Source organism: Marinitoga sp. 1154 (assembly GCF_013363285.1).
Lineage (GTDB): Bacteria > Thermotogota > Thermotogae > Petrotogales > Petrotogaceae > Marinitoga.
This window is the reverse complement of sequence record NZ_LBFB01000003.1, coordinates 1-57,671: the sequence shown is the minus strand read 5'-3', so window position 1 is coordinate 57,671 and position 57,671 is coordinate 1. Positions and strand designations below refer to the sequence as shown.

Sequence of the window (57,671 nt, the reverse complement as noted above, 5' to 3'; positions counted from 1 at the left end):
CAGGTAATGTGAAAGCCATTAAATATCCAATTTTAAATATATCCCAATCTATATCAAATTCCGCTTCTTTATGTCCAAGAGTATTAGCTCTTCCAATTTTTTTAGTTGTACGAGTTGCCCATCTTGAGTGATCATGATTACTTAATTGATTTAAAGATACATACTTTGAATTTAGAGGTAGTTGGCTCCAAGCCCATTTTAATTGTTTTATAAACCATTCTGAATTTCCAATTAATTCTGGTTTGAAATCATCATTATGTTTTTCCATACCTGTTAAATAATAACTTATAGGATCCATTGAACCTATATAATTCATTATACCATCCCATGATAAACTTTCTATCCATTCTTTTGGAGATTCGTAATCTTCAGCAAATATTAAAGCGTTTTTATTAGCTTTTTTTACTATTTTTCTGAAATATCTCCAAAATGTTTTATTGATTCGTTTGCCTTTTCCCAAATCTCTAGCTACATCAAGCCTCCAACCGTCTGCGTTAAAAGGATGTTTTACCCATTTTTCACCTATTTGAGATATATATTTCCAAACTAACATTGTTTTATTATAATTTAATTTTGGTAAAGATTTATATCCCCACCAACCTTCATATTCTTCACCATGCCAGTAAAAATATTCTGATTCTGGTAATTCTTTATTATTTGCAATCCCTTCATTTTCACCATATATTTTATATTCATTAACCCACTTATGATATGAACCACAATGATTAAATACACCATCTAGAATTATTTTAATATTTCTTTTATGAGCTTCTTCAACAAGGTTAGAAAATAGTTTATCACTCTCTATTAGATTTTTTTTAGATGTTGTTCTTACTTTATATTTTTCATCTAAGTTTTCAGAATCTTCAACTATTACTCCTAAATGAGGATCTATATGCTCATAATCCTGTGTATCATATTTATGAGGACTGGGTGAAACAAAGATAGGGTTTAGGTATATTGCTTCTATTCCTAAATCTTTTAAATAATCTAATTTGTCAATTATTCCTTTTAAATCTCCACCATAAAATTCAATATGTCCTTTATCGGGATCTGGCAATTCATCCCAATTCTTTTTCTTTATAGGTTCTCCGTCATATATGTATTCACCACTAACAGGATCATTTGATGGATCGCCGTTATAAAATCTGTCGGGGAATATTTGATAATAGATGGTTCCAATCGCCCAATCTGGTACTTCAAAATCTGGAATAATAACAAAGTCTTCGATAGGACGTTTTTCTACTATTCCTTGAGAATCATATTTTATTTTTCTGTTAATTTTTATAAAATCCAATTCAAAATGATATCGTATTAATCTGTTAGTCAAGGTAAATTTTTTGGAAAAGTACCAATAAAATTCATTTTCTTTTTCCAATTTCATAATTGAATGTTTATATTTATGTGAATGTTTTTGCGTTGATAAATATAATTTTCCTGAAACAGGACCTAATTTTTTTGATACCCTGATTTTAATAGTAATTTCATTGCCTATTTTGGGATTTGTCGGGTTAAAGAAATTTTTACTTTGATCGGAATATATTCCGAAAATCATATAATCATCCTCCAATATTTTCCAGTTTTTGTATTTCAAGAATAATTTCATTTTCTTTTTTGGTAATATCTTCAAGCTGTTGCTCTAAACTATTTTTTTCTTCTTCCAATTTTATCAGTTTCTGATAATCTTGGGAATAAGAATACATTAAATTTTCAATATTTTCAATATCTATAATTATTTTTTCAAATTTTTCTTCTAATCTCTTTTTTTCACTTTTTAGTGATTTTATTTTATTTTTTATTTTTTTATTTGTTTTGTAGTCTATATTATAGCTATTTCCTTTTTTTATTTTAAATGAATCATTTATTAATTCTGGTAATATTTCATCGAATGATTTATATTTTAATAATGCTGAATTTTTAATCAAATAAAAACTATCAGATAAATTTTTTATTAAATTTTCATCATGTGATACCATAATTATAGCACCTTTAAATTCTTTTAGCGTTTCTTCAAGAGTTTGTATAGTAAAAATGTCCAGATGATTTGTAGGTTCATCCAAAATTAAAACATTAGGTTTTTGTAATATTAATTTTGCAAGAGCTAATCTGGTTAACTCTCCACCGCTAAGAGTTTCAACGCTTTTAAATACAGTTTCCCCTGAAAAACCGAATCTTCCTATATATTTTCTTACTTCATAATCCTGCCATTGTGGAACATCTTTCCAGATTAACCCCATTACATCAAGCGATTTGTTTAGTGAGGATATAACCTGATCTAAATATCCTATTTTTATATTATATCCCCAGTTAATATTCCCTTTTACAGGAGATAATTTACCTGTTAATAATTTTAATAATGTTGATTTCCCGCTACCATTTTTCCCCAAAATGGTAATTTTTTCCCCTTCATTTATTTCGAAATTTATATTTTTTAACAATAAATTATTTTCATTATAGCCAAAAGAAAGATTTTTAATTTCTAAAACTTTATAACCGGTTTTTTTAGGTTCTGGTATTTTTATTTTAATAATTTTTTCTTCCTGTAGTGATTGTATTTTTTCAAATTCTTTTAAAAGTTTATCCCGTAATTTTTCTCTAAATTTAGCCTGTTTCATCATTTTTTCTGTTCCCCATTTTCTAAACCTTTCAATCATTGAGTTTAATCTATTAATTTCTTTTTCAAGGTTTTTCTTTCTATTTGTTATATTAATGAGGATATTTTCTCTAAGAGTTAAATATTGTTTATAATTTCCTTTAAAATCCCATAATTTAAAATTGTTAATTTCCCAGAATCTATTTGCTAATTCTTTTATGAATTTCCTGTCATGCGATACAAATATCATAGCTCCTTTATAAGCTTTTAAATAATTAATGAGCCAATTTATAGAGTATATATCCAGATGATTTGTAGGTTCATCTAATATCAATAAATTGTAATCTCCTGCTAAAACTCTACCAAGCGCTAATCTTGTTAATTCACCACCACTCAAAGAATTTATTTTTCTATCCCAATGATTTTCATCGAATCCCATACCTTTTAAAACAGATCTTACAATTTTATTTTTCATTTCATCTTTTATATTTTTTTCAATTTCTTTTAAAACATAATTAAAAAGGGTTAAATTTAATTCATCAGCTCTAAATTGTTTTAAGTATCCTAATTTTAAATTTTTTGTTTTTAAAATATTACCCTCCAATGGTTCGATTTCCCCATTTATTATTTTCAATAGTGTAGTTTTTCCAGAGCCATTAGCACCTATTAAAGCTATTCTATCTTTTTCGTAGACTGAAAGGTCAATATCATAAAATATATCCTGAGTGCCAAAATTATGTGATACATTTTCTATTTTAAAAAGCATTGAACTCACCTCATTCATTATTTGCACATTGATAAAATTAATTCTATTGCTGGTGTTTCTCTTTGTACATTAATTTATCAGCAATATCGATTAATTTATCGATATTGATTGCATCATTCGGATAAATAGAACATCCAAAGCTTACAGAAATGTTCAATTTGATATTTCCAAATTGAAATGGCGTTTTAAGAGCTTTTTTTATTTTATTTACTACTTTTTTTGCTCCGTTTTTATCAGTATTAAACAAAGCAATTATAAATTCATCCCCACCTATTCTTGCAAACATATCACTTTCCCTTAATACAGAAGAGACCCTTTCAGCAAAAAACTTTAACACTTCATCTCCTATTCTGTGCCCATATGTATCATTTATTGACTTAAACTTATTTATATCCATATAAATAAATGCTATTTTTTGTTTTAATCTCTTTTCTAAAACTATAATATCTTTTATCTTAGAAATAAAAGCCTGTCTATTATATATTTTTGTTAAAAAATCGTATTCAGCAGATTTGCGAAGTTGTTCATCTACTTCTAATTTCCATAATAAAAATTCTAAATTTGATTTAATAATTTTAGCAAAATTTTTATCAATGTTTTCAAATCTTTTTTTATACGAATCAAGCGTTATAAAACCATATAAATTATTTTTTATAAATAAGGGGATTATCAAAGTTTCTTTTATTTTTTCTAAATTACCATATTTTATTAGTGTATTTTTATATTTTATATTTTGCGAATATTCTTCTTTCCAATTAGAAACAACATATGGATTTTTTAACAAAAATCTTTCACTATTTTCAATTTTAAATTTTATAGGTTTTAATTTGTTAATATCAAAACCTTTAACAGCTTTATACTCATAATGTTTTTTATTTTTAAATATAATAGCTCCTGTTTCTGAAGATGGAACTATGTCAACAAGTTTATCTATAATTTTTTGATATAGTTGTTCGTTCCATTGGGACGAGATTATTTCATTAGATAATTTTAAGAATTCATTTGAGAAATTATTTTCATATTCCAGATGTTGTATATATTTTTTTTCTTTTGTTACATCTATTCCGGAGGAAAAAATAAAAATTATGTTTTTTCCTTTTCTAATATAATTATTATGCCAAGATACAATAATTTTTTCCCCATCATTATTTATTATCTCATTTTCATAATATTCAACGGGTTCAATTTCTCCAGATAGTATTTTATTAAACACTTTTCTTACTTCATTTCGTAATTCCTGAGGAATAAAATTATCAAACCAATTTTTTCCTATTATTCTATTTTTTTTAACTTTTAATATTTCACATGCTTTATTATTAATATCATATATATTTCCATTTTTATCAAGAACCACATTTATAGTTTGTGCAAGATTAAAATAATTTTCAAATTTTTTCTTTTCAAATTCTAATTGTTCTTCAAGAATTTTTCTTTCTGTTATATCATAATCCACTTCCTGAATTATATATTTATTTTCTCCAATTAAAATAGGAGAAATATAAACCTCAACCCATTTTATATCCCCATTTATTGTTTTATATTTCCTTTCAAAAATATGAAATAATTCCCCTTTTTTTATTGCTTTTTTAATTCGCTGAATTATTTCTTTTTCTGTGTCATCTATATGTTTAGAATATGGGATTCCCTGCATTTTTTCAAGTGATGAATACCCCAATAATTCTGCAGCTTTTTTATTTGCTTTTATTAACTTTAAACTTTCATCCCAATAAAATATAGCATTATTGGAAAAGTTAAATAAATATTCATAAATATTTTTTTTCATAAATTCACCCCGATTTTTTGCTATAAATAAAATGGGCATAAAATGCCCATTTATGCCATTTCAAGAGCAATTTTCATCATATTTGTAAATGACTTCATTCTTTCTTCACTTGAAGTAGCTTTTTTGGTAACTAATGAATCAGAAACAGTTAATAAACATGCAGCATTTTTGCCAGTAACCATGGCATTTGCAAATAATGCAAATGATTCCATTTCAACAGCTATACAACCATAAGTGTCTCTTATTTTTTTATAATCTTCAAAATTAACTCTGTAAAAAACATCAGAACTGTGAATTCTTCCTTTATGAATTTTGATATTTAATGAATTTGCAGCATTTTCCAGTTTTTTATTTAATTCATTGGAAGGTTTTAAGATTTCATCATCTATACCTCCCATAACCTTTGCGAAAGTTGATTCGCTATATGCTTCTTCGACCAATATAACATCGTATAAATCAATTTCATCAGTGTAAGCACCACAAGATCCAACTCTTATTATATTTTGTACATCATAGAATTTAAATAATTCATATGAATAAATGCCTATACTTGGCATTCCCATGCCACTTCCCATAACACTAATTTTTTTACCTTTATATGTTCCTGTATATCCGAACATATTCCTTACGGTGTTAAACAAAACAGGATTTTCTAAAAATGTTTCTGCGATAAACTTAGCTCTTAATGGATCTCCTGGCATAATAACTGTTTCTGCAATAATGCCTTTTTTATCAACTTCAATATGTGGTGTAGGTATCATGCAAATCGCCTCCTTGAATTTTTTTGCAACCTATCTTAACAAGATATTATACATCTTTTTAATTAAGAAGAATATTCAAAAATAAAAAATTATGATAAAATACAAAATATAAGTTCTAAATAGAAAGAGGTGTTATCTTTGATTAGATTATTTTTTATTTTTTTTAGAATATCGGCATTGGCGCTTGGCGGTGGATATGCAATGATTCCTGTAATGTCAAAAAACCTCACATCTAAAAAGATGATTACAGAAAATGAATTTATGGAAATACTATCTATAGCTCAAGCAATGCCAGGACCTATTGCATTTAAAACATCATGGTTAATTGGAAAAAAAATAAAAGGTATAATAGGTGCAATTATAGCATCTTTGGGCGTATTAATACCTCCGTTTTTTAGCATAATTTTAGTAGCTCTAATATTAAAAAGATATTCGGATAATATTTATGTTTCTGGATTTACTAAAGGTGCATATGCATCATTAATAGGTATGGTTGCAGGGATTCTATATGATTTTGTGAAAACAACAAAATTTAATAAATATGATATTATAATTATAATATTATCCATATCAATAATATTTTTTTATCCTTCATATACTATTGTAACATTTTTTTCAACCATTATAATTTTTTATTTTTTGGAAAAAAGGAATGATGAAAATGTTTAAAATGGTCTTTCTTTTTTTTGAAATAGGTTTTATTTCGTTTGGGGGAGGATGGGCTTCTCTTGGTATTATAAAACAATTAATAATTGAGAATAAATTATTAACAGAAAAAGCTTTACAGGATGCTATTTCTATTTCCCAGATGACACCGGGACCAGTTGCTGTAAATCTTGCAACATATATTGGATATCTAAAATATGGTTTACCCGGAGCTTTTTTAAATACCTTATTTCTGGTAATGCCAGCCATTATATATTATTATACAGCTAAAATGTTTTTGAAAAAATTTAATTTAAATAAAAATTTATTAATGAAATCACTTAGATTAGGAACTGTTGTATTAATTTCAGTGACTTTTTTATCCGTATTAAAGCCAATAATAATAGAAAAAAATATTATCAGTGCAATTATAGCTTTGTATGCTTTAATATTATTTATAAAAACAAAGATAGATCCAATATATATAATTCTAAGTTCAGCTATAATTGGAATGGTTATTTTTTCATATGTTTCATATGGTTTATAATTTAACTTTTATCAGATTTTCAAAAAGGATTAAAGAGGTTATTTCTCCCACACCTCCAGGAACTTCTGTAACGTATGCTATATCTTTTACATCAGACTCTACATCGCCAACGATGTGACCATTTTTGATATTAATTCCAACATCGATAATTATACTGTTTTTTCTTACCATATCTTTTTTTAAAAATTCTGGTATTCCCGTAGCTACAACTATTATATCAGAATTTAAGGTTATATTTTTTAAATCTTTTGTATGACTATGGCATATTGTTACCGTGGCATTGTTTTCTTTATTCGAAAGCATTATTGAAACTGGTAATCCAACAATTACACTTCTGCCTATTACAGCAACATTTTTACCATCAAGATTTGTAAAATTATTTAATATTCTAACAACAGAATCAGCTGTACATGGTTTAAAATATGATTTTCCATATATTAAATTTCCTAAGTTATAAGGAGTGATTCCTTCAATATCCTTTTTAGGATCAATATATTGCAAGACTTCATAAGGTTCAAAGGGAAGAGGTTGAGATAAAAATATTCCATTAACTGACTCATCATTATTTAAATTTTCTATTGTCTTAATTAATTCTGTTTTTGAAGTTGCTATTTTTAATTCATATTTTATATTTAATTTTTTTGACAATTTTTCCTGAGAGTGCAAATATGCAAGTGTGGCTTTATCTGGTTCTAAAGCTACGCTTACTAATTTTAAATTTTTATCCTTTAACGATATGATTTTACTTTTAATTTTTTGTGCTAATTTATCAACCTTAATAATCATGTTTATCACCTTAAAACAAACCAGAAATATTACCTTTTGCATCTATATCGATTTTTTCAGCATTGGAATGTTTTGGCAGACCAGGCATTCTCATTATCTCACCTGCTAAAGCTACTATAAAACCCGCACCTGCGGATAACTCAAAATCTCTAATTGTAAAATTGTAATTTGAAGGGGCTCCTAATTTTTTTGGATTATCAGATATTGAATATTGTGTTTTGGCAACTATAACAGGCAGATGATCATAACCATGTTTTTTAAGGAATTTAATTTTATTTCTTGCCGCCATTTCATAATCAACATGTTTAGCTCTATATATTTCTTTTGCTAATTTTAATATTTTGACTTCTATAGGGTCATGCCAGTTATATATTGTATTTAATTCACTCTTTTTATTAGATTCAACGATAACTTTTTTGGCTAAATCAATGGCTCCCTCGGACCCTTTGTAGTATGCTTCATTTATAGAAATTGGAATGTTTAAATTCTCGACAAAATTAACGACAAATTTTATTTCTTCTTCAAAATCGGTGTCAAATTTGTTTAAAGCAACAATTATAGGTATACCAAATTTTTTTAAATTCTCAATATGTACTTTCAAATTTACAATTCCGTTTCTTAATGCGTCAAGATTTTTTTCATTAAAATCTTTTAATCCTCCATTATATTTTAAAGCCCTAATTGTAGCAACTAAAACAATAGCATCCGGTTTAAATCCAGCGGTAGGAGAAACAAAATCAAGAAATTTTTCCGCACCGAGATCTGCACCAAATCCGCTTTCTGTAACAACGTAGTCAGATAATTTTAAAGCCATTTTTGTAGCTATTAGTGAGTTTGTTCCATGAGCAATGTTGGCAAATGGACCACCGTGTATAAATGCTGGTGTGTTTTCAATTGTTTGAACCAGATTTGGGTTTATAGCATGTTTTAATACAGTTGCAAGTGCACCTTCAATCTTTAAGTCACCAATTGTAACTGGAACACCTTTTTTTGTCCTTGCAACCACTATATTTTGAAGTCTTCTTTTTAAATCTGGAATATCATCAGCAAGACACAAAACAGCCATTATTTCTGAAGCGGCTGTTATAACAAACCCATCTTCTCTTGGTTTCCCATTAGAGTGTCCGCCTAATGCAATTACAATCTGTCGTAAAGCTCTATCGTTCATATCAATAGCTCTTTTCCAGAAAATCCTTGTTTCATCTATATTTAAATCGTTTCCAAATTTTATATGTGCATCCAATACTGCAGATACAAGATTATGAGCTGTCGTTATAGCATGTATATCTCCTGTAAAATGCAAATTTATATCTTCCATTGGCAATACCTGAGAATACCCTCCACCAGCAGCACCACCTTTTACCCCCATTACTGGGCCAAGGGAAGGTTCTCTTAATGTTACAATTGATTTTTTTCCTAATTTATTAAAAGCCATTGAAAGTCCGATGCTTGTAGTAGTTTTTCCTTCACCAGCAGGCGTTGGATTAATTGCGGTAACAAGAATTAACTTTCCATCTTTTTTTCTTTCAATATTTTTCAAATAATTATGTGAAATTTTAGCGATATGATTTCCACATTGATGAATATATTCTTCACTTATTCCAAGATCAATAGCAATATCTGTTATTTTTTTTAGTGAAGCTTTTTTAGCAATTTCAATATCATTTAACATATAATAATCACCTCTCTTATATAATATTCGTATGAAAAATTTTTTGATTTTTTCATTGCAATTTTATTTAAGTTTTAAAAAAAATAGTCGATACAAAGCGTGTGAATGGGTGAGATATATCTTACAAGATTATATCAGAACATAGTTTTTGTTTATTGAAAATGCAACGTTAATTTTATTAATATTATATCAAAAAAATGGGTATATATAAAATCGATATGGAAAGATATAAATGACTTACTTTCTTTTAAATTTTACAGAATAGTTACTATAATTATTATTGAGAATTAATTGATAATATGATATAATGACCCAGGATATATGAATTAATTAATCAGTTGATATATTAATTTTAGTTAAACTAACGATTAAAATATTGTGAGGTATTAATATGAGATACAGTGAAATAATAAAAAAATACATTCAAAATTCGATAAGGCAAAATATAATTTTTTTGCTAATTATAATTGTATTATGGATTTTAATGTTTTTAAATATTAATTCAACTTTAAAGTCAGTATCTGTAATTAATTTAAATAATTTTAATGACATAATGAATCACTATTATTATCATTTGAAATATATCAGTATAATAAACGATGAAAAGTTGTTAAAAGATATAGGAATTTCAAATTTTTTTATAATCGATAAAAGTGGAAAAATTAGAAAAACTTTACCAGAAAACCAATTGGATGAAAAAAATATATCAAATACAGAATTTTATTCTGAACTAATAAAAAAAAATTCAGGTATTTTTATTTTTAGAAATAAGTTTTTTGATGAAAAATCTCATATATATATAGGTGGTAAATTCAGTAATAGTTATTTGATTGGAGAGTTGGATGAATTAAGATTTGAAATAGATTCAAATTATTTTTTAACAATTCAAGATAAAAGTGGGAGAATTATATATTCAAAAATTCCAGTAAAGGAAATAAAAAAATTTTCAATGATAAATAATAGAATTTTTATAAACAACACAACAAATTGGAATGATCTTAAATTAACAACTTCATTGGATATTACACTTCAATTATTATACAATTTGGTGATTTCTTTATTTGTATTTTTAATAATAATATGGAATTTAGTTTCAAGGGGGAAAAGTACTAAATTTATCCATAGATTTGAACTAGAATTTTCTAAAATAATAAAAAGTATGGAAAGCTTTTTAAAAGAATTAAGAATATTAGATAGACAGAGTTTTTTAAATATTTCTGTGAGTGATTTTGAAGAGATTTTAGAACCTATAAGGGATGAAAACTTTTATTTCGAAGAATTAAATGAATTGAAAGAAGTAGAATTTTTATCCATAAAAGAAATGCTTGAATTATTTGATGAAATCAGTGCATCAACTGAAGAGTTAGAAGCTACAAATAAAGAATTAGAAGATTTATATATGCAATTAGAAAAAGCATATAATGATCTCGAAGAATCATATAGAAAATTCTCTTCACACTTATCATCAATTGCTGAAGAATACGATGAAATCACAGGAAATCATATTGAAAGAGTGGCAAAATATTCGCGATTAATTGCTGAAAAAATGGGATTTGATTCTAAATTCGTGGATGATATAGAATCTTATGCTCCACTTCACGATATAGGAAAACTTATGATCAAACATGAAATCTTAAATAAGCCAGGTGGTTTAACAAGGGATGAATATGAAGAAATGAAAAAACATACAATATTTGCTGATAAAATTTTTGGAAAAGATGAACGTTTCAAAATGGCAAAAAATATAGCAATGTATCATCATGAAAATTATAATGGAACTGGATATCCTTTTGGTTTGAAGGGTGAAGAAATTCCAATTGAAGCAAGAATTGTAGCCCTTGCCGATGTATATGATGCTTTGCGTAGTGAAAGACCATATAAAGATGAATATACGCATAAGGAAACATATAATATAATTACCAATGGGGATTTTAAAACAAAACCAGATATTTTTGATCCGAAGATATTAAATATTTTTAAAAAATATCACAAGGAATTTGATAAAATATATACTGAATATAAGAGAAAAGAAATAATTAAGGTTGAAAAGTTTGATAAAGTTGATTAATGAAAATATATTTTTAATAGTTGGGATTAATGGTACTTTAGTAATATGAAAAAGTTGATAATATTTTTTTTCTTCCTATATAATCCTGAGAATATGGCTCGGGAGTATCTACCAAACAGCCGTAAACTGTTTGACTATAGGGAGAGGGTTGTAGGGTTTTTTGTTGCACCTCTCTTCCAGAGAGGTTTTTTGTGTTTTAAGGTGCCTATTTATATTTTAATTAATTGTATATAGATTTTTTCTATAAAAAATTATAGATTATGTGAAGTTATTTTTGTAACTTTGAAATTAAAATTAACATCATTTTAAACTAATAGAAAAAATAAGGTAACTCATATTCTATACAATAATGTTAAGGTTTTTTGATATTTTTATAACTCAGGAGGTGTTATGGGGTGGAAAAGTTTTTTAAATTAAAAGAAAACGGAACAACAGTAACAACGGAAATCCTGGCAGGGTTGACAATTTTTTTAAGTATGGCGTACATTTTATTTGTCAATCCTAATATTTTAGTAACAGCTATGGCTCCAGGAGCAGAGGTTGGTTCAACTGTTTATAGTCAGTTTTTTGGTGCTATAATGGTTGCAACAATATTTGGTGCTGCAACAGCAACATTGGTAATGGGATTATATGCTAATTATCCATTTGCATTAGCACCAGGTATGGGATTGAATGCTTATTTTACATATACTGTCGTATTAAAAATGGGAATTCCATGGCAAGTAGCTTTGGGTGCTATTTTTGTAGAAGGTATAATATTTATTCTTTTAACAGCATCAGGGGCACGAAGTTTTGTGGTAAAAGCCATACCTCAAAATGTTAAGTTTGCTACAAGTGCAGGTATAGGTTTATTTATAGCATTCATAGGGTTAAAAAGTGCAAATATTATCGTTTCAAACCCTGCAACTTTTGTAGGTTTAGGTGATCTGACCGATTCTAGTGCAATGGTTGCAATTATAGGTTTAATAATTACAGCTGTTTTATTTGCTCTTAAAGTTCCTGGTTCTATTTTATTGGGTATTATAATTTCTACTATAATTGGTGCATTTCCTGTATTTGGTGTTACTCATTATCAAGGGATTGTTGGTAAAATTCCGAGTATTGCTCCAACATTTATGAAATTGCAATTATCCTGGGGAGACCTTTTAACAGGATCTTTTTGGGTAGTAGTTTTAACCTTTTTCTTTGTGGATTTTTTTGATACACTTGGAACATTAACAGGATTAGCGCAAAGTGCTGGTTTTGTTAAAAATGGTGAAGATTTTCCAAGATCAAATAAAGCATATATGGCAGATGCAATAGGAACCTCGGTTGGTGCTTTGTTTGGAACTTCTACAGTTACTACATATATCGAAAGTGAAACAGGTATTGCGCAGGGTGGAAGAACAGGTTTAACTTCTGTTACTGTAGCGGTATTAATGTTATTAATGTTATTCTTCTCTCCATTGGGATTAACAATACCTGCTGCTGCAACAGCTCCTGCCTTAATTTTTGTTGGATCATTAATGCTTAAAAATTTAACAAAAATAAAATGGGAAGATACAACAGAAGCAGTGCCTGCATTTATTACAATTATCATGATGCCTTTAACATATTCTATAGCAAATGGTATTGCGCTTGGTTTGGTTGTATATCCATTAGTAAAACTATTTTCTGGTAAAGGAAAAGATATTCATTGGTTAAATTGGATTTTAGCTATAGCTTTTGTTTATTACTTAATATTCTTACAGCACTAAAAAAACAGCCTGCATAAATGCAGGCTGTTTTTTTATAATGTATGTTATAATATGATCAAAAATTTTGATATTAGATAGAAATCTTTTATTTAAATATAAATATTAAACTTTATTTTATATAAAATATTGTATAATATTAGATAAGAACAGTATGTAATAGATATTCTATATGTAATTTAAAATAGAAAAAAGGAGTGGAATTTGTGAGAATAGCTATAACTGGTGTTACCGGCTCTATTGGAACTCAAACACTGGAAGTTTTAGATTTTCTTAAAAAAAAGAACTTTGATTTTAAACTGGTTGGTGTAAGTGCAGGTAAAAATAAAGAAAAATTAATAGAAATAATAAAAAAATGGAAGCCTGAATATGCGGCTATTGAAAATGCTAACATGGAATCTTTTGATAAAACTATAATTTTTTCAGGTAAAGATTCAACAATAAAAATGCTTGAAAAATCAAAACCAGATTTTGTTCTGGTCGCTACTGGTGGTGCTGCTGGAATTAAATATACAATAAAATCAATTGAAGTAGCTAAAAGAATTGGACTTGCAAACAAAGAATCAATAGTGTGTGGTGGAAATATGCTTTTAAATTATGCAAGAGAACACAGTACTGAAATTATACCAGTTGATAGCGAACATAGTGCATTATTTCAATTGAAAAATGGAGACACATATCCTTCAAAAATAATAATTACAGCATCTGGCGGAGCGTTAAGAGATTGGCCGCTTAATAAATTGGATGAAGTTACAGTAAAAGATGTTTTAAATCATCCAGTATGGTCAATGGGAAAAAGAATAACTATAGATTCTGCTACTATGGTAAATAAAGGGTTAGAAGTAATAGAAGCATATTATTTATTTAATTTAAAAAAAGAAAATATAGATGTATTAATAAATAGAAATAGCCATATTCATGCTATTGTGGGATATCCTGATGGTGTTATGAAATTTCATTATGGTATTCCAGATATGAAAATTCCTATTGCGTATTCTATTACCTATCCCAGAAGAATCTATGAATATAAATTTCCCGATTTAACATTGGCACCTATAAAATTTGAAGAAGTTGATTATAATAGATATCCAGCTTTAAAAATGGCTTTTGATATTTTAGGAAATCAAAAACTACAAATTGTTTATAATGCTGCTGATGAAATAGCAATTCAATTGTTTTTAGATGGAAAGATTAAATATACAGATATATATAAATTAATATATCAAGCAATTAATAAATTTTTAGATAAAAATATTGAGATCAAAAAATTTAGTGATATAATATTAATAGATGAAGAAGTTAAAAATTTTATGAAAGGACTGATATTATGAAAAAAGTAAAATTTCATCAATCTATGGGGTTTAAAACCATATTTATGGTGTCATTAATTGTAATATTAGCATTTTTAGTTAATGGATTTATTTCGTATTATAATTTGAAAAAAATAACTGACAATTTTGTTAAAGAGGGAATAATGAAACAAAATGTTGAAAATATTTCTTCTACAATCGAAACTTTTAATGAAAATATAAAAACATTAGAAAATACATTAAGAACTGATGAAATAAATAGAATAAAAACAATAAATGATGTAACAAAAAGCCTGGTAAATAAAATAATTGAGGATTTAAAAAATGGAAAAATAGATGAAGATTCAGCTAAAGATAAAATAAAAGAAGAATTAAGAAAAATAAGATTTGACAATGGTCAAGGGTATTATTTTATATATGATGAAAATGGTATAAATGTTATGCATGCTGTAAAACCATCATTAGAAGGAAAAAATTTATATAATTTAAAAGATAAAACTGGCATTTATTTAATTCAAGAATTAATAAATGAAGCAAAAAAATCTTATGAAAATAATGATAGTGGTGTTGTTGTTTATTATTGGCCAAAACCAGGAGAACCTGAAGATAAATTATTTCCTAAATTAGGAGTATCTTTCTGGATTCCAGAATTTAAATGGATGGTTGGAACTGGTGTTTATATTGACGAAATTGATAAAAAAATCGAAGCAAAAAAAATGGAATTTTTAAATAAATTATATGATAAATTATATTCTAAATCATACATTGGTAATAATACTTATCCAATTGTTTATAATAAAGATGGAACATTTTTCATGGATAAAGATAAAAACAAAATAGGAACAAAATCTTCAGACATAGATCCTGAATCTAAAAAAATAATTTCCCAATTAGCTTTAGAAACGAAAACAGGTTTTTATAAATATATGTATCCAAAGGTTAAAGGTTCGGATAAACTCTATAAAAAAATAGCGTACGTAAAAAATATAGGTGATTTATATGTAGTTTTAGCAGTTTATGAAGATGAGATTTATCAACCTTTAATGAGATCAAATATAATAAATATTATATCTTTATTAATAACTATAATAATAATAATAATTGTTATATCTATTTCAATTAAAATATTAATTTCAAAACCAGTTCATAAATTAATTGAAAATATTGGCAAAATAGAAAAAGGTATATTAAATGAAAAAGTTGATGTAACATCTGAAACAGAAATTGGATTATTAGAACATTCTTTTGAGAATATGAGAAAATCGTTGAGAGAAATAATTATATCCTTAATAAAAGGTAATGAAATGATATATACAGAAAAAGATAGAATTTTAGAAAATTCGAATAAATTAAAAGGAATAGTAGAAAATGTTGAGGAATCACTTGAAAAAGCCTCTTTAGAATCTGATAATGCAGCATCTTCAATCGAAGAAACAAATTCAGGTATTGAAGAGGTTGCTTCAGCTGCCCAAATGATAAGTTCAGCTGCTCAGGATTTAAGTCAAAAAAGTAATGATGTTGAAAATTCTGTTATAATGGGGGAAAATAGTATCAAAGAAATCAATAATATAGTAAATGAAGCAAAAATAGCTGCAGGAGATAATGTGAAAAAGGTAAAGGAGTTGCAAGAAAAATCTAATAATATTGGTGAAATAGTTGATACTATAGTAAGTATTGCAGAACAAACCAATTTATTGGCATTAAATGCTGCAATAGAAGCAGCAAGAGCAGGCGAAGCAGGGAAAGGATTTGCTGTTGTGGCTGATGAAATAAGAAAACTCGCAGAAGAAACAAGGAAGGCAACTGAAAATATTTCTGATTTATTAAAAGGTATAAAAAATGAAACTGATATTGTAAGTGAAAAATCAGAATCTCTTTCAAATATAATAGAAAAAGTTGCTATAAAAAGTAATGATGTATCAGATGAATTTGGAAATATAAAAAATGCAATAGAAAATATTGTATCGATGGTCGACAGTTTGGCATCAAGTTCTGAAGAACAAAGCGCTTCAACTGAGGAAATGGCAGCAGCAATGGATCAGGCTTCTAATAATGTAATTAATGTAAATGAATATATTAGTAATTCAAAGAAAAATTTCAAAAATTTGGAAAGTAGAAGTGAAGAATTATTGGAAATTTCTAGAAAGTTAGAAATCTCTGTTCAAAATATGGAAAGTCTAATTAAAAAATTTAGGATATAAAAAGAGGCCACGGTTTATGCCTGGTCTTTTTTTAATATTTTATTGTTAAAGATATATTTAACAAATTATTAAAAAAAAGTCTTGAAAACTCCATATCAAGGTGTTAAAATAGACTGAAAACAAATTTTCATAGGAGGAATTGACATGAAAGAAAAGCATTGCTCATTTTGCGGAAGACCTGCCAGTAAGGTTGAAACATTAATAGCTGGACCAGGAGTATATATATGTAATGAATGTATAGAATTATTTTCTGATTTAATAGAAGAAGATTATGTGAAAGAAAATAGCAAAAAAGAAACTGTAAAAAAAGATAAAAAATTACCCACACCAGCGGAAATTAAAGAAGAATTGGATAAATATGTAATAGGGCAGGAGCAGGCTAAAAAAACTCTGGCTGTAGCTGTTTATAATCATTATAAAAGAGTATTTTATGGCAATACACACGATGATGTTGAAATAGAAAAATCAAATGTATTGATGATAGGTCCAACAGGTACAGGTAAAACTCTCATGGCAAGGGTTTTAGCAAAGATATTGGGAGTACCTTTTGCCATTGCTGATGCGACACCTTTAACAGAAGCTGGATATGTTGGTGAGGATGTTGAAAATATTATATTGAGATTATTGCAATCAGCTAATTTTGATCCTAAAAAAGCTCAGATGGGAATTATATATATAGATGAAATAGACAAGATAACAAGGAAATCACCCAATCCATCGATAACAAGAGATGTTTCAGGTGAAGGAGTTCAACAAGCCTTGTTAAAGATAGTTGAAGGAACGATTGCAAATGTCCCGCCTCAAGGTGGAAGGAAACACCCGTATCAAGAATTTATTAAGGTTGATACGTCAAATATATTATTTATAGCTGGTGGAGCATTTGATGGTCTTGATGAAATAATAAAACAAAGAATTTTAACAACAACAATGGGGTTTGGTACAGATATAAAAGGAAAAAAAGATATGAAATTGGGAGAAATATTGAAAAACGTTACTCAGGATGATCTTGTGCATTATGGATTGATACCGGAATTTGTTGGAAGATTTCCAGTTGTGACAACATTAGGAGATTTAAGTGCAGAAGATCTGGTAAAAATTATCAAAGAACCTAAAAATGCAATTTTAAAACAATATAAGAAAATGCTTGAATTAGATGGAATTGAATTGGAATTTACAGATGATGCATTATTGGAATTAGCTAAGTTAGCTTTAAAAAAGGGAACAGGTGCAAGAGCACTCAAAAGTGTATTTGAAGATGTTATGCTGGATATTATGTTTGAAGTGCCAAGTAAAAAAGGTATTGTAGAAAAAATTATTATTGATGAAAAGGTAGTAAAAAAAGAAAAAGATCCTGTAATAATTGAGCGGGAGAGTGCATAATGGAACCTATAATTTTTTCAATAGAAACATCATGCGATGAAACAGCAGTGGCAATATTAAAAGGGAAAAATAAAGTTTTATCAAATCTTGTTGTATCTCAAATTGATATACATAAAATTTTTGGAGGAGTTGTTCCAGAAATTGCTTCACGAAAACATTTAAATTATTTAAATGAGTTAACTAAAAAAGCATTTGAAGAAGCAGAAGTAGAGCCTGATAAAATATCTGCAGTAGCTGTTACATATGGCCCCGGATTAGTCGGGGCTTTGCTTATAGGTTTAAATTTTGCAAAGGGGCTTGCTTTAAATTTAAATAAACCATTAATAGGCGTTAATCATTTATATGGGCATATTTATGCAAATTTTATAGCTTTTCCAGAATTAAAGCCGCCTTTTTTAATTCTTCTGGTATCAGGTGGTCATACAATGATATTATTAGCAAAAGATTATTTGCATTTTGAAATTATAGGACAAACTATAGATGATGCAGCTGGTGAAGCTTTTGATAAGGTAGCTCGAATGTTGAAGCTTGGCTATCCAGGTGGCCCAAAAATTGATGAACTCGCTAAAAACGGAAAGCCTGTATATGATTTTCCAAAACCATTGTATAATAAAGGTTATGATTTTTCATTTAGCGGATTGAAGACATCGTTATTATATTTTATAAAACAAAATAAAAATTTTAAAATAGAGGATGTTGCAGCATCTTTTCAAAAATCATTAATTGATACGCTTATACATAAAACAATTAAAGCTTCAAAAGAGTTTAAAATAAATGATATTATAATTGCTGGTGGAGTTGCCGCGAATAGTTATTTAAGAGAAAAAATAAAAACAGAAAAAGAAAAAAATAAAAAATTGAATATATACTTTCCTCCATTAAATTTGTGTACGGACAATGCATTAATGATAGCAAGAGCTGGATATGAAAAATATATAAGAAATAAATTTGCAGATTTAAATTTAGATGCAATTCCGAATTTGGGGTTGAAAGATATATGTTAATTGGAAAAGTTGGCCTGGCCCCTATGGCGGATTATACAGATTTTGCATATAGGGAAATTTGTAGAAAATATGGTGCGGAATTTACATTTACTGAGATGATTAGTGTAGAAGCTCTTATCAGAAACAAACAGGAAAGTTTTCAAATGTTACCGAAAAAAAATGAAAAAAATATTGGTATACAGTTATTCGGCTCTAATATTGAAAGCTTTGTCAAAGCGGGACAAATGGTCCAACATTATGGAAATTGGATAGACATCAATGCTGGATGTCCTGTGAAAAAAGTGGTAAAAAAGGGTGCTGGGTCAGCGCTTTTAAAAGATTTAGATAAATTAGGTGAGATAATAAAAAAATTAAAGGAAAGTGTGAATATTCCTGTTGGAATTAAAATCAGATTAGGGTTTGATGAGGATATAGCTGAAAAAATTATAGAAGTTGTACAGAAAAATAAAGCAGATTATGTCATTGTTCATGCTAGAACACAAAAACAATTATATTCTGGAAAAGCAAATTGGAAAAGATTTAAAGATTTAAAACGAGTATGTGAAATTCCTCTTGGTGCCAGCGGAGATATATACACTTATGAGGATGTTAAAATATTAATGGAAAAATTTGGAGTAGATTTTGTTATAATTGCGAGAGGAAGTATAGGAAATCCCTGGATATTTTCAAACCAAAAACCGGACATAGAAGAATTAAAAGATATTGTATTAAAACATATTTCAATAATGATTGATGAATATGGTGAAAAAAAAGCAATAAGAAAATTTAAAAAAATTTTTATTGGTTATACAAAAGGAATGAAAAATGCTCGTGAAATACGGAAACAAGTACCGCATATAAACACATATTGCGATTTAAAAAGGGTAATTGATATGTATATTTTTTGAGAAAGTTTTAAGATAACAGTTTAATATTATTATTTAATGAATTTTTAAAGTATAATAAAAATGCAAAAGTATCATTTGCGTAAATACATTTACAAAATAGAATATATATTTTTTAGTAAATTGCCGGATAATTCCGGCATTTTTTTTGATGAAAGGTAAATATGATATAATTTCACTGTAGGAGGTGAAAAAATGAAAAAATTGAAACGATTGCCAATAGGAGACAGTGATTTTAAAACAGTAATAGAAGACAATGCATACTATATAGATAAAAGCATGTTAATAAAAGAAATAATAACAGGAGGCAGGGTAATACTAATAACCAGACCAAGGAGATTTGGAAAAACGTTGAACATGAGCATGTTGGAATATTTTTTTAAAAATGATGAAGATAACAAACATCTATTTGAAAACTTAAAAATATATGAAGAAAAAGAAATAATAGAAAAGTATTTAAATAAATATCCTGTAATTTATTTAACATTTAAAGATGCAAAAAAAGATGACCTATTATCAATGAAAGTAGAAATAAAAATGTTAATAAGAAAACTATATTCAGACAGATTATATCTTTTAAACAGCGAAAAACTCAATGAATTAGAAAAAAAATATATAAAACAAATATTAGAATTAGAAGAAATAAAAGGATACACAACAGAAGATAAAATAGCAAAAGAAGATACACTATTTGAAATGGCATTAAAGAATCTATCTGAATATCTCTACAAACATCACGGTAAAAAAGCGATATTATTAATAGACGAATACGACACGCCAATACAACATTCATATTTAGAGAAATATTATAAAAAATTCATAAGATTCATAGGTAATATATTGGGTAATGCATTAAAAGACAATAAATATTTAGAAAAAGCGGTATTAACAGGTATAACAAGAGTAGCAAAAGAAAGCATATTCACAGGAGTAAATAATCTTGACATATCAACAGTATTAAATGAATTATACAATGACAAATTCGGAGTAACAAAAGAAGAACTTGATGAAATATTAAAATACTACGGAATAGACTATGAAGAAGAAAAAATAATAGAATGGTATAACGGTTTTAATTTTGGAAGAAAAGAAGTATATAATCCGTATTCAATAATAAACTTTGTAAGATCAAAAGAAATAAAAAATTACTGGATAAACAGCAGTGGAAATCAATTAATAAAAGATTTGATAAGAAAAGGAACAGAAGAGATAAAAATAAAAATAGGAGAATTAATAGAAGGAAAAACAATAGAAAGCACAATAAATGAAAACTTAGTATATGGAGATTTAAATGAAAATGTAGAAGAAAGCATATGGACATTATTTCTATTCACCGGATACCTAACATGGGTAAATAAAAAAGGAGAAGGAAACAGCGCATTATATAGACTAAAAATACCAAACAAAGAAGCACATGATTTTTATAAAATGACGGTATTAAACATATTAAAAGAAAGCAGTATAGAATACAATAAAATAATAAGATTACTGATAAATGGGAAAAAAATAGGCTTCACAAAAAAATTTAAAGAAATAGTAGAAAATACATTGAGTTATTTTGATGTAACAGAAAAAGAACCGGAAAGATTCTATCATGGATTAATATTAGGAATGAGTGTAGGATTAGAAAAGGATTATATAATAAAAAGTAACAGAGAAGCGGGATATGGAAGAGCGGATTTAATATTAATCCCCAAAGAAAAAACAAAACCAGGAATAATATTTGAATTTAAAAAATTCGATGAAGATAAAGATAAAAATTTAAAAGACAGTGCAGAAAGAGGAATAAAACAAATAGAAGAAAAGAAATACGAAAAAGAAATAAAGAGTTATGGAGTAGAAAAAGTAATAAAAGTTGCCATTGCTTTTGAAAAAAAAGATGTAGAAATAATAATAAAATAATTAATAAAATTTGATCAATAATATTGTTTTAATTATTATCTCATATAAGTTGAATTTATATAATATTTTTTTGAATGGGGTGATTGAATTAAAATTCGGCATTGTACAATATCCAGAAAAAATAAGTTTGTCAGAAAAAATATATAATAAATATTTCAAATATATGGATATACATGCGGTATATGAAGGAATCAATATTAAGCCAGAAGACTTTGATAAAAAAATAAATACAATAATATCAAATTATTATGGACTTAATATTACAATTCCTTATAAAGAAAAAATTTTTAAATATATAAATCCATCTGATGATGCAATATTTCTTGGTGCAGTAAATACAATATATAACAATAGAGGATATAATACAGACTGGGTAGGTTTTTTCAATTCCATAAAAAATGAAGATTTAAATGGAAATATACTCGTTTTAGGTGCAGGAGGAGCATCTAAGGCTGTTTTATATGGTTTATATAAGCTTGGAATAGATAGATTAGTTTTGATAAATAGAACGTATGAAAAGGCTATAAAATTAAAAAAATTATTTGATAAAAAAATAAATATAAGAGTTAAGCCTTTTGATAAATTAAATGATGAAATATATAAAACATCTATATTTATAAACACCACATCAATAGGAATGTTCGGAGAGAGTATTCCTATTGATTTAAATAAAAATTTAAAGCTTGTATATGATGTGATATATATTCATACGCCTCTTCAAAAAGTTTTTGAAAAAGCGCAAATAAAAGTTATAAATGGGGAAAAAATGTGGTATTATCAGGCAATAGAAAATTTAAAAATATGGGGTTTATATAATAAAGAAATTTTTGATTTGGTTTTTAATTTTTAATTTTTAATATTCCTGAAGATATAATTAATACAAAAATCATGGAAATAATTGGGACTATATAACCATATATTATTGAATAGTCTCCTAAGAATCCCATAAAAGGAACTATTACTGCAGCTCCAATGCCTATACTTAAAGAAACCATACCTGAAATCAGCCCAACCTCTCTATGAGATAAATTTGCATTTAAATATTTCTGTGTTGCAGGAAAAATTGGCCCCAATAAAAATCCAAGTAGTGAGAAAAAATAAGGAGAATATTTTCCGGAAATAAAAATTAATATTAAGTCGATTATAGAAAATAAAACAAATAATACCGTTATTTTCATTTCCAATTTTTTATATAATCTATCCGTAATTAATCTTCCAAAGGTAAATGTTATCCAGAAAAAGCTTATGAAAATAGAAGCTTGTTCTTTTGAAAAATGAAAGTAATCATTAAATAAATTTGCTCCCCAGTTTATAACCCCGATTTCTGTGCCTGAATACAATGTGAATATCAATAACATATAAATAATAAATTTTCTTCCCAGTATATCAATTGCTTCAGTTAATTTAAAAGCTTTATATTTAACATTTTCTGGAACTTTTTTCACCAGCATAAAAATTTCTATAAGTATTGATATTAATAGATAAAAAATAAAAGGTATTTTATAATTCATATTATTTTTTAAAACATAGGATATAAAAAGAGGACCGGAAATTCCTCCAAAACCAAAAAAAGCATGAAACATACCATATTTTTGATATTTTTCATCAAGATGATCAAACATTGAAATTAATGCCAGGATACTTTGCCCCATAGCAGCTCCTAAAAAAAACATTGATAATATAAGGATATATGCATTATTTGAAAAAATGAATAATGCTGTTCCTAAAACTTCAAATCCCACCCCTATAACAAGACTGCTTCTGAGTCCCAATATAGCAATAATAAATGCGCCAAAAAATGAAATTATCATATTACCAACAGTTCTGGAAAAAGGAATAAAGGAAGAAATTCCAACAGACATATTAAAACTTTCCTGTAATGTTGTCATTAAAGGTGGAATTGAATTAACGATTATGGATAATAAAAAAATGTTAATAAAAATAAATATTTGCAATTTTTTTTGTGTCATTTCAACCTCCTTTTAAAAATTAAATTTTTATTGTATAATATTATAGCAGATAAATGTTGGAGGTGCAATATGTCTATGAAAAAATACGTTATTTTAATATTTTTATTATTAATAATCCTTCAAAGTTGCTCTTTTTTTAATTTTAACAAAAAAAATGTTTCTGAAATTATAGAGTCAAAAAAATTTTTCAATATTTCAGTTGAAAAAAATATATATATAGCTTCAAAAAGATTTAGAGAACCATTTAAAGTTTATATTAACAATTCTTATGCAGCGACACCATCTGAAGTAATAGATAAAATAAAAATTTTTCCAGAAACTGAAGAAGCTACTATAAAACTTTATAAAAATTACCTGGATTTTAATAATTTTACAAAATCTGGAACATATACTATAACCTTTTTTCATTCAAAAATATCGACATCTTTAACTATAAGAATATTACCTGAAAAGTCTGAAGATCTGGTTTTAAGAATACCTCAGAAAACTTTTTTTGCAACAGATGTAATAAAGATACCTTTTCAATTATATTATGTTGATAAATTTAAAAATAAGATAATAAAGAATATTGAAAATATTTCAATTTTTCCTTATGTTAAAAATACATTAAAGAAAATTAATAATAAAAATTATGAATTAATATTGTACAATATTACAAAGCCAGGAAAGTATAGATTTGCACTTAAAATAGATAATAAGACAAAGGATTTAACCTTTGAGATAATACCCGGACCACCTGAAAAAATCAAATTTGAAAAAAATACTTTTGAAAAAAGAATTTTAAATTTAGCCACATATTATGATAATAATATACATTTTCCTCCAAAAATGGTCAAGATAACGTACAGGCTTTTAGATAGATTTGGTAATGTTACAAAAAATAAGGAAGTTTCCTATAAAATAGTATCAAATAATATATTAACTCCAAAAATCCAAATATATGATGGTAAAATTAATATAAATTCTAATGTTTCACCTGGAAAATATATTGTTGAATTTTTTTATAATAATAAAAAATTGAAAGGTAATCTTGAAATAAATATTTTTAGTGTTCCAAGAAAAATAATATTTATAGAAAAGAAAATTACTGATTCAATTTATCTGGAGTTTTCTATACAGGACGGAAACACAAATCTGGCAGAAAATATTGAAATAAAAAAAATAATAATAAAATCAAATAAAACGGAAATTTTAATCGGGGATAAACTAAAAAAATATTTGATAAAAGAAGGAAATTTATATATATTAAACAAATATCCTCTGAATACTTATGGGAATAATATAGAGATAACAATATACATTAAATCAAATATATTTAATTACACAAAAAAGATTACAGAGAAATTATTTTGAATTTCAATAAAAGGAGGAATTTATATGAAAAAACTTTTTTTAATACTTGTTTTATTTTCAAGTTTAATATTATTTGCTGGTACTTTTTACAACCCTTTAGGTCCAACTTTATTGCCTGCAGCTGGGTTATATATCAATAAAATTCCAACGTTACAAACATCTTATTGGAGAAATATAGATCAGGCACAAACATTGGTGTTAAAAGAACAGGCAGATTTTATAGTGTTACCTGTAGCTTTAGGTGTTGAATTAATAAATAAAGGTGCAAAATATAAATTAGCAGGCATTTCACTATGGAAAACATTTTATTTAATTTCTTCTGAAGAGATAAAAAATATAGAAGATTTAAAAGGAAAAAGAATAATAACTCTTCATGGGCCAGGACAAACGGCGGATGTTATTTTAAAAATAATAAAAAAAATTAAGAAAATTGATTTTGAAATTGTATATGTAACAAGTGGTCCAGAGATAATACAGTTATTGGCTTCTGGAAAAGAGAATATAGCTGTGTTACCAGAACCTTTTGTATCTCTTGCAGAAGTTAAAACAAAAGGAAAAATAAAAGTTCAAATAGATTTTCAAAAAGTTTATGCATCATTATTTAATTTAAAGGATGAAAAATTACCAATTGCAGGAATTTTTGTTTCAAATAAAAAATTTAAAGAAAATCCAAATTTTGTAAAAAGGGTTTTAGATGGTTATAAAACGTCAGCAAATGAATTTTATAAAAACAATTTTGAACAGGCTTTAAATTATGTATATAATATTATGCAGACTATGCCAAAAATAGTTTTGCAAAAAGCCGCTTCGAGAACTGAAATTTTTTATACAAATGATATAAAAAATATAACAAATATTTATCTAAAAAATCTTTATGAATATGGTGCAATATCAAAAATACCAGAGGATTTATATCTAGATTATTGAGGAGTAGATTTATGAAAAAAGAGTTTTTAAAAGAATTCAAAAAATTATGCGATATTGTTCAAAGAAACATTGAGAAATGTCCATGGGTAAAATCAATAAATTTAAATACTATGATAAATGAAGCCTCTTCTGAGATAAAAGAAATTGAAGAGGCTTTGCTAAGTGAAGATATTGATAATCTTGAAGAAGAATTAGGTGATCTAGTTTATGATGCTTTTTTGATATTAAAAATTGCTGAAAGGGATTATAACATATCTTCAGATAAAGTTATAAAACGTGTAGTTAATAAAATATCCAACAGAAAGCCATGGTTATTCTGGAAAGGAAGTATTTCTCGCGAAGAAGCAGCAAAAATATGGTTAGAAAGAAAAAATGCAGAAAAAACAGGTGATAATATTGATTAAGTTGTATTTAAGCGATTTGCATATAGGTAACGGAAACAAAAAAGATGATTTTAAATATGATATTGAGTTAATCAAAATTTTAGAAAACTTAAATACAGATTCAAATAATGAGTTGTATATTGTAGGGGACGGATTTGAAATTTTACAATCTTACGAAAATGATATAAAAACAAATGATGTTAGAGATATAATTAAAAGTTTTGATTTTCAATATATATTTAACGAAATAGAAGAAAAACATCAAGATTTAATAGATGCATTTAGAAAATTTGCAAAGAGAAATACCATACATTATATTGTTGGAAATCATGATTATTATCTTTTGTTAGATGAAAAAATGAAAAATTATTTTAAAAATTTTTTAGGTGAAAATGTTGAAGTTCATCCATATTACTATGATGAAAACTGGGAATTATTTATAATACATGGAAATCAATTTGATCCTCTCAATAGATTAACATTAACTAAAAATGGGAAAATACTACCCCCATATGGTGAACTGATGGAAAAATTCATATCGAAATATTTTGATAATGAAATTCTAACAGTATTACCAAACGAAATTTTAATGGATTATGATAATATTGAACCCAAAATGGATATCTTTTTATGGCTTGAAGAAATTAGAAATAAATATTCTATAAGACTTGATCTTGAGTATAAATGGATTGATATGTTTGTTAAATTTGTTCGATCTAAAGAATCAAAAGAATGGTTGAAAGAAAATTATCATTTTATACATTTTTTATCTTATTTATTTGTAAATAAGATAGGTGGTATAAAAATAGGAGAAAGTATCGTAAGAACAATAAATTATTTTAGAGGAGCAAAAAAGACAAATTATTTGTTAAAAAACGTAAAAAAAATCTTATATGAAAGTAGATATATTCCTAAAAAATATTGTGTTGGTTACTCTGATAATGATATTATAATTTCATCAAAATTACAGGGGATAATAATGGGTCATATTCATATTCCGTCATATGAAATTTTTCCAAACAATATAGGGGAAATCTTTTATTGTAATTTAGGAAGCTGGAAACATACAGTAAGAAAAACATCTGTAAAAAATAAAACGAAATTCTTAAAAAGAACGCAGATAAGTTATTTTATAGTAAAAGAAAGTAACAAAAGCTTGAACACACAATTTATTATAAAAGATATGATATAATTAAGGAGGGCATCATGAATATAGGAATAATTGGTTCTGGGAGTTGGGGAACTGCAATATCGAAAGTATTGTTAAATAATGGACATAATGTAAAAATATGGACAAGAGAAGAAAAGATACTTAAAGCATTAAAAGATGGAGAAAATCCATATTATTTACCCGGTATATCAATTCCAAAAAATATAAAACCTTTATTGAATATAAATGAAGTTATGAAAAATTCTGAAGTAATTGTGTTAGCAATACCAACCCAGGCAATTCGAGAAGTTGCATTGCAGATAAAGCCTTTTTATGAAAATCAAATTATAGTTAATTTAGCAAAAGGTTTAGAAATTTATTCTCAAAAAAGAATTAGTGAAATTTTAAATGAAGTAATTGGAGACATGCAATATGTAGTGTTAAGCGGTCCCAGTCATGCTGAAGAAGTAGCAAGAGATGTTCCTACAAGTATTGTTGCTGCATCCAATGATTTAAAAATAGCAAAAATTGTTCAAAAAATATTTAGTAACATATCTTTTAGAGTATATACTAATGAAGATGTTGTTGGTGTTGAGTTAGGTGGAGCTATTAAAAATGTTATTGCAATTGCAGCAGGAGTTATTGACGGAATAGGCGGATGGGATAATTCCAAAGCAGCGTTGATAACAAGAGGGCTTGCGGAAATAATTAGATATGGTGAAAAAAAAGGAGCTAAAAAAGAAACTTTTATGGGATTAGCTGGTTTAGGTGATCTTATAGTTACATGTAATAGTCAACATAGTAGAAATAGATATGTTGGTGAAATGATTGGACGAGGTAAAAAATTAAATGAAATAATAGAACATATGAATATGGTGGCAGAGGGTATATATACTGTTAAAGCGTTATATGATGAAATAAAAAGGTTAAATATAGATATGCCCATAACAGAAAAAACTTATGAGGTATTATATTTAAACAAAAATCCTAAAAAAGCCATTCATGAATTAATGAAAAGGGAATTAAAAGAAGAAAATTAGACCTTTACATTTGATAAGGAGGGAGAAACACATGGAAAAAAAGATGGTTTATTTTTACGGCGGTGGTATTGCCGAGGGTAGTGCAAAATTAAAGAACTTACTTGGAGGTAAAGGTGCAAACTTAGCAGAAATGGCAAAAATGGGTTTGCCTGTTCCAGCTGGTTTTACTATTACGACAGAAGTTTGTGATTATTATTGGAAACATGATAGAAAATTCCCAGAAACATTAGAAGCAGATGTTGAAACTGCATTAAAAAGATTAGAAGAAGTATCAGGGAAAAAATTTGGAGATAAAGATAATCCATTATTAGTATCTGTAAGATCTGGTGCAGCTGTATCAATGCCAGGTATGATGGATACAATTTTAAACTTAGGTTTAAATGATGAAACAGTTGAAGCTTTAGCAAAAAACACAGGAAATCCAAGATTTGCATATGATGCATATAGAAGATTCATTCAAATGTTTGGTGATGTTGCATTAGGTATACCTCATCATGATTTTGAAGAAGCATTAACAAAAGTAAAAGAAGAAAAAGGTGTAAAATCAGATATTGAATTAGAAGCAGAAGACTTCAAAAAAGTTGTTGAATTATACAAAGAAATTTATAAAAAGGCAGGAAAAGAATTTCCTCAAGATCCTAAAAAACAATTATGGATCGCTATAGAAGCTGTTTTTGGAAGTTGGATGAATGAAAGGGCTATAAAATACAGAGCTATTAATGGTATTAAAGAAGGTGAATTGTTAGGTACAGCTGTTAACGTAGTTATGATGGTATTTGGTAATATGGGTGAAGATAGTGGAACAGGTGTATGTTTCACAAGAGATCCTAATACTGGAGAAAAAGTAAAATATGGTGAATACTTACCAAATGCACAGGGTGAAGATGTTGTTGCAGGTATCAGAACACCATATCCATTGGAAAAATTAAATGAAATTATGCCAGATGTATATAAACAATTAACAGATATTATGGATAAATTAGAACATCATTACAAAGATATGCAGGATATAGAATTTACAGTAGAAAAAGGTAAATTATATTTCTTACAAACAAGAACCGGTAAAAGAACAGCTAAAGCTGCTGTGAAAATTGCTGTTGATTTAGTAAAAGAAGGATTAATAGACAAAGCTACTGCTGTAATGAGAGTAACTCCTGATCAGATTGACAAATTATTGCATCCAGCATTTGACGAAAATGAAATCAAAAAGGCACAGGAAATAGGTGAAGGATTACCTGCATCACCAGGAGCAGCAACAGGTAAAGTTGTATTCAGTGCAGATGAAGCAGAAGAATTAGCAAAAGAAGGAACACCTGTTATTCTTGTAAGACCAGAAACAAGTCCTGAAGATGTTGGAGGTATGAATGCTGCTGAAGGTATCTTAACAGCAACAGGTGGTATGACATCACATGCAGCAGTTGTTGCAAGAGGTATGGGAAAACCTGCTATCGTTGGTGCTGGTGAAATAGTTATAGATGAATCAGCAAAAGAATTTGAAGCAAGAGGCGTTATTGTAAAAGATGGAGATTGGATTTCAATAGATGGTACAACAGGAAAAGTTTATTTAGGAAAAGTAAAAACAATTAAACCAAAAGGATTAGAAGGTGAAGTAGCTGAACTGTTAGAATTTGCTGATGAAATAAGGGTATTGGGAGTAAGAGCAAATGCTGATATCCCAAGAGATGCTAATGTTGCAAGAAATTTTGGTGCTGAAGGTATTGGATTATGTAGAACAGAACATATGTTCTTCGAAGGTGACAGAATCCAGAAAATGAGAAGAATGATAGTTTCAAAAACAGTTGAACAAAGAGAAGCTGCATTAGAAGAATTATTACCATTACAAAAAGAAGATTTCAAAGGATTATTTGAAGCGATGGAAGGATTCCCTGTAACAATAAGATTATTAGATCCACCATTACATGAATTCTTACCAAATGATGAAGAACAAATGAAAGAATTAGCACCACAATTAGGAATTACAGTAGAAGAATTAAAAGAAATTGTGGAAAACCTACACGAATTTAACCCAATGATGGGTCACAGAGGCGTGAGGTTGGCTATCACATATCCAGAAGTTGCTGTAATGCAAACAAAAGCAATTATTTTAGCTGCTATTGAAATGGCTAAAGAAGGTAAAAAAGTAAAACCAGAAATTATGATTCCATTAGTAGGAACAGTAAATGAATTAAAATACTTAGATAAAATAGTAAGAGAAACTGCTGATAAATTAATTGAAGAAGCTGGTGTTGACTTAGATTACAAAGTGGGAACAATGATAGAAGTACCAAGAGGAGCAATAACAGCTGATGAAATAGCTGAAGTTGCAGAATTCTTCAGTTTTGGTACAAACGACTTAACACAAATGACATTAGGTTTCTCAAGAGATGATTATGGTAAATTCATCAACGATTACATTGAAAAAGGAATTTATGAAAAAGATCCATTCAAACACGTTGATCAAACAGGTGTTGGCAGAATGGTAAAAATTGCAAAAGATTATGGTAGAGCAGTAAATCCAGAATTAAAATTAGGTGTTTGTGGTGAACACGGTGGAGATCCAGAATCAATTGAATTCTTCCATAAAACACAATTAGATTACGTAAGTTGTTCACCATACAGAGTTCCAATAGCAAGATTAGCAGCAGCACAAGCAGCAGTTAAATTCAAAAGAGGAAAATTTGTAAATTACGCTGACTAATATAATAATCAAACCCCGGGAGATTAATTCCGGGGTTATTTTTATTTAAATTTTTCACGTATTTCCAATCTGAAAATATTATAATTATATTCATTCAATAATGAATAATAGTATTCTATATAAGAGATTTTATCTAACACATATTTTAAATATTCTATTGGAGAATTATCATAGTTTTTATCATTTTCCAATAAATTAAGATATTCTTTTGCAATATTTAATTCCATTTCTAATTGTTCAATTGTATAAACTATATTTGTTATATTTAATCTTACATTATTAATTATTTGTTCTTCATTATATAAATAGGAGATATTAAAATCTTGATATTTTTCACTGCTATTCAAAGTAATATTAAACGATATATTTGAATTAAGATTTTTATATTTATTGAAATCATATTTTAATCTATTTTCTGTCAAAAATGGCAACTTAGTATTAGTCATAGCCAGAAAATCATTTAAATTAAAATTTATCGACGTTATTCGATTATTTAAATCAGAATAGAAATTTATATATGGCAAATACAATGTTATTCCTTTTCCAGAATAGTTATATGCTCTTATTTCTTCATATATACACTCCCTATTCATTAATAATTTTATTAACCTTATAAATTCTATATCCTCTATTACCTATTATTAATATATGATCATTAACATTTAATAGTCTAACATTAATTTCAAATATTTCATCCAATAGTAATTCATAAAATACTTTAACTATTTTATTTGTATAAGATACATAAGCAACCTTTAGTTTTTTTCCATCACTATATGAAATAAATAAATTATTATTCGAATCAATAGAAAAATCTATTATTCTATTTGGGAACCAATCTAACTCTTTTTTATTTTCTCCGGTTTTTATACTATATCGATATATTTTATTATCACTAGATAAATAGTAAAAATAGTCATTCTCTATGGTATATTTTATAATCGAAGCTACGTTAATTTTTAAATTTTTTATAATATCTGTATTAGATATAATTTTCCCTTTTATATCTATTAAATATATTTTATTTGAATTATTTATTATTAACAGTTTTTCATTTTTATATGGTAAAATATATTTGATGTCATTAAATGTGTTTCCATATTTAATGATGTTTTTTAAACCGCCGTTATTAGAAAAAATATATAATTTTTTATCTTTTTTTGAAAATACTATAATATTATTTCTTAAAGCTATAATGTTACCAATATCATCTTCACTAATATACTTATTATAAATATTAAAAAGGATAACTTCTTCTGATGAATTATTAAAAAATACTTTCATTAAAATTCCTTTCTTTTTGAAAAACAAATAAGCATTTTTACTTTGATAATCAACAACCGAAACTGATATTGGTCCTAAGCCAGGATAAATTGAATAATTCTCTAATGCATTATCATATACTTCTTTAATCTTAAAATAGTTAACATCACTATCTGAATATATTTCTCCAATTAAAATAATTAAAATTATAAATATTAATATAGTTTTTTTCACACTTGCCCCTCCTCATACACATATATGGCATCTTCAAAAATACTCAAATATAATATTTACAATATTTGCATGTTATCTAAAAAAATTATCTTTATTAGATACAATATAATTAGGTTAACTATTTATTCTATTTAGTAAAACAAAACGATATTGTCTTACAAAGGAGACACCTCAACAAAGAATAATCCTTACTAAATTTACCTTGATAAAGTAATTATTTACTTTGTTTTTTAAATCGCAATTTATACTTCATAATATTTTTGTTCGAGCTTTTTTCATATTCTTATTTACTATTTTTCATTTTTTGAAAGTCTATATTAAGATGAACATCTATTAGCTTAATAAAACTAATAGGACTATCGAGTTATTTTATAGGAATTGTTGTAACTCTATCTTCTGCATATAAAGGTTTGTCAACAGGCCAAGTTGTAATTTTCCTTTCTTTATAAAATTCATAATAATATGCCATACCCCAAGCTCTATACTTTTTCCACCTTGAATCCCAGGTTAATTTATATTTTGGGCGACAAACTGCTTGTATCGATAATGTTTGAGAAACCTCTAGGCTTGATCCAATGTTAAAATTTATCTTTAATATATCAAATAAATCTCCTTCACTACCAGCATTTACTATTATTGATTGCTTAACTGTTCTTGTTCTATTTACATTAATATTATCCATAGTTCTATTAGTTACAGAAACTAATGTTTTCCAAGGAGTATAATAATACCATGAATTAACAATTTCAGTTTTCTAGCCTCAAAATTTAGCGGAAAAAGTAGAAATAGAAATTAATAATACGAGAAAAAACACCATATAATTTTTTTCATAAACCTCATCCCCTTTCTATAAATATTAATATTCTTGACGCAAAAATAATTATTATCATACTTAAAATTTTATAATTAAAAATATTTTTATCTTTATAGTTTTATACAAATATAATATCAAAAAAAAAAAAAAATAATAACATTAAAGTAAATTAATGGTAAATTTTCTTTTTGTAAATGAGATGATTATGGTAAATTCATCAACGATTACATTGAAAAAGGAATTTATGAAAAAGATCCATTCAAACACGTTGATCAAACAGGTGTTGGCAGAATGGTAAAAATTGCAAAAGATTATGGTAGAGCAGTAAATCCAGAATTAAAATTAGGTGTTTGTGGTGAACACGGTGGAGATCCAGAATCAATTGAATTCTTCCATAAAACACAATTAGATTACGTAAGTTGTTCACCATACAGAGTTCCAATAGCAAGATTAGCAGCAGCACAAGCAGCAGTTAAATTCAAAAGAGGAAAATTTGTAAATTACGCTGACTAATATAATAATCAAACCCCGGGAGATTAATTCCGGGGTTATTTTTATTTAAATATCGAACCTCAAATCAAAATAAACAACGATTCTAAGTTTGTGTTATAATTAAAGAAAGATAAAATTTTATATGTTCATTTTGAGGTGATACTATGCATCCATTAATAGAGAGATTTTCAAAATTAATTATTTTCAGGAAGTTAAAATTATCAGAAATTGAAGAGTTAATAGAAAATAATATATTATATATAAAAGAATTTGAAAAAAATTCAATAATTAAATCAAGAGGTGAAAAAATAGAAGAAGTAATGTTGCTATTATATGGCAGAGTAAAAACAGAAATGATGGAAATTGATGGAAAAATCATACAAATAGAAGAAATGAAAGCGCCAACTATTATGGCATTAGGTGCAACATTTTCTAAAAATTCCAAAATTCCAGTAGATATTATTTCAGAAGAAAAGACACTTGTAGCTTATATTACCAAAAATAAAATATATGATTTATGCATGAAAAATAAGGATTTTTTAATAGAATTAATAGAATATATGGGAACAAAATTTAATTTTATATCACAAAAATTATGGTTTATAACATTAAATAGCTTAAAAGATAAAATTTTATATTATTTAAAAGAAAAAATGGAAGATAAAAAAACTGAGGTTATTGATTTAGAATATTCCGTTGAACAATTATCACACCTCTTTGGTGTTACAAGACCTGCATTATCAAGAGCTTTTTCTAGATTAGAACATGAAGGTATAATAAAAAAAGAAGGTAATAAAATATATATTTTAGATAAAAATAAAATCGAAAATATATAATAATTCCCCTCTGAGAGGGGAATTAAAAGTTTATAGTTATTTATTCAAGAAAAATTCTAAATCTTCTTTACTTTAAGGTAGTATAATATAAACTGTGTAAAAATAAAAAAAGGAAGAGAAAAATAAAAAGAAAGTGAAAAAGAAAAGAACGATATTTAGTGGAGGGATCACAATGCCAAGGAAAAGGAAGGAAGAAAATGAAAAAATTCTTGGTAATGTTGATAGAGAATTCATAAAACAATATATAAAAGAAAATGGTATTAAGGATTGGGAAGATGTTGAAGATATAAGTAAAAAGCTTGTAAAAATAATGCTTGAAGAAATGTTAAAAGCAGAAATGGATTATGAATTAGGATATGAAAAATATTCAAGAAAAAATGATGATAATGATAATTATCGAAATGGTTATTCAAAAAAGACAGTTATAACCAAAAATGGAGAAATGGAATTAACTGTTCCAAGAGATAGAAATGGTGAGTTTGAACCACAAATTGTTAAGAAAAGACAAATACATATTTCTGCATTAAACACATATTGAAGATTTGGTATTGTCTTTGTATTCAAAAGGATTAAGTGTAATGGGGCAAAACTCACCCCTTAACAGTACAAATATGGAAAAACAATTGGGAACTCGCTTATTTCAAATATTCAGAACCTATTAGAAAGCTGATATGTACCACAAATCCTATAGAAAATATACATAGACAATTTAGAAAAATAACAAAAAATAAAAGTGTATTCCCAACAGATGAATCATTAATAAAAGCAATATATCTTGCAGCAATAAGAGTAACAGCAAAAGTAATATCTCTATTATTCAAATTTCACAAAGTATATAAAACTTTTGAAAATCTAAGAAAAAACTTTATATTTACTAATATTTTATAATAATTATCATTAATCACCTATTATCAATTTACACAGAATTTTGGATATTCCCCAGATTTTTATTGCATCATTCTCATGTTATTTCGATTAAAGGTGATTCATATCGATTAAAAGAAAAAATGGATTTTTTGCTAATTCTGTTTCTAATTCTTAATCCCTTTTTTTAACATTCTTGTAGTTGTTTTTACAGCGAGTGGTTGGCACGGGTCACCCCCCCAGCAGTCTTTCACCACCTAGTTGTTACGCATGCCCGGTACACATAAATAAACCACTCCAAAAATTTGGAGTGGTTTATTTATTTTTTTATTGTTCTACCCATACTGAAACAGAACCACCATTTACCTTAAATTCTGCCCATCCATCAGAATTTGACCATATAACATCTGTTCTATTTCCTAAATAATCTACAAATTTTGCATTTTTCTTTCCAACATACATCCATTTACTCCCACCAGGACCATCTGTTAATATTACAGCCATAGCTTTTGGATGTTCTACATCTCCCAATCTTGTCCATCCAATTATGTCCCAGTGATCCAAATAATCATATTGCTCACCATATGCATACAATTTTCTTGCTTCAATAAGTTTTTTTATAACGTCATATTGTGCTGTTATTTCAGGAGCTCCATACATGTCTCCATAAAATACACTTGGATATCCATCTCTCCTCAATAAAATCATTGCATAAGCTAGTGGTTTAAACCAATCCTGTACAGACGAATACAACGATTGACCAGGTTGTGTGTCATGATTTTCTACAAATGTTACTGCTTTTACCGGATTTGATTGTACAAGTGTCCCATTGAAAATATTTCTCATATCATAATATCCACCAGCATTCGAAGCATCATGAAAATGCTGATGCAAAGGCACATCGAATAAAGACATCCTTCCTTCAGTTTTTGAAATATAGTTATCTAATTTATTTATATCTGTACTCCAATATTCTCCAACAGTAAATAATTCTTTTCCTGTTGTGCTTCTCATATAGTCCAACCAGTCATTGAAAAAATCAAACTTTATATGTTTTACAGCATCCAGTCTAAATCCATCAACATTTGTAAAATCAACATACCATTTTCCCCAATTCTTTAGTTCCTGAACAACGTCCGGATGTTCCATATCTAAATCTGCACCCATTAAATAATCATAATTTGCATTTTCAGTATCAACTTCCCAGTCCCATGCTTTTCCTATTCCATTAAATCTAAATATTGCACTTTCTTGAGTACTTTGATCCCAATCCACTCCATCAAAATGATACCATCTCCATTTGAAATCAGAATATTTATTTGCCCTTCCAGGAAAATCGAAAACGGTCCAAGCCTTTATGTCTTTATTTTCAAGAACATAATTTCTATCATTCCAGGAAACTTTATATGCATTAACCCATTCTGTGGTATCTGCTCCCATTCTATGATTAAATACTACATCAGCATAAATCTGCATATTATACAAATGTGCCGAATTTATAACATTTAAATATTGATCTTTGGTTCCATATTTTGTTGCAATACTTCCCTTTTGATTGAACTCTCCAAGATCATACATATCATATACTCCATATCCCACATCACTTTTACCGGCCTGACCTTTATAAGCAGGTGGTAACCATAATGCTGTTATTCCCATAGATGCCAGATCCGGTATTTTCTCAGAAAGTTCTACCCATAACCCTCTTTGTGTATTTTCATCATATTCTGGCAAATACCATTGAAAAGCCTGTAATATTACTCCATTTATAGGACTTGTATATTTTTTTACATCTATATAATGTGTATCATCATAAAAGGTTATCTTATATGTAGTATATGGCTGAACTTCATAATCTGTTGCGGGATAGCTTTCGCTCCAATCACTATAATGATCTATTTTGAATCGCGGAGCCCCGTATCCATCACCATTATTAAATGTAATTATAATCTCCCATGTGTTTGGCGCAACTTTTTGCATTAATGTTATTCCCCAATTGTTTGGAGTTCCTCTGAAATACGCTTGTGTCCATTCTCCTTTAACAACAATAGTAGAAGCAGTAATTTCTCCAGAATTTCCATCAACTTGTTTTACACACCCTGTTAATAATAATAAAGTCAATGAGATAATAACTAAAACATTCAAAAAAAAACGCTTCACTTTGTCCATACCTCCCTAAAATATAATTTAACCCCCATCCAATTACACTTCGGATTATACTATTCGTAATATATTTTTAAAAATGCAATAATCAGAAAATATATTTTGAAAATAAGAAAAAAAGAATTATATTTACTAATAATTAATTTTTTTGAACTTTAATAACAAAAAACCCCTCTGAAATTCAGAGGGGGATAATTATTTTTATTTAATTATTTATTCAAGAAAAATTCAAGATCTTTTTCAACAGTAGTAATAGGATTAATTCCAAAATTGTCAACTAATACTTTCAATACATTTGGTGAAACAAATGCTGGTAATTTCGGACCTAATTTTATTCCTTTTACTCCTAAGTATAATAATGCTAATAATACTGCTACTGGTAAGAATTTTTTTGGTTTTCTATTAAATTAAAAGTATAAATAAACCTATAAATAATAAAAAATTAACAATAAAAATATATCAAGTGATATAATAATTATGTAAATTTATCAAATTTAAGAAAAGAAAAGTTGGTTAAAAATTTACTTAAATTTTACTTTATGTTGTTGACTATTTTTTTTTTTTTTTGCTAAAATTATTGTAAATTGAAAGGTGAGAATAATATCTTTTAATTATGAAGTAACATAATATAAAAATTATATATTCATAAAGTTTTGTCGTAACTTATAAGTTATAAAATTCACAATATTTGTCTGTAATATTATTAAACAAAGTTAATGATATTCCTGATAAAAATAATAAAAAAAATAAACCAGACTCTTCTTAAAAATAAAAAAAGATAAAATTCCTTTGCGGAGACGTGGGAATTTTCAAGAATATAGTGAAATAATAAAATTTTTAATTTCGGAAAAAGCAAAATACATAAATGGGGAAAGTATTTTTGTTGATGGAGGGATAAATGCACAACAATAAATTATATATTGATTTATTAAAGTATATATTAATAATTTCACAAAAAGGAGGATAATCTATTGAATCAAAAACATATAATAAAAGAATTTAAAGAACAGGTATCTAAAAACAGAAAAAAAACAGCACTTATTACGACAGAAGGAGTACAGTATAGTTATGGAGAAACAGATTTAATTACCGATAATCTTGCTGGTTATTTTTACTCAGTTGGAATAAAAAAAGGGGATATTATTCCTATCATAATGAAAAAAGATGAATTTTTGTTGTTTACAATACTAGCTCTTTTTAAAATAGGAGCTGCATATGTTCCTATATCAGATAATTATCCAGAAAACAAGATAAAAGAAATAATCACTCAATTTTCTGAAAAACCCGTACTTATTAATTTTGAATATAAAAAATATACTTCATTATTTAATAATAAAATTTTTAATGTGAAAAATGGAATGATTAAAAAATCGAATTTTGATGAAAATATTGATATAGAGAATTATGCATACATTTTATTTACATCTGGTAGTACAGGCAAACCAAAAGGAGTTATTGCAAGACATAAAAATCTTTCATGGATTATAAATGAATTACAATTGAAATTTCCTGTTAATATTGAAGATAGATATTTATTTAGCACACCTTTTACATTTGATGTTTCATTATCGGAATTATTTGGTTGGGTTTCTGGTGGTGGAAGTATAGTTATTCCCTGTAAAAGGGATCAGGAATTATTCAAAGAATTAATAGACATTATTTATGAATATAAAATTACACATCTTGCACTTTCTCCTTCGATATTAAGCATGATTTCAGAAAATGAAAAATTTTCTGAAAAATGCAAGGATTTAAAATATTTAATGGTTGCTGGAGAGGTGTTCCCTGTTTCTTTAGCAAATAAGGTAAGAAATATTTTAGATAATACGCAGATTTTCAATCTATACGGGCCTACAGAAACAACGGTATATGCAACAATGTATGAAATAAAGAATAATATTAAAAAAACTGTCCCAATAGGTAAGGCGTTAAATGGCGTAAAAATAAAAATTAAAAAAGAAAAAGGTACTGAAGGTAAAGAAGGTGAAATTTTAGTTGGTGGTAATGGGGTTACAGATGGATATTATAACAATAAGAAATTAACAGAAGAGATGTTTGTACTAATAAATGGTGAAAAGTATTATAAAACGGGGGATTATGGTTATATAAAAGATAATAATATTATATTTCTTGGAAGAAAGGATTCACAGATTCAGATAAACGGAATCAGGGTGGAGTTGGAAGAGATTGAAAACAGAATTTATAATAATTTTCCCATAAAACAATTAAAAATAATTTATTATAAAAAGAAGCTAATTTGTTTTTATATTTCAAATAAAGAAATTGAGGGTAATAAAATTAAAAATGTTTTAAGAAAATTTCTTAATAAATATATGATTCCGGAATTCTATATAAGAATAGATAAAATGCCTTTGAATATTAATAAAAAAATAGATATGAAATCATTAATAAAAATGTTTGAAGAATATTATACACAAACTCTAAGAGTAAAGAATAATATTTCAGATGACTATATAAAACAGAAAATAAAAAATATCATTAAAACAACACTATCATATGAAGATAATGTTTCAGACAATATATCTTTCTTTATGTTGCCAGGCAGTGATTCATTATCATCTTTAAAATTAATAAATAATTTAGAAAAAGTATTTGATATAAATTTATCGGATGATTTTTTATATATATATCCAGACATTAATTCAATGACAGAATATATAGAAAAAAACTTAAATCAGATACATTATAAACCAATATTAAAAAAATTGATTATTTCCTCAGAAAAAACAATCGAGGAATGGTATAAAAAAATTAATAAAAAAATATTGAGCGATAAAATCTTTAAAAAATACGAAACACATTATCTTCAAAAAGTTTATTATTATGATAACTTTAACTCATATATTCATGTAAACATAAATATTCCTTTCATATACGAGCTAAACAAAATCACAAAAGCATTAAATGAATTAATAAATACTCATGAATTACTAAGAAGTAAAATTGTAGAAGAAGATACTTTGTATTTTGTTGAATATAATAAAGGCTTTGATATTTCAGAGGATGTTTTAATATTTGAAAATGAGCCTGAAGAAAGAATTAATGAAATAATAGAAAAAATATTAATAAAAAACAGGTTAAATCATTTATTATATATGTTTTATATAAATTATACCGAAAACTGTATCAAATTAAATATGATCTTTTCACATAATATAATGGATCAGAAAAGTGTTCATGTATTAAAACAAAGTTTCTTTGATATATTAAACGATAAATATGAGAATAAAAATAAATCATATTTTTCAGATTTTGTAAAAATAATAAAAGAAAAAAATAATAACTACAATTTCTTATCAGATGAACATACAAAAGAATTATTCGAAGTTGAAAAACATGGCTTTGTCCCTTATACAGATAATGATATATTAATCGACACTTTTAAAATAAAGAATAAAATCGAAAATGATGAAAAAATAATTTTTATTATAAAAAGGATTCTATCCAAAATATCAAAAATTATGAATATAGAGTCATTAATAGCAAGTACAATTATGAATTATAGAATTTTTAATGACAAGGATTTTTCAAAAAATATAGGAGATTATCATACCTCTATTGTATTTAGATATAGTAATAACTGGACCGAAAATGTTTTTGAACAAAAATTTTTAAAATTATTGAAAAGATATGAAAACGGTTATCAACCCCAACAATTTATCTTCAAAAATTATCCAATAATGAATGAGATACAGAAAAAAATGGAATTTGCTTATGACTTAAATGTATTGGTTTCAATAAATTATCTCGGTGAAATACGTCAAATAGAAAAAGAAGATCTTATTAATAAATTAAAGAAAACTCGAAACACCTTAAAATCTTTTCCAGGTAAGAAAATATATATAACTTCCTTTACAGAAGAAGATAAATGTTATGTATATTACTTAACAGCGCCCGAAAGGTTAAAGGAGATGTCATAATGAGTGTATTATCTAAAAAAAAGAATCAACTTCTTTTAATTTCTGGTAACGCAGTTTCATATATGGGAGATTTGTTTTTTTTATATGCTATTAATTGGTGGATAATATCAAAAACGGGAGATACAAAAATTATAGGAATAATATCATCATTAGTAATATTACCTATGTTAATTCTAAATATAATTGGCGGAACAACTGTAGATATATTAAATAGAAAAAAATTGATGATAATATGTGATTTTATAAATGGGATAACAATGACTTTACTTGGTATAATATCTATTAACTATCCATCCATAACAATGATAGCATTGGTCTATATATTATCTTCTGCTGTTTTTGCAATATTTTCCATTGCAAGTCGTTCAATAGTTTCTGAAGTAATAAATAGTGAAGATATAGTAAGTTTTAATGCATGGTTTAATAGCATGGAAAATATCATAAAAGTAATTTCTCCGCTTTTTAGTATTTCATTGATAAATGTTGTGCCAATACATGTAATTTTCCTGATTAATGGAGCAACATTTCTTTTTTCAGGATTTTCAGAAATTTTTATTGATTATCAATATAAAAAAGATAATTTGACAAAAACAAAAAACGGAATTATTTTATTTAAAAATGGGATTAAATATATATGGAAAAATAAAAATTTAAGAAAAATGATACTAACAGCATCTTTAGTAAATTTTTTTATAGCAGGATACAATCTGTATATACCGTTATTTTCTAAAAGTGTTTTAAATTCTCCAATGGCATATTCCGGAGCATTAACCGCCGAAGCAGTTGGTTCTATTTTTGTTGTTGTAACTTCCAGATTATTTTCAAAGTACGATGAAAAAATACTTACAAATGGTATTATTTTTGGTTTAATGGGATCTTCACTATTATTAATTCAATTTAAAGAAATTATTATGCTTTATATTAGTACTTTTTTATTTGGATTATTTCTTGGACAATTCAATGTTTCATTTTTCAGTTATGTTCAAAAAAATGTTGATTCTGATTATCAGGGAAGAGTATTCTCTGTAATTTTTACACTTGCAAGCATATTAATGCCTGTTGGGAATTTATTTTTTGGTTTTATTGGTAAAATAGTAATACAATACGGTTTTTATATTATAGGAGTTGGAATAATTTTAATTTCATTTTATTTTATACTTAAAAATAATGAAAATATAAAAATATGTGAGTAAATGCATTTTTTATATGAAGTAAATTTTCATTTAACAAAGTTTTATAAAGGGGATGTAACCATTGTGTGGAATTGTTGGGATATATAATTTCAAAGGAAATGTTGAAAAACATGATTTATATAAAATGTTAAAACAAATAGAACATAGAGGTCCAGATTACAAAAATGTTTAATGTTTTTTTCAATTGCAATATACAACATAATATTATTAATAACAAAAAACCCCTCTGAATTTCAGAGGGGGATAATTATTTTTATTTAATTATTTATTCAAGAAAAATTCAAGATCTTTTTCAACAGTAGTAATAGGATTAATTCCAAAATTGTCAACTAATACTTTCAATACATTTGGTGAAACAAATGCTGGTAATTTCGGACCTAATTTTATTCCTTTTACGCCTAAGTATAATAATGCTAATAATACTGCTACTGCTTTTTGTTCATACCAAGCTATATTATATTCAATTGGTAATTCGTTAATATCTTTTAATCCAAATGCTTCTTTTAATTTTAATGCTGTTACTACTAATGAATAAGAGTCATTACATTGACCTGCATCTAATACCCTTGGAATTCCTCCGATATCTCCAAGTTCTAATGTATTATATCTATATTTTGCACATCCTGCTGTTAAGATAACTGTATCTTTTGGTAAGTTAGCTGCAAACTCTGTATAATATTCTCTTTCTTTATGTCTTCCGTCACAACCAGCCATTACAAAGAACTTTTTAATAGCTCCTGTTTTAACAGCTTCAATTACTTTATCTGCTACTTGAGCTACTTGTTCATGAGCAAAACCTATAACTAATTTTTTTCCTTTTCTTTCTGGAATTGGTCCTAATTCTAACGCCTTCTTTATAACTGGTGAGAAATCTTTTGGTTTTCCATCTGTTCTATTTGGAATATGAGTTAATTTGTCAAATCCAACTAATCCTGTGGTGAATACTCTATCTTTATATGATTCTTTTGGTGGAACTAAACAGTTTGTTGTCATTAATATTGCGCCACCGAATTCTTCGAATTCTTTATCCTGTCTCCACCATGAACCTCCAAAATTTCCTGCTAAGTGTTTATATTTCTTTAATTCTGGATATGCGTGAGCTGGTAACATTTCACCATGTGTATAAATTTTTATTCCTGTTCCTTCTGTTTGTTTTAATAATTCTTCTAAATCCAACAAATCGTGTCCACTGATTAATATAGCTGGTGTATTATATGTACCGGTATAAACTTCTGTAATTTCTGGATTTCCATATGTTGATGTATTAGCTTTATCCAATAATGCCATTACCTCAACTGCATATTTTCCTGTTTCAAGTGTTAAATTTATTAATTCCTCTGCTGTTATATCTTCTCTTAATGTTTCAACTAATCCCTTCTGTAAGAAATATAATATATCATCATTTGAATGTTTTAACACGTATGCATGATCAGCATATGCCGCAATTCCTTTTAATCCATATATTACTAATTGTTTCAAAGATCTGATGTCTTCATCTTTATCGGCCAAAACCCCAACTTCTGCACCTTTTAATTCATAAATTTCTGCTCCACCTGGTTTATACCATTCTGCAGCTTCTGGAATCTTTTCTTCAAATGGTTTACCTTCTTTTGCTACATATGCATCAAGAAATTTATGTTTCATTTTGTCTCTTAATTCTATAGCTTTTTCAATAAATTCTACCATTCTTTCTACTGAAAAGTTAACATTTGTTATGGTTATAAATAATGCTTCTGCGACAAATAAATTTGCTTCATCATCTTTTATATCGTATTCTTTTGCTTTTAAAGTCCAAAAAGATAAACCTTTTGTTAGCCATATTAACATATCCTGTAAATTTGCAACTTCTGGGGTTTTACCACACACACCAAAAGCTTCACACCCTATACCTTTTGCTGCTTCTGAACATTGATAACAAAACATACTACCCATTACTAACACCTCCATAATATTTTAATTTTTTTCGTCATAAATACGTCTTTCGCCTGTTATTTCCTGGATTGGTTTTATATCCTGGGTTACTTCTAAAGTTCCAAGATATTCACCTTTGTCATTTCTTACAGCAAAATATCTTATATATACATATTTTTCTCCTATTTTTAACCAGAAATCAGCATTATCTCTTTTTCCACTTTTAAAATCATTAACAATTTTTTTTACTATATCTACACTTTTAGGAGGATGACAATTTTCTACTTTTCTTCCTAAAATTGCTCTGCTTCTTATAAAAATTCTTTCTTTAGATTCACTAAAATATTTAACTTCATCATTTGCATCAACAAAAGTTATATCTATTGGTAATGTATTCAATATATACTTTAATTGTTCTACTGTTAATTCTCCACTTGGAAGTTTTATTTTCCCTTCTAATACACCTTCTGTTTCACTTTTTTCTAAATCCAATGGTTCTGGATCAAAACAGCAATATCCAATTTCATCAAATTGTTTTCTTATATCAAACCATTCTTCTTTTTTAATTAATTTTAAAGCAGTTGGAAATAAGACAGAATGCTCTTTATGAACATGATTCATAAATAATTCTAATAATGCTAATGAAATATTGTATAAATCTTTTTTTATTTCTTCAAAATTTTTATTATCTTTTATTTTTATAATTTTTTTCCTTAAATCTCTTACCTGATCATGTTCCCTCCACATTATTGCAGGAGGTTTTGTTATTCCGTATTTTTCTATATAGGGAAATAAAACATTTTCTTCTTTTAAAAAATAATTTTCTGCAGCCATAAGATTATCAATGTGAATATTTAAATTCATAAATAGCGGAAACGCTTCCTGAATGGATTTTTTCTCTAATATTTTTTTTGCAATATCTCTTATTTTTTCTGCGGTTTTTATAATGTGTTCATGTTCTTTCATTAAAATATAAATAGGATGCCAGGATTCAACTTCTATTTTTTCTTTATCTATATATTCTTTAAATAAATTAAGATGTACATCACATACTGATTGGATTTGATCAATTGTTATTCCTTCATTATCCATTAATTCCTGTTCTACTAAAGCAATTTCTTCTGCTGATAATTCTCTTATAATGCTTTGTAATTCCTTCTTTAATTCTTCATTATCTTTTTCCTGGTTTACTCTTTTTATCAAGTTTTTTAAATATTCTTTTTTATTAAACAATTCGCTCATATTATCTCCTCGCTTTGTGAAAAATATTATTTATTTACATATTAATTATAACTCATTTTGTCTATTTTGTCTGTAACCAGGGTTACACTATAAAAAATAATATACTTTGTTTTATTAATAGAAATGTAATAATATAAGATTATAATAATATTAAGACACCCTATGTAGGTGGGGTAAGAGGAGGTGGATTATGAAATACGAATTGATTATTATTGGAGGAGGAGCGGCCGGATTTTCTGCAGCACTTGAAGCAGAAAGAAAAAATAAAAAAACTTTGATTATTAATAATAATGAAAATATAGAAATAGGAGGTACATGTGTAAATGTAGGATGTTTCCCTACTAAACATCTGTTATATAAAGCAGAATTGATTTACAAAATACAAAACAATATTTTTGAAGGAATAAAGACAAATCTACAAATTGATTATTCTAAAATTATTGAAGAAAAAGATAAATTGGTATTAAAAGCTAGAAAGGAAAAATATATAAAAATTCTTAAAAATTTAAAGAATGTAGAATTTTTGAATGGAAAAGCAAAATTTATTGATAAAAACACTATTATAGTAAATAACAAAAAAATAAAAGGTGAAAAATTTTTAATTGCTACAGGTTCAAGGACATATATTCCTCAAATACCAGGTTTAGAAAACATTGAATTTTTAACAAATAAAGAAGCTTTAGATTTAAAAGAATTACCGGATAAATTAATTATAATTGGTGGTGGAGCATTAGGACTGGAATTTGCTCAAATATTTTCGAGATTTGGTTCTAAAGTAGTAATATTAGAAGCTACCAATCATATAATGAATGGTGTAGATGATGATTTTGAAAGGTTAATAAGTAATTATTTAAAAGATGAAGGTATAAAAATTATTAAAAATGCAAAAATAAAAGTAATTAAAAATAATGTAGTTATTCTTGAAGATGATAAAAAAATCCAATTTGATAAACTTCTTATTGCCGCAGGAAGAGTTGCAAATACAGATGATTTAGGATTAGAGAAAATAAATATCAAATTAGGAAATAGAAAAGAAATAGTAGTGGATAAGTATTTAAAAGCAGTTGAAAACATCTGGGCTGCTGGAGATGTAATAGGAAATCCTATGCTTGAAACTATTGCTGCTAAGGAAGGAAATTTGGCCGTGAAAAATATGTATTCTGAAAGTAAGGAAAAAATGGATTATAGCATAATACCATATGCTATATTTACGGATCCTCAATTTGCAAGTGTTGGGTTAACTGAAAAAGAAGCAAAAAAGAATGATATAAAAATAAAATGCAATTTTGTTAAACTGGAAAATTTACCAAAGGCTATAGCAATAAAAGACACAAAAGGAGCTATTAGGTTTGTTATTAATGAAAATACCGAAGAAATTTTAGGAATACAGTTATTATCTCCTTTAGCTGGTGATATAATTCATGAAGCAACTATGATTATTAAAAATAAAATGAAAATAAAAGAAGTTATTGAGACAATACATGTTTTTCCAACTCTTTCAGAAATAATAAAACTTGGAGCTCAAGACTTTAAAAGAGATATTTCAAAAATGAGTTGTTGTGTGGAATAGAGGGATAAATATGAAGGGTGTATATAAAATATCCGGAATGACATGTTCTTCATGTGCAAGAACTGTAGAGAAGACATTAAATAAAATACCAGGTATAAAAAAAGCTAATGTGAAATTAGATAAAGAATTGGTAGAGATTACATTTGAAAAAGAAGTTGCTTTTAATATTTTAAAAGGAAAATTATTAGAAACAGGATATGATATAGAAGAAATTAAAGAGAATGAATATAATAAAAAAAGATACAAAGAAAGTAGAAAAAATATGATATTAGCAATAATAATATCACTTCCTGTAATGTTTTTGTTTATTGAAAACAATCTATCACATAAAAATCCAGATTTTTATGTGATAGAAATTATTACAGGTTCATATATAATATTTTATTTAGGAAAATATATAATAATTGATGCATTTAAATCAATAAAAAAATTAAGTTTTAATTTTGATATATTAATATTTTTTATTTCATTAATATCATGGGTATCCGCATTATTGAAATCATTCTCATATCAAATTAAATCTTTTGGTATATTAGGAATAACAATAACAACAATATATTTAATAATAAAATATATGAAAATAAAGAAAAAAACAACAACATTTTCATGATGTTTCAAATGCTGATGTGATTATAGTAAAAGGTGGTGTTTCGGAGATAGTTGATACAGTAGAAATTTCAAGAAAAACATTTTCAGTAATAAAATCTAATTTATTCTGGGCATTTTTCTATAATGTAATAGCTATTCCCGCTGCAATGTCCGGATTATTTCATCCTGCAATTGCAAAAGCAGCAATGGCATTCAGTTCTATAACTGTAGTGCTGAACTCATTAAAGATAAAAAGAGGAAAAAGAAAATAAAAGAAATATTTAAATAAAATAAACTGTGCGATATGCACAGTTTATTTTATTTCTGCAATATGTAAGAAATTAGTTTTACTGGAAAATCCATAAGGGATACCAGCAGTAAATATTATTTTTTCTCCTGATTTTACTAATCCTTCATTTTTTAATGATTGTTTCACTATATATAACATAGTATCTGTACTTACGAACTCATTTACAATCATTGGAGTTACTCCCCATACCAAAGCCAATCTGTTATAAGTTCTTTCTGAATGTGTAACGGCAATAATATTAACATTTTCTCTATATCTTGAAACTGCTCTTGCTGTATAACCTTTATCGGTAACAGCAACAATTGTTTTTATTCCGGTAGAAATAGCAATTTCATTAGCAGCCTTTGAAATAGCATTTGTAGTAGAGTCGTCTTCGTCAAAATCAAAAAATAAGGCACCGTAATGATTCATATATGGTTCAGTTTCTAATGCTACTCTATCCATGACTTTTACAGCTTCTAGAGGATACTTTCCTATTGAAGTTTCTCCAGATAACATAATTGCATCTGTTCCATCAAGAATAGCATTTGCAATATCGGTAGTTTCAGCTCTTGTTGGTACGGGATTTTCTATCATTGTTTCAAGCATTTGTGTTGCTGTAATTACAGGTTTTGATTTTTTATTTGCAATACTTATGATTCTCTTCTGCAATACAGGAATTTTTTCCGCTTCAACTTCAACACCTAAATCACCCCTTGCAACCATTACAGCATCTGATAATTCTATTATTTTTTCAAGATCATTGTCAATGGCTTGTTTTGTTTCTATTTTGCTAATAATCTGAGCATCTAAAGCATTTAACGATTTTAAAATTTCGCGCATTTCAATAACATCTTCTGGTTTTCTTACAAAAGATAAAGCAAAATAATCCACTTCATTTTCAATACCGAATTTAATGTAATCCTTATCTTTATTTGTCAATGCAGGAATTTTTATATCTGCTCCTGGGGCATTGATCCCTCTTCTATGCGTAATAGTTGCAGTGTTTTTTACCTTTGTTTTTATATTTATACCATCAGATTCTATAACTTCTAATTTTAATTTTCCATCATTTACTAGAATTAAATCACCGGGTTTAACATCTTTTGGTAATCCTTTGTAATTTATTGAAACTTTTGTTTCATCTCCTATGATTTCTTCAGCTGTTAGTATAAAATCCTGTCCCTCTTTTAAGGTTACTTCATCTTTGTTAAATTTACCTGTCCTTATTTTAGGCCCTGCTAAATCGAGGAGAATAGCAACAGGTTTACTGAATTCATTTCTTATTTTTTTAATTATTTCTATTCTTTTTTGATGCACTTTGGGACTTTCATGTGATGTATTTAATCTTAGAACATCAGCACCAGCTTTTATTAATTCTCTAACCATATTTTCAGATTCAGTAGCTGGTCCAATAGTAGCAACAATTCTAGTTCTTCTCATAAAATCACTCCTTAAGATAATGTATTTACTAAGTCTATTAATTTAGGATCTAAAATCTTTTTTTCGCTTAAGACTTTTTCAAGTGGAACAGTAACTGTTTGGCCTTTTTCTAAAGCAACCATAGTTCCGAATTTTCCTTCTAAAAGAAAGTTTACTGCAGAATATCCCATTCTTGAAGCTAATATTCTGTCAAATGCAGTTGGGGAACCACCTCTTTGTATATGACCTAAAATAGTTATTCGTGTTTCATAACCTATTTTATTTTCAAAATGTCTTGCAACTGAGTAGGCACTTGCCGCACCTTCAGCAACTACCACAATACAATTGATCTTACCCCTCTTTCTTTCTTTCCAGATTTTATCTGTCAATTCATCATAATCTACAGGAACCTCTGGTATAATAACAGCTTCTGCACCAACAGATAAACCAGACATTAAAGCAATATATCCAGAACCTCTTCCCATAACTTCAACTATAAAAGCTCTTTCATGAGAAGATGCTGTATCTTTTAATTTTTGCATAGCATCCACAGCAGTATTCAAACATGTATCAACACCTATTGCCATATCTGTATCAGGAATATCATTGTCTATGGAGGCTGGAATACCAATAACAGGAATATTGTGTTCTTCAAACAATAGTTTAGCACCTGTTAAACTACCTTCACCCCCTATAACAACTAAACCGTCAACTTTTAAATCCTTTAAATTTTTTGCAGCTTCAGCCCTAATTTCAGGATTTTTAAATTCAGGGACTCTGGCAGTCCTTAATATAGTTCCGCCTTTTTCCATTATCCCTCCTACAGAAGAATAGGTTAATTCAACATAATCTTTATCAAGTATTCCAGCATAACCTTTATAAAATCCGATTACATCAATATTTTTTGAAGATGCAGTTCTGGTAACAGCTCTAACTGCTGCATTCATCCCGGGTGCATCGCCACCACTGGTGATAATACCTATTTTTTTAATTTCAGGCATAAAAATTCCCTCCTTATTATTAAACGTGAAAAACTACGAATATATGAAATTTTTTTCATTTATTGCCGTTTATTGTTATTATACCACGTTTTTTATAAATTTTCTTTTCTTTATAAATACAAATTTTAGATGTATAATACCATTAGTGAGGTGATAAAATGTGGAAATTATTAAAATCGCATATTAATGATTTCGAAGCGCAATTGGTGAAACAGTTATTAGAATCAGAAGGAATAAGCGTATTAGTAAAAGCGCCAAAAGAAATAGGTATAGGAAGAGAGTTTTTTGGAAATGGAACAATAATGAATGTTTTTGTTAAAGAAAATGATTATGAAAATGCAAAAGAAATTTTAGAAAATAAGGAGGCAGATTAATGGAAAATTTAAAGAGGACACCGCTTTTTGAAGAACATGTAAGATTAGGAGCAAAAATGGTTCCATTTGGTGGTTGGGAAATGCCTGTATGGTATTCTTCTTTAAAAGAAGAACATAATGCTGTAAGAAATAACGTGGGAATATTTGATGTTTCCCATATGGGAGAAATTGATATTAAGGGAAAAGAAGCGGTAAAATTCGTAAATTATTTAATAACAAATAATGTAGAAAAAATCAAACCAGAAGAAATAGTTTATTCTCCAATGTTAAATGAAAATGGTGGAATTATAGATGATCTATTAGCTTATAAATATTCAGATACACATCTTTTATTAGTTGTGAATGCTTCAAATATTGAAAAAGATTATAATTGGATATTAAAACAGGCAGAAAAATTCGATGTTAATGTAACAAATATTTCAGATAAAACAGCACAAATAGCTGTTCAAGGTCCAAAAGCTGAAGAAATGTTACAAGAAATATCAGGGGTTGATTTGAAAGAAATTTCATATTATAATTTCACTGAAGGAAGAATTAATGGAATAAAATGTTTAATTTCGAGGACTGGCTATACAGGTGAAGATGGTTTTGAAATTTACTTAGAAAAAGAAGCTGCGGTTCCTATGTGGAGAAAATTAATAGAATTGTTGTCTAAATATGATGGTAAACCAGCAGGATTAGGTGCAAGAGATACATTAAGATTGGAAGCTACCTATTTATTATATGGAAATGATATGACAGATGAAATTACCCCTTTTGAAGCAGGGCTAAAATGGGCAGTTGATATGGAAAAAGATTTCATTGGTAAAGAAACATTATTAAAAGAAAAAGAAATTGGGATTAGAAGAAGATTAAAAGGTATAGAAATGTTAGAAAAAGGTATTCCAAGACATGGTTATAAAATATTTGCTGAGGATAAAGAAGTAGGTTTTATTACAAGTGGAACAATGTCTCCAACATTGGAGAAACCGATAGCATTAGCTATGTTAAATAAACCATATTACAAAAAAGATACAGAAATAGAAGTAGAAATAAGAGGGAAAAGAGTGAAAGCAAAAGTAATAAAAACACCATTTTATAGAGGTAGTGTAAAAAATAGAAAATAACTTAGGAGGGTATGAAAATGAAAAAATTTACAAAAACTCACGAATGGGTAGAAGTAGAAGGTAAAATTGCTACAATAGGAATTACGTCACATGCAGCAGAAGAATTAGGTGATGTAACATTTGTTGAATTACCTGAAGAAGGAAAAGAAATTTCAAAAGGTGAAGTTTTATGCGCTGTAGAATCAGTGAAATCTGCCAGTGATGTTTACTCTCCAATATCAGGAAAAGTTATTGAAGTAAATACAGAATTAGATGCGTCTCCTGAAATTATTAATGAAGATGCAGAAGGAAAAGGTTGGATAGTGAAATTAGAACTTTCTAACGAAAGTGAATTAGAAGAATTATTAAGTGAAGAAGAATATAAAAACTTATTATAATCATGGGGCCCGGTTTTCCGGGTCTTTGAAATTTTAAGAGTGAGGTGAAATAGGTGAAAAATTTTCCATATATTCCACATACAGAAGAAGATATAAAAGAAATGATGAATGTAATTGGAATTGATAATATAAAAGAATTATACAAAGATATTCCTGAATTATTTGATGGGGAATTAAATATACCTGAATCAAAATCGGAAATTGAAGTTAAAAGGGAATTATTAGAATTATCAAAAAGAACTACTAATTTAGAAAATTATGCAATGTTTAGAGGAGCAGGTATTTATAAACATTATGTACCTTCAGCAGTATATCAATTAGCTACAAAAAGGAATTTCTTGACTGCATACACGCCATACCAAGCAGAAGTTTCTCAAGGAACATTACAAGCATTATATGAATTTCAAACAGCTATTTGTGAAATAACAGGTATGGAAGTAGCAAATTCTTCTATGTATGATGGTGGGACAGCTGTTGCTGAGGCCATATTGATGGCATCAAGGGTAAATAGAAAACATAAAGCATTAGTAGCAAAATCAATTCATCCAGAATACATCGAAGTATCAAAAACATATACGGAATCTCAAAATATAGAAATTGAATTAATTGATTATGATGAAAAAACAGGAAGGATAAATTTAGAAGATTTGAAATCTAAAATAGATGAAAATACGAGTTCAGTTGTAATTTCATATCCGAATTTTTTTGGAATTATTGAAAATATTAAACAAATAAAAGAAATATTACCTGAAAAAGTATTATTAATAGTAAATGCATATCCCATAGCCCTAGGGTTATTAGAATCACCAGGGAATTTAGGTGCAGATATAGTTGTTGGTGAAGGTCAATCATTAGGAAATTACATGTCTTTTGGAGGTCCTACTTTTGGTTTCTTCGCATCAAAACAAAAGTATATAAGACAAATGCCCGGAAGAATTATTGGAGAAACAATCGATGCAGATGGAAAAAAAGGTTTTGTAATGGTATTGCAAACAAGAGAACAACATATTAGAAGAGCAAGAGCTACATCGAATATTTGTTCAAATCATGCATTAATGGCTGTTATTGCATCTGTTTATTTAAGCATTATTGGAAGAGAAGGATTAAAAGAAATAGCTTATCAAAATTACCAAAAAGCGCATTATTTAGCGAAAAAATTAATTGAATCAGAAAAATTTGATCCTGTTTTTGAAGGAGAATTTTTCAATGAATTTGTTATAAAACCAAGATTTGATTTAGATGTATTTAATAAAAAATTATTAGAAGAAAAATATATAGGACCTTTAAACTTAGGGAAATTCTTTGAAGATAAGAAAAATTATGCATTATTCTGTTCAACAGAATTAAACACAAAAGAAGAAATTGATTATTTGATTTCTAAGGTAGGTGAAATAGATGAAATTGATTTTTGAAAAAGATAAAAGTGGAAGAACCGCATTTTCTCTACCAAAATTAGATGTTCCTGAAACAAAAATTGAATTAGAAGAAGAATTATTAAGAAAAAAAGAACCAAGTTTACCCCAAGTACATGAATTAGAAATTGTTAGACATTATAACGAATTAGAAAGAAAAAATCATTCTGTGGATAGTGGATTTTATCCTTTAGGTTCTTGTACAATGAAATATAATCCGATGTTAAACGAAGAAATGGCAAACTTATTTAACAATATACATCCGTATTTAGAAGAAGAGCATATTCAAGGAGCGCTTGAATTGATGTATAATTTACAAAAATATCTTGGTGAAATAACAGGTATGGATGCCGTTACATTGCAACCAGCAGCAGGAGCACATGGTGAATTAACAGGAATGCTTATTGTAAGAAAATATATAGAAGATAATGGTTATGCAAATAAAACAAAAGTTATTTTGCCAGATTCTGCTCATGGAACAAATCCAGCTTCTGCAAAAATGGCAGGGTTTGATGTTGTTGAAGTAAAATCAGGGCCAGATGGAAGAGTAGATTTAGAAGAATTTAAAAAAGTTATGGATGATAGTGTTGCTGCGATAATGTTAACAAATCCAAATACACTTGGTTTATTTGAAAAAGATATATTAGAAATGGCAAAATTAGCTCATGAACATAATGCATTATTGTATTATGATGGTGCAAACTTGAATGCAATAATGGGAAAAGTAAGACCTGGAGATATGGGGTTTGATATAGTTCATTTGAATTTACATAAAACATTCTCAACACCGCATGGAATGGGTGGTCCGGGTAGTGGTCCGGTAGGTGTAAAAGAAAAATTAAAGGATTACTTACCAAAGCCTATTGTAGACATAAATGAAGAAGGAAAATATTATTTAAATTATAATATTCCAAAAAGTATAGGAAGATTAAGAACTTTTTATGGGAACTTTAGTGTTATGGTTAGAGCTTATACATATATATTAATGATGGGAAAAGAAGGATTAAAGTTTGCAAGTGAAATGGCTGTTTTAAATGCTAACTATTTAAGGAAAAAATTAGAAAAAGAATTTAAAATAGCATATAACGAAATATGCAAACATGAGTTTATAATAGACGGAACTTTCTTAAAAGAATATGGAGTAAAAACTTTAGATTTTGCAAAAAGATTATTAGATTACGGTATACATCCGCCAACAATTTATTTCCCGTTAATAGTTCATGAAGCGATGATGATAGAGCCAACAGAAACAGAATCTAAAGAAGAATTAGATCACTTTATAGATGTGATGCATAAAATATTGGAAGAAGCCAAAACAAATCCGGAAATATTAAAAGAAGCTCCAGTAAATACACCAGTAAGAAGGTTAAATGAAACTGTTGCTAATAAACAATTGAAACTTAGAGGATGATATATTAGAGAAAATAATTTAGTACGCCATTCTATGATTGGAATGGCGTTTTTTTTATTGGCTTATAATAAAAATTAATAAAAACTCATGCATCTAAGGATGTAATTATTAATGTAAAAAGAACTATAAAAATAAATATTAGTTAAATTTATGCTATAATAAAAAAGAAAGCAAAAGTATGATTAGAATAGATGCATATAAGTATATGGAGGTATGAATATTTTCTTTGAAAATATTAAAAAGTTTTTATTTTAAAATATTAAATTTTTATCCTACAACCCGCCGTAAGCGTGTAACACCGGAGGTGAAATAATGAGAAGATTCTGTACAAGTGGTCCTGTTGATAAAAAGACCTGTTATTATGTTGAGCGACCCGATATAATGAAAGAAGCACTTGATCATATAGAAAATTGTAGGTACTTTACAGTATCAGCACCGAGGCAAAGTGGAAAAACAACATTGTTAAATGATATTGTTGAAAAAACAAAAGATAAATATTTACCTATTTTTATTTCTTTTGAAAGTTATGGGAGTAAGAGCGAAGAAGATTTTCTTGAAACACTTGTAATTGATATATTGGATGATATAGAATATAGATATAATAAAAAAATTAAACTAAAAATACCAAAAAAGCTTGATAAAATAAGAGAGATGTTAAAGGAATTGTATGAAAAGATAGGAAAAGAAATAATATTAATGATAGACGAATTTGAAAAATTAGATGAAAAAATAATGAATGAGTTCTTGCATATAATACGAAGTATATATCACAAAAAACAAATATACAAGCTCAGAAGTGTAATATTAATAAGCGTAGGATATCTAAGCGGAATATTAGAAGACAACGCTAGTCCATTTAACATAGCAGAACATTTAGAAGTGCCATACTTTACCAAAGAACAAGTATATGATTTACTAAATCAACATGAAACAGAAACAGGACAAATATTCGAAGAAAAAGTAAAAGAATTAATATGGCACAACGCAGCAGGACAACCAGGATTAACCAATGGACTTGCATATGACTTAGTAATGAAAAAAGCAAAAGGAGAAAAAATAATAACAGAAAAACATTTTGAAAAAACATTATATGATTATATAAGGAAATACATAGATAAAAACATGGAAAATATAATATCAAAAGCGAAAAAAGAAAAAGAATTAATGATGAAAATATTATTTGAGCCAGAAAGCATTGAATTTGATATAAGCGATGATAGAATCAAGTTTTTATATTTAAATGGGGTAATAGATGACTGTGACGGTAAATGTTGTGTAAAAGTACCGTTATATTATAAAAAGTTATACAATCATTTCAAACCACAAATTAATGGAGAAAAAAATTATATGGCAACAATAAAAGATACAATAAAACCATATATAAAAGAAGATGGAAGCTTGGATTTAAACAAATTGATGAAAAGATATATAAGATACATAAAAGAACGAGGAGCAGTAATGTTCAAAGGCAGGAACTATTATGAGGGAGTATATCAATACAATCTTGATCAATTTCTTGGATTATATGTAGAAGCGGCAGATGGAAAAGTATATCCAGAAACACATGTTGGCGGAGGAAGGATAGACTTATTAATAAACATACATAACAAAG

Annotated in this window: 48 protein-coding genes, 2 pseudogenes and 1 riboswitch (1 of these 51 running past the window's edge); of the genes and pseudogenes, 34 read left to right on the top strand and 16 right to left on the bottom strand. The window is 27.2% G+C overall.

The window, feature by feature from the left end:
• The 4 genes in view from XO12_RS02260 to deoD are tightly spaced (at most 50 nt apart) and all read right to left on the bottom strand, a layout consistent with a single transcriptional unit that may run on beyond the window.
• Positions 1 to 1,555, bottom strand: partial view of a glycoside hydrolase family 13 protein gene (locus XO12_RS02260; protein WP_175419623.1) — the 5' portion only. Its footprint begins 434 nt before the window's first position; 1,555 of the gene's 1,989 nt are visible here — the first part of the coding sequence; it begins with the start codon at positions 1,553 to 1,555; its stop codon lies off the left edge, out of view.
• A gap of 4 nt (positions 1,556 to 1,559) precedes the next feature.
• Positions 1,560 to 3,359 (bottom strand): ABC-F family ATP-binding cassette domain-containing protein, encoded by a 1,800-nt coding sequence (locus XO12_RS02255; protein ID WP_175419622.1) that lies wholly within the window; start codon positions 3,357 to 3,359, stop codon positions 1,560 to 1,562.
• Between the two features lie 43 nt (positions 3,360 to 3,402).
• Complete coding sequence (locus XO12_RS02250; protein ID WP_175419621.1) at positions 3,403 to 5,142, bottom strand: sensor domain-containing diguanylate cyclase; 1,740 nt, start codon at positions 5,140 to 5,142, stop codon at positions 3,403 to 3,405.
• Between the two features lie 50 nt (positions 5,143 to 5,192).
• Positions 5,193 to 5,903, bottom strand: a complete 711-nt coding sequence (gene deoD / locus XO12_RS02245; protein ID WP_047265048.1) for a purine-nucleoside phosphorylase — start codon at positions 5,901 to 5,903, stop codon at positions 5,193 to 5,195.
• A 138-nt stretch (positions 5,904 to 6,041) separates the two neighbouring features.
• On the opposite strand from deoD, the gene XO12_RS02240 reads away from it, so the two are divergent.
• Positions 6,042 to 6,572, top strand: a complete 531-nt coding sequence (locus XO12_RS02240; protein WP_047265049.1) for a chromate transporter — start codon at positions 6,042 to 6,044, stop codon at positions 6,570 to 6,572.
• Between the two features lies 1 nt (position 6,573).
• Positions 6,574 to 7,095 carry a chromate transporter gene (locus XO12_RS02235; RefSeq protein WP_175419620.1) on the top strand — a complete coding sequence of 174 codons (522 nt, stop codon included), beginning with the start codon at positions 6,574 to 6,576 and terminating at the stop codon, positions 7,093 to 7,095.
• Here the strand turns inward: XO12_RS02235 and XO12_RS02230 are convergent.
• Together XO12_RS02230 and XO12_RS02225 are read right to left on the bottom strand one after the other, a co-directional pair.
• Positions 7,090 to 7,881, bottom strand: coding sequence for a bifunctional 5,10-methylenetetrahydrofolate dehydrogenase/5,10-methenyltetrahydrofolate cyclohydrolase (locus tag XO12_RS02230; RefSeq protein ID WP_254867665.1), 792 nt, complete (start codon positions 7,879 to 7,881; stop codon positions 7,090 to 7,092). The genes XO12_RS02235 and XO12_RS02230 overlap by 6 nt on opposite strands.
• Positions 7,882 to 7,891: 10 nt before the next feature.
• Positions 7,892 to 9,553, bottom strand: coding sequence for a formate--tetrahydrofolate ligase (locus XO12_RS02225; RefSeq protein ID WP_175419618.1), 1,662 nt, complete (start codon positions 9,551 to 9,553; stop codon positions 7,892 to 7,894).
• 391 nt (positions 9,554 to 9,944) lie between these two features.
• Here XO12_RS02225 and XO12_RS11205 point away from each other — a divergent pair, with 391 nt between their 5' ends.
• The 9 genes from XO12_RS11205 to XO12_RS02180 all read left to right on the top strand — a co-directional run bounded on the left by XO12_RS11205 (position 9,945) and on the right by XO12_RS02180 (position 22,885).
• Entirely contained in the window at positions 9,945 to 11,621 is a 1,677-nt protein-coding gene (locus XO12_RS11205; protein WP_197073305.1) for an HD-GYP domain-containing protein, read from the top strand.
• Between the two features lie 55 nt (positions 11,622 to 11,676).
• Positions 11,677 to 11,778, top strand: a riboswitch (purine riboswitch).
• A 238-nt stretch (positions 11,779 to 12,016) separates the two neighbouring features.
• Positions 12,017 to 13,357 carry an NCS2 family permease gene (locus XO12_RS02215; RefSeq protein WP_047265052.1) on the top strand — a complete coding sequence of 447 codons (1,341 nt, stop codon included), beginning with the start codon at positions 12,017 to 12,019 and terminating at the stop codon, positions 13,355 to 13,357.
• 203 nt (positions 13,358 to 13,560) lie between these two features.
• Positions 13,561 to 14,685 (top strand): 1-deoxy-D-xylulose-5-phosphate reductoisomerase, encoded by a 1,125-nt coding sequence (gene dxr / locus XO12_RS02210; RefSeq protein ID WP_175419617.1) that lies wholly within the window; start codon positions 13,561 to 13,563, stop codon positions 14,683 to 14,685.
• On the top strand, positions 14,682 to 16,865 hold the full coding sequence (locus XO12_RS02205; protein WP_175419616.1) for a methyl-accepting chemotaxis protein: 2,184 nt from the start codon (positions 14,682 to 14,684) through the stop codon (positions 16,863 to 16,865). Before dxr ends, XO12_RS02205 begins: the two co-directional genes overlap by 4 nt.
• Positions 16,866 to 17,009: 144 nt before the next feature.
• A complete protein-coding gene (gene clpX / locus XO12_RS02200) occupies positions 17,010 to 18,245 on the top strand; it encodes an ATP-dependent Clp protease ATP-binding subunit ClpX (RefSeq protein ID WP_175419615.1) in 1,236 nt (411 codons plus the stop codon).
• The gene (gene tsaD / locus XO12_RS02195; RefSeq protein ID WP_175419614.1) at positions 18,245 to 19,249 is read left to right on the top strand and encodes a tRNA (adenosine(37)-N6)-threonylcarbamoyltransferase complex transferase subunit TsaD; all 1,005 of its coding nucleotides are present in this window, start codon (positions 18,245 to 18,247) and stop codon (positions 19,247 to 19,249) included. The genes clpX and tsaD overlap by 1 nt, the downstream gene beginning before the upstream one ends.
• The gene (locus XO12_RS02190; protein ID WP_047265056.1) at positions 19,243 to 20,136 is read left to right on the top strand and encodes a tRNA-dihydrouridine synthase; all 894 of its coding nucleotides are present in this window, start codon (positions 19,243 to 19,245) and stop codon (positions 20,134 to 20,136) included. The genes tsaD and XO12_RS02190 overlap by 7 nt, the downstream gene beginning before the upstream one ends.
• A gap of 192 nt (positions 20,137 to 20,328) precedes the next feature.
• Entirely contained in the window at positions 20,329 to 22,035 is a 1,707-nt protein-coding gene (locus XO12_RS02185) for an AAA family ATPase (protein ID WP_175419613.1), read from the top strand.
• A 79-nt stretch (positions 22,036 to 22,114) separates the two neighbouring features.
• Positions 22,115 to 22,885 carry a shikimate dehydrogenase gene (locus XO12_RS02180; RefSeq protein ID WP_175419612.1) on the top strand — a complete coding sequence of 257 codons (771 nt, stop codon included), beginning with the start codon at positions 22,115 to 22,117 and terminating at the stop codon, positions 22,883 to 22,885.
• Here XO12_RS02180 and XO12_RS02175 read toward each other — a convergent pair.
• Positions 22,875 to 24,005, bottom strand: coding sequence for a sugar MFS transporter (locus tag XO12_RS02175; protein ID WP_047266241.1), 1,131 nt, complete (start codon positions 24,003 to 24,005; stop codon positions 22,875 to 22,877). The two genes, XO12_RS02180 and XO12_RS02175, sit on opposite strands and share 11 nt — an antisense overlap.
• A 69-nt stretch (positions 24,006 to 24,074) precedes the next feature.
• Between XO12_RS02175 and XO12_RS02170 the strand changes: the two genes are divergently transcribed.
• The 6 genes from XO12_RS02170 to ppdK are packed head-to-tail and all read left to right on the top strand — an operon-like array spanning position 24,075 to position 31,556.
• Entirely contained in the window at positions 24,075 to 25,358 is a 1,284-nt protein-coding gene (locus XO12_RS02170; protein WP_175419611.1) for a hypothetical protein, read from the top strand.
• Positions 25,359 to 25,382: 24 nt separating this feature from the next.
• Positions 25,383 to 26,285 (top strand): ABC transporter substrate-binding protein, encoded by a 903-nt coding sequence (locus tag XO12_RS02165; RefSeq protein ID WP_175419610.1) that lies wholly within the window; start codon positions 25,383 to 25,385, stop codon positions 26,283 to 26,285.
• A gap of 11 nt (positions 26,286 to 26,296) precedes the next feature.
• Entirely contained in the window at positions 26,297 to 26,689 is a 393-nt protein-coding gene (locus XO12_RS02160) for a MazG nucleotide pyrophosphohydrolase domain-containing protein (protein WP_047266239.1), read from the top strand.
• Positions 26,658 to 27,860, top strand: coding sequence for a UDP-2,3-diacylglucosamine hydrolase (locus XO12_RS02155; RefSeq protein ID WP_175419609.1), 1,203 nt, complete (start codon positions 26,658 to 26,660; stop codon positions 27,858 to 27,860). The genes XO12_RS02160 and XO12_RS02155 overlap by 32 nt, the downstream gene beginning before the upstream one ends.
• 14 nt (positions 27,861 to 27,874) lie before the next feature.
• Positions 27,875 to 28,858 (top strand): NAD(P)H-dependent glycerol-3-phosphate dehydrogenase, encoded by a 984-nt coding sequence (locus XO12_RS02150; RefSeq protein WP_047266237.1) that lies wholly within the window; start codon positions 27,875 to 27,877, stop codon positions 28,856 to 28,858.
• Between the two features lie 31 nt (positions 28,859 to 28,889).
• A complete protein-coding gene (gene ppdK, locus XO12_RS02145; RefSeq protein ID WP_175419608.1) occupies positions 28,890 to 31,556 on the top strand; it encodes a pyruvate, phosphate dikinase in 2,667 nt (888 codons plus the stop codon).
• 41 nt (positions 31,557 to 31,597) lie between these two features.
• On the opposite strand, the gene XO12_RS02140 is transcribed toward ppdK, so the two are convergent.
• The 3 genes from XO12_RS02140 to XO12_RS02130 form a co-directional block, all read right to left on the bottom strand.
• Positions 31,598 to 32,149, bottom strand: a complete 552-nt coding sequence (locus XO12_RS02140) for a hypothetical protein (RefSeq protein ID WP_047266235.1) — start codon at positions 32,147 to 32,149, stop codon at positions 31,598 to 31,600.
• Complete coding sequence (locus tag XO12_RS02135; protein ID WP_175419607.1) at positions 32,142 to 33,053, bottom strand: hypothetical protein; 912 nt, start codon at positions 33,051 to 33,053, stop codon at positions 32,142 to 32,144. Before XO12_RS02135 ends, XO12_RS02140 begins: the two co-directional genes overlap by 8 nt.
• 364 nt (positions 33,054 to 33,417) lie before the next feature.
• Positions 33,418 to 33,735 carry a hypothetical protein gene (locus XO12_RS02130; protein WP_175419606.1) on the bottom strand — a complete coding sequence of 106 codons (318 nt, stop codon included), beginning with the start codon at positions 33,733 to 33,735 and terminating at the stop codon, positions 33,418 to 33,420.
• A 312-nt stretch (positions 33,736 to 34,047) separates the two neighbouring features.
• Here XO12_RS02130 and XO12_RS02125 point away from each other — a divergent pair.
• The 5 genes and pseudogenes from XO12_RS02125 to XO12_RS11580 form a co-directional block, all read left to right on the top strand.
• Positions 34,048 to 34,380 (top strand): annotated as a pseudogene (locus XO12_RS02125) (putative PEP-binding protein); the annotation flags it as partial.
• A gap of 143 nt (positions 34,381 to 34,523) precedes the next feature.
• The gene (locus tag XO12_RS02120; protein ID WP_047266231.1) at positions 34,524 to 35,195 is read left to right on the top strand and encodes a Crp/Fnr family transcriptional regulator; all 672 of its coding nucleotides are present in this window, start codon (positions 34,524 to 34,526) and stop codon (positions 35,193 to 35,195) included.
• A gap of 172 nt (positions 35,196 to 35,367) precedes the next feature.
• Positions 35,368 to 35,733, top strand: a complete 366-nt coding sequence (locus tag XO12_RS02115) for a transposase (protein ID WP_175419605.1) — start codon at positions 35,368 to 35,370, stop codon at positions 35,731 to 35,733.
• 71 nt (positions 35,734 to 35,804) lie between these two features.
• On the top strand, positions 35,805 to 36,083 hold the full coding sequence (locus XO12_RS11585; RefSeq protein ID WP_175419644.1) for a transposase: 279 nt from the start codon (positions 35,805 to 35,807) through the stop codon (positions 36,081 to 36,083).
• A 62-nt stretch (positions 36,084 to 36,145) separates the two neighbouring features.
• The gene (locus XO12_RS11580) at positions 36,146 to 36,250 is read left to right on the top strand and encodes a hypothetical protein (protein ID WP_368493421.1); all 105 of its coding nucleotides are present in this window, start codon (positions 36,146 to 36,148) and stop codon (positions 36,248 to 36,250) included.
• Positions 36,251 to 36,386: 136 nt separating this feature from the next.
• On the opposite strand, the gene XO12_RS02105 is transcribed toward XO12_RS11580, so the two are convergent.
• Both XO12_RS02105 and XO12_RS11575 read right to left on the bottom strand, forming a co-directional pair.
• A complete protein-coding gene (locus XO12_RS02105) occupies positions 36,387 to 38,228 on the bottom strand; it encodes an alpha-amylase (protein WP_217683617.1) in 1,842 nt (613 codons plus the stop codon).
• Between the two features lie 203 nt (positions 38,229 to 38,431).
• Positions 38,432 to 38,599: pseudogene (locus XO12_RS11575) on the bottom strand (hydroxylamine reductase); the annotation flags it as partial.
• A 391-nt stretch (positions 38,600 to 38,990) separates the two neighbouring features.
• Between XO12_RS11575 and XO12_RS11570 the strand changes: the two are divergent.
• The 3 genes from XO12_RS11570 to XO12_RS02085 are packed head-to-tail and all read left to right on the top strand — an operon-like array spanning position 38,991 to position 43,356.
• Positions 38,991 to 39,134 carry an SDR family oxidoreductase gene (locus tag XO12_RS11570; RefSeq protein ID WP_084822688.1) on the top strand — a complete coding sequence of 48 codons (144 nt, stop codon included), beginning with the start codon at positions 38,991 to 38,993 and terminating at the stop codon, positions 39,132 to 39,134.
• A gap of 59 nt (positions 39,135 to 39,193) precedes the next feature.
• On the top strand, positions 39,194 to 42,163 hold the full coding sequence (locus XO12_RS02090) for a non-ribosomal peptide synthetase (protein WP_175419603.1): 2,970 nt from the start codon (positions 39,194 to 39,196) through the stop codon (positions 42,161 to 42,163).
• Positions 42,163 to 43,356, top strand: coding sequence for an MFS transporter (locus XO12_RS02085; protein WP_047266229.1), 1,194 nt, complete (start codon positions 42,163 to 42,165; stop codon positions 43,354 to 43,356). Before XO12_RS02090 ends, XO12_RS02085 begins: the two co-directional genes overlap by 1 nt.
• Positions 43,357 to 43,617: 261 nt before the next feature.
• On the opposite strand, the gene hcp is transcribed toward XO12_RS02085, so the two are convergent.
• Together hcp and XO12_RS02075 are read right to left on the bottom strand one after the other, a co-directional pair.
• Positions 43,618 to 45,279 (bottom strand): hydroxylamine reductase, encoded by a 1,662-nt coding sequence (hcp, locus tag XO12_RS02080; RefSeq protein WP_175419641.1) that lies wholly within the window; start codon positions 45,277 to 45,279, stop codon positions 43,618 to 43,620.
• Positions 45,280 to 45,309: 30 nt separating this feature from the next.
• Positions 45,310 to 46,509, bottom strand: a complete 1,200-nt coding sequence (locus XO12_RS02075; protein ID WP_175419602.1) for a DUF438 domain-containing protein — start codon at positions 46,507 to 46,509, stop codon at positions 45,310 to 45,312.
• A gap of 190 nt (positions 46,510 to 46,699) precedes the next feature.
• On the opposite strand from XO12_RS02075, the gene merA reads away from it, so the two are divergent.
• The 3 genes from merA to XO12_RS02060 are packed head-to-tail and all read left to right on the top strand — an operon-like array spanning position 46,700 to position 48,939.
• Complete coding sequence (merA, locus tag XO12_RS02070; protein WP_175419601.1) at positions 46,700 to 48,079, top strand: mercury(II) reductase; 1,380 nt, start codon at positions 46,700 to 46,702, stop codon at positions 48,077 to 48,079.
• Positions 48,080 to 48,089: 10 nt separating this feature from the next.
• The gene (locus tag XO12_RS02065; RefSeq protein ID WP_175419600.1) at positions 48,090 to 48,689 is read left to right on the top strand and encodes a cation transporter; all 600 of its coding nucleotides are present in this window, start codon (positions 48,090 to 48,092) and stop codon (positions 48,687 to 48,689) included.
• Positions 48,690 to 48,705: 16 nt separating this feature from the next.
• Entirely contained in the window at positions 48,706 to 48,939 is a 234-nt protein-coding gene (locus tag XO12_RS02060; RefSeq protein ID WP_175419599.1) for a hypothetical protein, read from the top strand.
• Between the two features lie 41 nt (positions 48,940 to 48,980).
• Here XO12_RS02060 and pyk read toward each other — a convergent pair whose 3' ends face one another.
• Together pyk and pfkA are read right to left on the bottom strand one after the other, a co-directional pair.
• Positions 48,981 to 50,399, bottom strand: coding sequence for a pyruvate kinase (gene pyk, locus XO12_RS02055; RefSeq protein ID WP_175419598.1), 1,419 nt, complete (start codon positions 50,397 to 50,399; stop codon positions 48,981 to 48,983).
• Between the two features lie 11 nt (positions 50,400 to 50,410).
• The gene (gene pfkA, locus XO12_RS02050) at positions 50,411 to 51,370 is read right to left on the bottom strand and encodes a 6-phosphofructokinase (protein ID WP_175419640.1); all 960 of its coding nucleotides are present in this window, start codon (positions 51,368 to 51,370) and stop codon (positions 50,411 to 50,413) included.
• 167 nt (positions 51,371 to 51,537) lie between these two features.
• On the opposite strand from pfkA, the gene XO12_RS02045 reads away from it, so the two are divergent.
• The 6 genes from XO12_RS02045 to XO12_RS02020 form a co-directional block, all read left to right on the top strand.
• Positions 51,538 to 51,753, top strand: a complete 216-nt coding sequence (locus XO12_RS02045; RefSeq protein WP_047266223.1) for a DUF2007 domain-containing protein — start codon at positions 51,538 to 51,540, stop codon at positions 51,751 to 51,753.
• A complete protein-coding gene (gcvT, locus tag XO12_RS02040; protein WP_047266222.1) occupies positions 51,753 to 52,859 on the top strand; it encodes a glycine cleavage system aminomethyltransferase GcvT in 1,107 nt (368 codons plus the stop codon). The genes XO12_RS02045 and gcvT overlap by 1 nt, the downstream gene beginning before the upstream one ends.
• Positions 52,860 to 52,870: 11 nt before the next feature.
• Positions 52,871 to 53,236, top strand: coding sequence for a glycine cleavage system protein GcvH (gene gcvH / locus XO12_RS02035; RefSeq protein ID WP_175419597.1), 366 nt, complete (start codon positions 52,871 to 52,873; stop codon positions 53,234 to 53,236).
• A gap of 53 nt (positions 53,237 to 53,289) precedes the next feature.
• On the top strand, positions 53,290 to 54,648 hold the full coding sequence (gene gcvPA, locus XO12_RS02030; RefSeq protein ID WP_084822687.1) for an aminomethyl-transferring glycine dehydrogenase subunit GcvPA: 1,359 nt from the start codon (positions 53,290 to 53,292) through the stop codon (positions 54,646 to 54,648).
• Complete coding sequence (gene gcvPB, locus XO12_RS02025) at positions 54,632 to 56,059, top strand: aminomethyl-transferring glycine dehydrogenase subunit GcvPB (protein WP_175419596.1); 1,428 nt, start codon at positions 54,632 to 54,634, stop codon at positions 56,057 to 56,059. Before gcvPA ends, gcvPB begins: the two co-directional genes overlap by 17 nt.
• A gap of 312 nt (positions 56,060 to 56,371) precedes the next feature.
• The coding region (locus XO12_RS02020; RefSeq protein ID WP_175419595.1) for an AAA-like domain-containing protein at positions 56,372 to 57,671 on the top strand (1,300 nt) is incomplete at its 3' end.

What these genes read in the sequence shown, in the direction of transcription:
- XO12_RS02115 (WP_175419605.1), top strand. Translation starts at nt 35,368, where the DNA reads ATGCCAAGGAAAAGGAAGGAAGAAAATGAAAAAATTCTTGGTAATGTT.
- XO12_RS02120 (WP_047266231.1), top strand. Translation starts at nt 34,524, where the DNA reads ATGCATCCATTAATAGAGAGATTTTCAAAATTAATTATTTTCAGGAAG.
- merA (WP_175419601.1), top strand. Translation starts at nt 46,700, where the DNA reads ATGAAATACGAATTGATTATTATTGGAGGAGGAGCGGCCGGATTTTCT.
- gcvT (WP_047266222.1), top strand. Translation starts at nt 51,753, where the DNA reads ATGGAAAATTTAAAGAGGACACCGCTTTTTGAAGAACATGTAAGATTA.
- XO12_RS11205 (WP_197073305.1), top strand. Translation starts at nt 9,945, where the DNA reads ATGAGATACAGTGAAATAATAAAAAAATACATTCAAAATTCGATAAGG.
- XO12_RS02165 (WP_175419610.1), top strand. Translation starts at nt 25,383, where the DNA reads ATGAAAAAACTTTTTTTAATACTTGTTTTATTTTCAAGTTTAATATTA.
- XO12_RS02105 (WP_217683617.1), bottom strand. Translation starts at nt 38,228, where the DNA reads ATGGACAAAGTGAAGCGTTTTTTTTTGAATGTTTTAGTTATTATCTCA.
- XO12_RS02230 (WP_254867665.1), bottom strand. Translation starts at nt 7,881, where the DNA reads ATGATTATTAAGGTTGATAAATTAGCACAAAAAATTAAAAGTAAAATC.
- gcvPB (WP_175419596.1), top strand. Translation starts at nt 54,632, where the DNA reads ATGAAATTGATTTTTGAAAAAGATAAAAGTGGAAGAACCGCATTTTCT.
- pyk (WP_175419598.1), bottom strand. Translation starts at nt 50,399, where the DNA reads ATGAGAAGAACTAGAATTGTTGCTACTATTGGACCAGCTACTGAATCT.
- tsaD (WP_175419614.1), top strand. Translation starts at nt 18,245, where the DNA reads ATGGAACCTATAATTTTTTCAATAGAAACATCATGCGATGAAACAGCA.
- XO12_RS02045 (WP_047266223.1), top strand. Translation starts at nt 51,538, where the DNA reads ATGTGGAAATTATTAAAATCGCATATTAATGATTTCGAAGCGCAATTG.
- XO12_RS02255 (WP_175419622.1), bottom strand. Translation starts at nt 3,359, where the DNA reads ATGCTTTTTAAAATAGAAAATGTATCACATAATTTTGGCACTCAGGAT.
- XO12_RS02175 (WP_047266241.1), bottom strand. Translation starts at nt 24,005, where the DNA reads ATGACACAAAAAAAATTGCAAATATTTATTTTTATTAACATTTTTTTA.
- XO12_RS02140 (WP_047266235.1), bottom strand. Translation starts at nt 32,149, where the DNA reads ATGAATAGGGAGTGTATATATGAAGAAATAAGAGCATATAACTATTCT.
- XO12_RS02250 (WP_175419621.1), bottom strand. Translation starts at nt 5,142, where the DNA reads ATGAAAAAAAATATTTATGAATATTTATTTAACTTTTCCAATAATGCT.
- ppdK (WP_175419608.1), top strand. Translation starts at nt 28,890, where the DNA reads ATGGAAAAAAAGATGGTTTATTTTTACGGCGGTGGTATTGCCGAGGGT.
- XO12_RS02170 (WP_175419611.1), top strand. Translation starts at nt 24,075, where the DNA reads ATGTCTATGAAAAAATACGTTATTTTAATATTTTTATTATTAATAATC.
- hcp (WP_175419641.1), bottom strand. Translation starts at nt 45,279, where the DNA reads ATGTTTTGTTATCAATGTTCAGAAGCAGCAAAAGGTATAGGGTGTGAA.
- XO12_RS02225 (WP_175419618.1), bottom strand. Translation starts at nt 9,553, where the DNA reads ATGTTAAATGATATTGAAATTGCTAAAAAAGCTTCACTAAAAAAAATA.
- XO12_RS02085 (WP_047266229.1), top strand. Translation starts at nt 42,163, where the DNA reads ATGAGTGTATTATCTAAAAAAAAGAATCAACTTCTTTTAATTTCTGGT.
- XO12_RS02190 (WP_047265056.1), top strand. Translation starts at nt 19,243, where the DNA reads ATGTTAATTGGAAAAGTTGGCCTGGCCCCTATGGCGGATTATACAGAT.
- gcvH (WP_175419597.1), top strand. Translation starts at nt 52,871, where the DNA reads ATGAAAATGAAAAAATTTACAAAAACTCACGAATGGGTAGAAGTAGAA.
- XO12_RS02075 (WP_175419602.1), bottom strand. Translation starts at nt 46,509, where the DNA reads ATGAGCGAATTGTTTAATAAAAAAGAATATTTAAAAAACTTGATAAAA.
- XO12_RS02065 (WP_175419600.1), top strand. Translation starts at nt 48,090, where the DNA reads ATGAAGGGTGTATATAAAATATCCGGAATGACATGTTCTTCATGTGCA.
- XO12_RS02160 (WP_047266239.1), top strand. Translation starts at nt 26,297, where the DNA reads ATGAAAAAAGAGTTTTTAAAAGAATTCAAAAAATTATGCGATATTGTT.
- XO12_RS02150 (WP_047266237.1), top strand. Translation starts at nt 27,875, where the DNA reads ATGAATATAGGAATAATTGGTTCTGGGAGTTGGGGAACTGCAATATCG.
- clpX (WP_175419615.1), top strand. Translation starts at nt 17,010, where the DNA reads ATGAAAGAAAAGCATTGCTCATTTTGCGGAAGACCTGCCAGTAAGGTT.
- XO12_RS02235 (WP_175419620.1), top strand. Translation starts at nt 6,574, where the DNA reads ATGGTCTTTCTTTTTTTTGAAATAGGTTTTATTTCGTTTGGGGGAGGA.
- XO12_RS02155 (WP_175419609.1), top strand. Translation starts at nt 26,658, where the DNA reads ATGCAGAAAAAACAGGTGATAATATTGATTAAGTTGTATTTAAGCGAT.
- XO12_RS02205 (WP_175419616.1), top strand. Translation starts at nt 14,682, where the DNA reads ATGAAAAAAGTAAAATTTCATCAATCTATGGGGTTTAAAACCATATTT.
- deoD (WP_047265048.1), bottom strand. Translation starts at nt 5,903, where the DNA reads ATGATACCTACACCACATATTGAAGTTGATAAAAAAGGCATTATTGCA.
- XO12_RS02130 (WP_175419606.1), bottom strand. Translation starts at nt 33,735, where the DNA reads ATGGATAATATTAATGTAAATAGAACAAGAACAGTTAAGCAATCAATA.
- XO12_RS02185 (WP_175419613.1), top strand. Translation starts at nt 20,329, where the DNA reads ATGAAAAAATTGAAACGATTGCCAATAGGAGACAGTGATTTTAAAACA.